The organism is Planktotalea arctica, assembly GCF_002105285.1.
Lineage (GTDB): Bacteria > Pseudomonadota > Alphaproteobacteria > Rhodobacterales > Rhodobacteraceae > Planktotalea > Planktotalea arctica.
In genome coordinates this window covers 1-55,758 of sequence record NZ_MUHR01000029.1, presented here as the reverse complement: position 1 = coordinate 55,758, position 55,758 = coordinate 1, and the positions used below count along the sequence as shown (strand labels likewise).

At 58.6% G+C, this 55,758-nt stretch carries 58 protein-coding genes and 1 riboswitch (1 of these 59 only partly in view); of the genes, 19 read left to right on the top strand and 39 right to left on the bottom strand.

Annotated features, from left to right (window positions below; genetic code table 11):
- Positions 1-137, bottom strand: partial view of a hypothetical protein gene (locus B9P63_RS17895; RefSeq protein WP_245830744.1) — the 5' end (the start) only. It extends 409 nt beyond the left edge of the window; 137 of the gene's 546 nt are visible here — the first part of the coding sequence; it begins with the start codon at positions 135-137; the stop codon falls past the left edge of the window.
- A 64-nt stretch (positions 138-201) separates the two neighbouring features.
- Here B9P63_RS17895 and B9P63_RS17890 point away from each other — a divergent pair, with 64 nt between their 5' ends.
- Positions 202-768, top strand: a complete 567-nt coding sequence (locus B9P63_RS17890) for a Crp/Fnr family transcriptional regulator (protein WP_176219200.1) — start codon at positions 202-204, stop codon at positions 766-768.
- Between the two features lie 13 nt (positions 769-781).
- Here the strand turns inward: B9P63_RS17890 and B9P63_RS17885 are convergent, their stop codons facing one another.
- From B9P63_RS17885 to B9P63_RS17840, 10 genes are all read right to left on the bottom strand, one after another.
- Positions 782-1,207: a c-type cytochrome gene (locus tag B9P63_RS17885; protein ID WP_085311399.1), complete on the bottom strand. Its 426-nt coding sequence runs from the start codon at positions 1,205-1,207 to the stop codon at positions 782-784.
- A complete protein-coding gene (locus tag B9P63_RS17880) occupies positions 1,204-2,502 on the bottom strand; it encodes a multicopper oxidase family protein (protein ID WP_085311340.1) in 1,299 nt (432 codons plus the stop codon). The genes B9P63_RS17885 and B9P63_RS17880 overlap by 4 nt, the downstream gene beginning before the upstream one ends.
- A gap of 8 nt (positions 2,503-2,510) precedes the next feature.
- Entirely contained in the window at positions 2,511-3,365 is an 855-nt protein-coding gene (locus tag B9P63_RS17875) for a copper resistance D family protein (RefSeq protein WP_085311338.1), read from the bottom strand.
- Positions 3,362-3,703, bottom strand: a complete 342-nt coding sequence (locus B9P63_RS17870) for a copper resistance CopC family protein (protein ID WP_085311397.1) — start codon at positions 3,701-3,703, stop codon at positions 3,362-3,364. Before B9P63_RS17870 ends, B9P63_RS17875 begins: the two co-directional genes overlap by 4 nt.
- Before the next feature lie 33 nt (positions 3,704-3,736).
- The gene (locus B9P63_RS17865; RefSeq protein ID WP_085311336.1) at positions 3,737-4,159 is read right to left on the bottom strand and encodes a c-type cytochrome; all 423 of its coding nucleotides are present in this window, start codon (positions 4,157-4,159) and stop codon (positions 3,737-3,739) included.
- A gap of 73 nt (positions 4,160-4,232) precedes the next feature.
- Complete coding sequence (locus tag B9P63_RS17860; RefSeq protein ID WP_342743610.1) at positions 4,233-4,808, bottom strand: MauE/DoxX family redox-associated membrane protein; 576 nt, start codon at positions 4,806-4,808, stop codon at positions 4,233-4,235.
- A gap of 118 nt (positions 4,809-4,926) precedes the next feature.
- The gene (locus B9P63_RS17855; protein WP_085311334.1) at positions 4,927-5,976 is read right to left on the bottom strand and encodes a FecCD family ABC transporter permease; all 1,050 of its coding nucleotides are present in this window, start codon (positions 5,974-5,976) and stop codon (positions 4,927-4,929) included.
- 6 nt (positions 5,977-5,982) lie between these two features.
- Positions 5,983-6,918 carry an ABC transporter substrate-binding protein gene (locus B9P63_RS17850; RefSeq protein WP_176219199.1) on the bottom strand — a complete coding sequence of 312 codons (936 nt, stop codon included), beginning with the start codon at positions 6,916-6,918 and terminating at the stop codon, positions 5,983-5,985.
- 23 nt (positions 6,919-6,941) lie between these two features.
- Positions 6,942-7,724 (bottom strand): ABC transporter ATP-binding protein, encoded by a 783-nt coding sequence (locus B9P63_RS17845; RefSeq protein ID WP_085311395.1) that lies wholly within the window; start codon positions 7,722-7,724, stop codon positions 6,942-6,944.
- A 228-nt stretch (positions 7,725-7,952) separates the two neighbouring features.
- Positions 7,953-8,172, bottom strand: a riboswitch (cobalamin riboswitch).
- 110 nt (positions 8,173-8,282) lie between these two features.
- Entirely contained in the window at positions 8,283-8,798 is a 516-nt protein-coding gene (locus tag B9P63_RS17840; protein WP_085311330.1) for a hypothetical protein, read from the bottom strand.
- 118 nt (positions 8,799-8,916) lie between these two features.
- On the opposite strand from B9P63_RS17840, the gene B9P63_RS17835 reads away from it, so the two are divergent.
- Entirely contained in the window at positions 8,917-9,921 is a 1,005-nt protein-coding gene (locus B9P63_RS17835) for a hypothetical protein (protein WP_085311328.1), read from the top strand.
- Between the two features lie 131 nt (positions 9,922-10,052).
- Positions 10,053-11,345: an O-acetylhomoserine aminocarboxypropyltransferase/cysteine synthase family protein gene (locus B9P63_RS17830; protein ID WP_085311326.1), complete on the top strand. Its 1,293-nt coding sequence runs from the start codon at positions 10,053-10,055 to the stop codon at positions 11,343-11,345.
- Between the two features lie 62 nt (positions 11,346-11,407).
- Here B9P63_RS17830 and B9P63_RS17825 read toward each other — a convergent pair whose 3' ends face one another.
- Positions 11,408-12,133 (bottom strand): SIMPL domain-containing protein, encoded by a 726-nt coding sequence (locus B9P63_RS17825; RefSeq protein WP_176219198.1) that lies wholly within the window; start codon positions 12,131-12,133, stop codon positions 11,408-11,410.
- A 232-nt stretch (positions 12,134-12,365) separates the two neighbouring features.
- On the opposite strand from B9P63_RS17825, the gene B9P63_RS17820 reads away from it, so the two are divergent.
- The gene (locus B9P63_RS17820) at positions 12,366-14,963 is read left to right on the top strand and encodes a hypothetical protein (protein WP_085311322.1); all 2,598 of its coding nucleotides are present in this window, start codon (positions 12,366-12,368) and stop codon (positions 14,961-14,963) included.
- A gap of 55 nt (positions 14,964-15,018) precedes the next feature.
- Here the strand turns inward: B9P63_RS17820 and hppD are convergent, their stop codons facing one another.
- Positions 15,019-16,113, bottom strand: coding sequence for a 4-hydroxyphenylpyruvate dioxygenase (gene hppD / locus B9P63_RS17815; RefSeq protein WP_085311320.1), 1,095 nt, complete (start codon positions 16,111-16,113; stop codon positions 15,019-15,021).
- A gap of 148 nt (positions 16,114-16,261) precedes the next feature.
- On the opposite strand from hppD, the gene B9P63_RS17810 reads away from it, so the two are divergent.
- Positions 16,262-16,717, top strand: coding sequence for an Lrp/AsnC family transcriptional regulator (locus B9P63_RS17810; protein WP_085311318.1), 456 nt, complete (start codon positions 16,262-16,264; stop codon positions 16,715-16,717).
- Between the two features lie 33 nt (positions 16,718-16,750).
- Positions 16,751-18,631: a cation:proton antiporter domain-containing protein gene (locus B9P63_RS17805; RefSeq protein ID WP_085311316.1), complete on the top strand. Its 1,881-nt coding sequence runs from the start codon at positions 16,751-16,753 to the stop codon at positions 18,629-18,631.
- Here B9P63_RS17805 and cobT read toward each other — a convergent pair.
- Positions 18,628-19,635, bottom strand: coding sequence for a nicotinate-nucleotide--dimethylbenzimidazole phosphoribosyltransferase (cobT, locus tag B9P63_RS17800; protein WP_085311314.1), 1,008 nt, complete (start codon positions 19,633-19,635; stop codon positions 18,628-18,630). The two genes, B9P63_RS17805 and cobT, sit on opposite strands and share 4 nt — an antisense overlap.
- Positions 19,636-19,706: 71 nt before the next feature.
- Between cobT and cobS the strand changes: the two genes are divergently transcribed.
- Entirely contained in the window at positions 19,707-20,471 is a 765-nt protein-coding gene (gene cobS / locus B9P63_RS17795; protein WP_085311312.1) for an adenosylcobinamide-GDP ribazoletransferase, read from the top strand.
- 68 nt (positions 20,472-20,539) lie between these two features.
- On the opposite strand, the gene B9P63_RS17790 is transcribed toward cobS, so the two are convergent.
- From B9P63_RS17790 to B9P63_RS17770, 5 genes are all read right to left on the bottom strand, one after another.
- Positions 20,540-21,058 carry a CarD family transcriptional regulator gene (locus B9P63_RS17790; protein ID WP_085311310.1) on the bottom strand — a complete coding sequence of 173 codons (519 nt, stop codon included), beginning with the start codon at positions 21,056-21,058 and terminating at the stop codon, positions 20,540-20,542.
- A gap of 293 nt (positions 21,059-21,351) precedes the next feature.
- Positions 21,352-21,690 carry a ferredoxin FdxA gene (gene fdxA / locus B9P63_RS17785; RefSeq protein ID WP_085311308.1) on the bottom strand — a complete coding sequence of 113 codons (339 nt, stop codon included), beginning with the start codon at positions 21,688-21,690 and terminating at the stop codon, positions 21,352-21,354.
- 49 nt (positions 21,691-21,739) lie between these two features.
- Positions 21,740-22,114 (bottom strand): RNA-binding S4 domain-containing protein, encoded by a 375-nt coding sequence (locus B9P63_RS17780; RefSeq protein ID WP_085311306.1) that lies wholly within the window; start codon positions 22,112-22,114, stop codon positions 21,740-21,742.
- The gene (locus B9P63_RS17775; protein ID WP_085311304.1) at positions 22,111-24,936 is read right to left on the bottom strand and encodes a helicase-related protein; all 2,826 of its coding nucleotides are present in this window, start codon (positions 24,934-24,936) and stop codon (positions 22,111-22,113) included. The genes B9P63_RS17780 and B9P63_RS17775 overlap by 4 nt, the downstream gene beginning before the upstream one ends.
- 26 nt (positions 24,937-24,962) lie before the next feature.
- The gene (locus tag B9P63_RS17770; protein ID WP_085311302.1) at positions 24,963-25,586 is read right to left on the bottom strand and encodes a tetratricopeptide repeat protein; all 624 of its coding nucleotides are present in this window, start codon (positions 25,584-25,586) and stop codon (positions 24,963-24,965) included.
- 66 nt (positions 25,587-25,652) lie between these two features.
- Between B9P63_RS17770 and B9P63_RS17765 the strand changes: the two genes are divergently transcribed.
- Together B9P63_RS17765 and B9P63_RS17760 are read left to right on the top strand one after the other, a co-directional pair.
- On the top strand, positions 25,653-25,943 hold the full coding sequence (locus B9P63_RS17765) for an SCP2 sterol-binding domain-containing protein (protein ID WP_085311300.1): 291 nt from the start codon (positions 25,653-25,655) through the stop codon (positions 25,941-25,943).
- Positions 25,944-25,964: 21 nt separating this feature from the next.
- A complete protein-coding gene (locus B9P63_RS17760; protein ID WP_085311298.1) occupies positions 25,965-26,897 on the top strand; it encodes an alpha/beta fold hydrolase in 933 nt (310 codons plus the stop codon).
- 6 nt (positions 26,898-26,903) lie between these two features.
- Here B9P63_RS17760 and B9P63_RS17755 read toward each other — a convergent pair whose 3' ends face one another.
- The gene (locus tag B9P63_RS17755; RefSeq protein ID WP_085311296.1) at positions 26,904-27,680 is read right to left on the bottom strand and encodes an HpcH/HpaI aldolase family protein; all 777 of its coding nucleotides are present in this window, start codon (positions 27,678-27,680) and stop codon (positions 26,904-26,906) included.
- Positions 27,681-27,774: 94 nt separating this feature from the next.
- On the opposite strand from B9P63_RS17755, the gene B9P63_RS17750 reads away from it, so the two are divergent.
- From B9P63_RS17750 to B9P63_RS17735, 4 genes are read left to right on the top strand one after another with little or no spacing between them, the layout of a single operon-like run.
- Positions 27,775-28,791, top strand: a complete 1,017-nt coding sequence (locus B9P63_RS17750; protein WP_085311393.1) for a ligase-associated DNA damage response exonuclease — start codon at positions 27,775-27,777, stop codon at positions 28,789-28,791.
- Positions 28,788-30,380, top strand: coding sequence for an ATP-dependent DNA ligase (locus B9P63_RS17745; protein ID WP_085311294.1), 1,593 nt, complete (start codon positions 28,788-28,790; stop codon positions 30,378-30,380). The genes B9P63_RS17750 and B9P63_RS17745 overlap by 4 nt, the downstream gene beginning before the upstream one ends.
- Positions 30,373-31,263 (top strand): amidohydrolase family protein, encoded by an 891-nt coding sequence (locus B9P63_RS17740; RefSeq protein WP_085311292.1) that lies wholly within the window; start codon positions 30,373-30,375, stop codon positions 31,261-31,263. The genes B9P63_RS17745 and B9P63_RS17740 overlap by 8 nt, the downstream gene beginning before the upstream one ends.
- A gap of 52 nt (positions 31,264-31,315) precedes the next feature.
- Positions 31,316-33,145 (top strand): M3 family oligoendopeptidase, encoded by a 1,830-nt coding sequence (locus B9P63_RS17735; RefSeq protein ID WP_085311290.1) that lies wholly within the window; start codon positions 31,316-31,318, stop codon positions 33,143-33,145.
- Positions 33,146-33,183: 38 nt separating this feature from the next.
- On the opposite strand, the gene B9P63_RS17730 is transcribed toward B9P63_RS17735, so the two are convergent.
- The 11 genes from B9P63_RS17730 to B9P63_RS17680 all read right to left on the bottom strand — a co-directional run bounded on the left by B9P63_RS17730 (position 33,184) and on the right by B9P63_RS17680 (position 43,130).
- Positions 33,184-33,453: a DksA/TraR family C4-type zinc finger protein gene (locus B9P63_RS17730; RefSeq protein WP_085311288.1), complete on the bottom strand. Its 270-nt coding sequence runs from the start codon at positions 33,451-33,453 to the stop codon at positions 33,184-33,186.
- Positions 33,453-34,163: an alpha/beta fold hydrolase gene (locus tag B9P63_RS17725; protein ID WP_085311286.1), complete on the bottom strand. Its 711-nt coding sequence runs from the start codon at positions 34,161-34,163 to the stop codon at positions 33,453-33,455. The genes B9P63_RS17730 and B9P63_RS17725 overlap by 1 nt, the downstream gene beginning before the upstream one ends.
- Before the next feature lie 11 nt (positions 34,164-34,174).
- On the bottom strand, positions 34,175-35,302 hold the full coding sequence (locus tag B9P63_RS17720; protein ID WP_217806530.1) for a cobalamin-independent methionine synthase II family protein: 1,128 nt from the start codon (positions 35,300-35,302) through the stop codon (positions 34,175-34,177).
- Between the two features lie 60 nt (positions 35,303-35,362).
- The gene (locus B9P63_RS17715; RefSeq protein ID WP_085311282.1) at positions 35,363-36,331 is read right to left on the bottom strand and encodes a nuclear transport factor 2 family protein; all 969 of its coding nucleotides are present in this window, start codon (positions 36,329-36,331) and stop codon (positions 35,363-35,365) included.
- 2 nt (positions 36,332-36,333) lie between these two features.
- A complete protein-coding gene (locus tag B9P63_RS17710) occupies positions 36,334-37,338 on the bottom strand; it encodes a LacI family DNA-binding transcriptional regulator (protein ID WP_085311280.1) in 1,005 nt (334 codons plus the stop codon).
- On the bottom strand, positions 37,335-38,096 hold the full coding sequence (locus B9P63_RS17705) for an SDR family NAD(P)-dependent oxidoreductase (protein ID WP_085311391.1): 762 nt from the start codon (positions 38,094-38,096) through the stop codon (positions 37,335-37,337). The genes B9P63_RS17710 and B9P63_RS17705 overlap by 4 nt, the downstream gene beginning before the upstream one ends.
- 56 nt (positions 38,097-38,152) lie before the next feature.
- Positions 38,153-38,761 (bottom strand): hypothetical protein, encoded by a 609-nt coding sequence (locus B9P63_RS17700; RefSeq protein WP_085311389.1) that lies wholly within the window; start codon positions 38,759-38,761, stop codon positions 38,153-38,155.
- Positions 38,762-38,892: 131 nt separating this feature from the next.
- On the bottom strand, positions 38,893-39,945 hold the full coding sequence (locus tag B9P63_RS17695; protein WP_245830740.1) for an ester cyclase: 1,053 nt from the start codon (positions 39,943-39,945) through the stop codon (positions 38,893-38,895).
- On the bottom strand, positions 39,942-41,270 hold the full coding sequence (gene hisD / locus B9P63_RS17690; protein ID WP_085311278.1) for a histidinol dehydrogenase: 1,329 nt from the start codon (positions 41,268-41,270) through the stop codon (positions 39,942-39,944). The genes B9P63_RS17695 and hisD overlap by 4 nt, the downstream gene beginning before the upstream one ends.
- A gap of 112 nt (positions 41,271-41,382) precedes the next feature.
- A complete protein-coding gene (locus B9P63_RS17685; RefSeq protein ID WP_085311276.1) occupies positions 41,383-42,372 on the bottom strand; it encodes an alpha/beta hydrolase in 990 nt (329 codons plus the stop codon).
- Positions 42,369-43,130 carry an alpha/beta fold hydrolase gene (locus B9P63_RS17680; RefSeq protein ID WP_085311274.1) on the bottom strand — a complete coding sequence of 254 codons (762 nt, stop codon included), beginning with the start codon at positions 43,128-43,130 and terminating at the stop codon, positions 42,369-42,371. The genes B9P63_RS17685 and B9P63_RS17680 overlap by 4 nt, the downstream gene beginning before the upstream one ends.
- 166 nt (positions 43,131-43,296) lie before the next feature.
- On the opposite strand from B9P63_RS17680, the gene thrS reads away from it, so the two are divergent.
- The 5 genes from thrS to B9P63_RS17655 all read left to right on the top strand — a co-directional run bounded on the left by thrS (position 43,297) and on the right by B9P63_RS17655 (position 48,009).
- Positions 43,297-45,243, top strand: a complete 1,947-nt coding sequence (gene thrS, locus B9P63_RS17675) for a threonine--tRNA ligase (RefSeq protein WP_085311272.1) — start codon at positions 43,297-43,299, stop codon at positions 45,241-45,243.
- A gap of 239 nt (positions 45,244-45,482) precedes the next feature.
- Positions 45,483-45,773, top strand: coding sequence for a BufA1 family periplasmic bufferin-type metallophore (locus B9P63_RS17670; protein WP_085311269.1), 291 nt, complete (start codon positions 45,483-45,485; stop codon positions 45,771-45,773).
- A 58-nt stretch (positions 45,774-45,831) separates the two neighbouring features.
- Positions 45,832-46,689 (top strand): MNIO family bufferin maturase, encoded by an 858-nt coding sequence (gene bufB, locus B9P63_RS17665; RefSeq protein WP_085311267.1) that lies wholly within the window; start codon positions 45,832-45,834, stop codon positions 46,687-46,689.
- Positions 46,686-47,453, top strand: coding sequence for an HvfC/BufC N-terminal domain-containing protein (locus B9P63_RS17660; protein WP_085311265.1), 768 nt, complete (start codon positions 46,686-46,688; stop codon positions 47,451-47,453). The genes bufB and B9P63_RS17660 overlap by 4 nt, the downstream gene beginning before the upstream one ends.
- A 4-nt stretch (positions 47,454-47,457) precedes the next feature.
- Positions 47,458-48,009, top strand: coding sequence for a DoxX family protein (locus B9P63_RS17655; protein ID WP_085311263.1), 552 nt, complete (start codon positions 47,458-47,460; stop codon positions 48,007-48,009).
- On the opposite strand, the gene B9P63_RS17650 is transcribed toward B9P63_RS17655, so the two are convergent.
- On the bottom strand, positions 47,998-48,312 hold the full coding sequence (locus B9P63_RS17650; RefSeq protein ID WP_085311260.1) for an ArsC/Spx/MgsR family protein: 315 nt from the start codon (positions 48,310-48,312) through the stop codon (positions 47,998-48,000). The genes B9P63_RS17655 and B9P63_RS17650 overlap by 12 nt on opposite strands.
- Before the next feature lie 137 nt (positions 48,313-48,449).
- Here B9P63_RS17650 and B9P63_RS17645 point away from each other — a divergent pair, with 137 nt between their 5' ends.
- Entirely contained in the window at positions 48,450-48,656 is a 207-nt protein-coding gene (locus B9P63_RS17645) for a cold-shock protein (RefSeq protein ID WP_085311258.1), read from the top strand.
- A 66-nt stretch (positions 48,657-48,722) separates the two neighbouring features.
- On the opposite strand, the gene B9P63_RS17640 is transcribed toward B9P63_RS17645, so the two are convergent.
- The 7 genes from B9P63_RS17640 to B9P63_RS17610 form a co-directional block, all read right to left on the bottom strand.
- The gene (locus tag B9P63_RS17640; protein WP_139816291.1) at positions 48,723-49,061 is read right to left on the bottom strand and encodes a hypothetical protein; all 339 of its coding nucleotides are present in this window, start codon (positions 49,059-49,061) and stop codon (positions 48,723-48,725) included.
- Positions 49,062-49,222: 161 nt separating this feature from the next.
- A complete protein-coding gene (locus B9P63_RS17635) occupies positions 49,223-49,708 on the bottom strand; it encodes a dihydrofolate reductase (RefSeq protein ID WP_085311254.1) in 486 nt (161 codons plus the stop codon).
- A gap of 3 nt (positions 49,709-49,711) precedes the next feature.
- Positions 49,712-50,509 carry a thymidylate synthase gene (locus tag B9P63_RS17630; RefSeq protein ID WP_085311252.1) on the bottom strand — a complete coding sequence of 266 codons (798 nt, stop codon included), beginning with the start codon at positions 50,507-50,509 and terminating at the stop codon, positions 49,712-49,714.
- Between the two features lie 40 nt (positions 50,510-50,549).
- Positions 50,550-52,034, bottom strand: a complete 1,485-nt coding sequence (glpK, locus tag B9P63_RS17625) for a glycerol kinase GlpK (RefSeq protein WP_085311249.1) — start codon at positions 52,032-52,034, stop codon at positions 50,550-50,552.
- 29 nt (positions 52,035-52,063) lie between these two features.
- A complete protein-coding gene (locus B9P63_RS17620) occupies positions 52,064-53,464 on the bottom strand; it encodes a TRAP transporter large permease (RefSeq protein ID WP_085311247.1) in 1,401 nt (466 codons plus the stop codon).
- Positions 53,464-54,093, bottom strand: coding sequence for a TRAP transporter small permease subunit (locus B9P63_RS17615; protein ID WP_085311245.1), 630 nt, complete (start codon positions 54,091-54,093; stop codon positions 53,464-53,466). Before B9P63_RS17615 ends, B9P63_RS17620 begins: the two co-directional genes overlap by 1 nt.
- 105 nt (positions 54,094-54,198) lie before the next feature.
- Positions 54,199-55,215: a C4-dicarboxylate TRAP transporter substrate-binding protein gene (locus tag B9P63_RS17610; RefSeq protein ID WP_085311244.1), complete on the bottom strand. Its 1,017-nt coding sequence runs from the start codon at positions 55,213-55,215 to the stop codon at positions 54,199-54,201.
- Positions 55,216-55,758 lie beyond the last annotated feature (543 nt).

Below are 55,758 nucleotides of genomic sequence, written 5' to 3'. Positions count from 1 at the left end.
GCCGCGAACTGGGCTTGCCCGATCTCGCTCGGGGCGTTTGACCCATGCGCATGCTGCGCGAGGACGTTTGACGGCGCAAACACGAAAGCGCTGATGACGGTGCCGATGACAACGCTTGAAAGAAGACCTGATTTCACTGAACACTCCTATGTTGCGTTCACCCTATCCAGCGCCAGCAAGATTACATATGATCAAAATCATATGCAGATCGATCCGTTTTCCCTTCTTCCCGCCAATGCGCGCCGCGCGTTTGACATGCGAAAGGGCGATGTGCTGTTTCGGCAAAACCAAGCGGCGTCAGGCATGTACCGCGTGGTCTCTGGCAGCGCCGCGCTGCAACGCGCCGGGCTCGGGGGCGATACGTTGACCTTGCACAGGGCCGTCGCAGGTGGACTGTTTGGCGAAGCCTCTATCTTTTCGGACAGCTACCACTGCGATGCGATTTGCACCAAGGCGGGCAGCGCCGTGAAATTTGCAAAGGCTGACATCCTGTCCAGCCTACGCTCTGACCCTGTCTTCGCCGAAAGCTTCGCAAGGTTGCTTGCCGTTCAAGTGCAACGTTACCGAGCACATATCGAGATGTTGGCGATCCCCTGTGCCAAAGCGCGCATATTGGCAGCGGCAAAAGCCGGCTACTTCGACGCAAGCGTGACCGAGCTGGCAAGCCGCATCAACCTGTCGCGTGAAGCCTGCTACCGTGCCCTGCGCAAACTTTGCGGCGACGGGAAAATGATCAAAGTCGGGCGCGGAAAATATGCGCCATTATAGCAGGCATCGACGCTCAGTGCGGCGGGGTCCGGCTGGCTTGAACGTCACGTTCTCGCTGGGGCCATGTTGATCTGATGTAGGCGAGAATATTCCAGATTTCATTATCGCTTAGCGTTTCGCCAAAGGCGGGCATACCGCTGTTGAACCCTGAAACGCCCCTTGCTTGCAAAGCGGCAGCGCCGCCGAGTTTGGTATATTCGAACAGCAGTGCATCATCGTGATGCCATGTGTGGCCTGTCGCATCGTGCGGTGGAGCCGGAAGCACACCATCATCGCCCACAGAGCGCCAGTTCGGCTGCCCCTCGAGGTTGGCACCATGGCACGACGCACAAGTGTCTGCATAAAGGTTTTGCCCCGCATCAATGTCACGGTGCTCCCAGTTGTGATCAGCCGCAAGGCTGGAGGCACATGAAACAAGAAGTGCGATCAACCATCTCATGTCACCTTCACCCATGTGCGCATGCCCGCGGCGGCGTGACTAAGCATGTGGCAATGGATCAACCAAGATCCCGGGTTGTCGAACACGCAAAGAATATCGCGGCTCTTGCCCGCATCCACCAAAGTCGTATCCCGCAGATCGCCCGGATTGCCCGCCTCATCAAGTTCGTAAAAATGATGGCCGTGCAGATGGATGCCATGCGGGAAGGATGTGTCGTTCTCAAGCGTGATCCGCGCCGTTTCACCATTTTGGAAAGACCCGAAAGGCTCGCTTGGCAGGTTCGAGACATCGTTGAACGCCCAAATGTCATCGCCCCCGTGTCGCCCGCCCATCGCACCGCCCATCATTGTCAGGGTCAAATGTTGCGTCGGCGCGGCAGGGCTTGGCACATCAGGGGGCGTCAGCGCTGCAATCGCAGTGCTTTGGCGCTGCGTATTGGTGCCGCTTACAGCCAGATCAGCCAAACGATACGGACCTTGCCGGGTCATCATATCAAGCCCCACAAGGCCGGTGACATCCACGATCAGATCGGCGCGCTGCGCAGGGGCAAGCACAAGACCCTCGATCGCGCGCGGCTCTGCCAAAGCCATACCGTCGAGGGCCACCACCACGCCACGGACCCCACTCAGTGCCACGGGAAAGATACGGTTCGTCGCCGCGTTGATCAGCCGAAACCGGACGCGATCCCCCGTGCTCACCCGCTCCTGCGAGAGGAATGCACGCGCAAAATTGCCCATATAGCCGCCGTGCGCGATACTGTGCATCTGGTTGAAGGCCTCCGTGAGGCTGCCATCCGTTTGCACCTGCCAGTCGGACATCAACGCTGTGATATCGTGATCTACATCAGGGGGCGTTTCATCCTCGATGATCAACGGCCCCATCATGCCCTTGGCGACCTGCTCGTGGGAAATGTGGTGCGAGTGATACCAATAGGTGCCCGCGTCGGGCGGAATGAAACTATAGGTCTTGCTCTGCCCGGGTTCGATCAGCTTTTGGGTCAGCATCGGCACGCCGTCCATCCGGTTTTCCAACCGGATTCCGTGCCAATGCACCGCCGTGCCTTCATCAAGGCCGTTCTCGACCTCGATTTGCGCGCGCACGCCGCGGCGCAGGCGCAGTTCCGGACCCGGCATCGATCCGTTAAAGCCCAGCATGGATGTTGCGCCATCGCCCTCGGGCAGGATTTGCTGCGTCACCGCTTCGGCCTTCAGGTGCAGCGGGTCTTGAGCAGCCAGTGCCGGCAGCGGCGCAAGCGCGGCGGCTGAAACGGAAGCCAGAAAATGTCGTCTGTTCATGGAAAGCCTCATAATGGTAACGCCAGATTGCTGGTCAGGATGGCGCTCACGCCGAGTATCCCAAGAATGATCAGCCCTTCGACGCGAATGGAGTTGCGCAGATGGGTCGCAGCGGCAGGATCACCGATGCGCAGCGCAGGTACAAAGCGCAGTTTATTAAGCGCGCCCAGCCCCAAAAGAGCCGCAAACAGCACGGCCTTGATGATCAACGCCTGCCCGTACCCAGATCCGACAAGCGCCGAAAACGATCCGACAAGCTGGTAGCCCATATAGCCGCCCACAAGGATAAGCGCGGGAACGGTGACAGAGGCCACGACACCAAAGCGATGCCCAACATCCGCGGCCATAGCATAGCTCTGCGCAGCGTAGGTCAAGCGTTTCAAGGGCACCAGTATACCGATCCACAGGGCGATCGCCAACAAGTGCAGCGTCAATGCCAGATCAAGAAGCGTGGTATCGCGCGCAGAGATATGCCCGACCTGAAGAAATGAAAAGATCGCGATCACACCGCCCACCACCGACACCCAAGGCCCGGCGCGCGCCATGAACAGGCCCGTAATCAGCAAGCCGAGACCGCAAAGGCGCAACAGCAAGGCGGTGCCGACAGATGTGCTCCACAGCAAGCCAAGCATCTCGGGGTCGATCATGCCGCTCATTTCACCCGCCAGATTGCCGCCGCGCAGCGAAAAATCAAAAAGCGCCGCCCCTGCCCCGACAATAGCAAATCCACCCGCCAGCGCGCGCGTGCGCTCAAGCCGGAACATCAACGCCGCCATGACCGTGCCAGCCGCGCCCAGCACGCCAAGGTAGAGCGCAAATTTCGTGGCCATAACGGCCAGCGCGAACCCATCCGGCCAGATCATTCTACGCTAAAGCTGAAGCTGCCGCTAAGCACATGCCCATCCGCCCCAAGGCCGCGCCATTCAACCGTGTAACCGCCCGCGCCCATGTCGTGCATCGGCAAGGCAAATTCCTGCATGAACGTGTTTTGCGCACCAAGGTCCATGTCCATGCTATGTTTTTCCGCATGGGTGATCGTGACGCGTGTCAGCCGGATATCCCCTTTGAAATTCATCAGGATTTCGCTCGGCATTTCGCCCACGACCGTCCCGCTCTCTGGGCGCGTTTCATCAAGAGGCGAATGCGCCATCGCGCCCGTTGCCCAAATTGCAATCATGCCGGCAAGCCATATTTTCTTCATCTTCGTTTCCATTCTTTCGTTTTGCCGCCGCGTTCAATTGATCCCGTTGGCGCGTTGAAGTTCGCGAACATAGGCGGTGATCATCGCGACATCCGCCCGCGTAAGCCCCTCCACAGCTGGCATATTCCCAAAACGCCAGTGATGCGCGCGCACGCCCATCGCAGCGGCGCGCTGGAACGCTTCATCGCCGTGATGGCTCGGCTCATAAATAATGTGCACCAAAGGGGGCGCGACGCCATCTTGGCCCGCCCCGTTCGGCCCATGGCACACCGCGCATTTGGCATCATAGCCGCGTTTTCCGATCTGCGCATTCTGCGTCAGGGTTTCGGGAAGCTGCACCTCGGCAAGCACGCCGCCCTTCATGCTGCCCGTCCCACTAGCTGTTGGCTTTGGCCACATCGCATAGCCCAAAAGGCCAAGCCCCAAGACAGCTGCAATTGCTATTTTTGCTCTCATTGAATGCACGGATCCTTTTGTGTTCCGGGCATCGCTAAGCCCTCCCCTTGGGGGAGGGTCAAACGATTTCTGATCACAGCTTCGAGAGCATCCAGATCGCCATCCCAATCATCATCAGGTTTTCCGTCAGCGACACGAGCCCCAGCGGAACCTTGCTTTTCCCGCCAACGCAGGCACATTTCAAATCGCGCTTGTCGATATAGACTGCTTTGAACACACTTACCGCGCCGATGCTGGCGATGATCAATGCGGCAGGCGCGGACAGCCACGTGAAAACGCCCGCCAGCATAAGCAGACCCGCCCCCGTTTCGACCAAGGGATAGACAAATTCGTAGCGCACCCAACGCTGTGCCAACAGATCGCAGTTCAGAAACATCGTTTCGAAGCGCTCGACGTCTTGCAGCTTTTGCAAATCCAGCAACACCATCGCGATCGCGATGAACCACTCCACGCTGCGCCCTGCAAACACAGCTCCAAGCATGAGCCAGGTGAGCGCAACCACCAACAAAGCAGCGATGGCGAATAGGGAGATGACGGGCCGGTAGCTCGTTGCATCCTCGGACGCGACTGCTTTGCCGAAATATGCGCCCGGATCATCGAAGCCGCCGATACGGCGCGCGTCGATAAAGGTTTGCGGCGTGGTCTGCACACCGTGCTCCGCCTTGAACGCATCGACTATCTTGGATAGGATTCTACAAAAACGCGGTCAAAGGCTGTCATCGGGGGCAAACTTCAAAAGGCGCATTCCTGCTTTCTCGCGGGCTGCCCTAACTCGCGAAACGGCGGCGCAAGAGCCAGATGAAGAAAACACCACCGATCAAGCCAGTGACGATGCCGATTGGCATATCATCGGGGGCCATCACGGTGCGCGCGATGATATCGGCCCAGACCAGAAAGATCGCGCCGCACAGCGCACAAAGCGGCAGTAGGCGGCGGTAATCGCCTCCCACCAGAAGACGCACAATATGCGGAATCATCAAGCCCACAAAGCCGATGATGCCAGAAAACGCCACCATGACGCCAGTGATCAGTGCGCCGATCACGAAGATGCCAAGCCGAAAGCGCGCAACGGGAATGCCCAGCGTCGTCGCGGTTTCATCCCCCAGCGTCATCGCGTTCAACGTTCCCGATTTCAGCCAAAGGTAGGCCCCGCACAGCGCAAGCACCGTCGCGGGATAGATCAACTGGTCCCACTGCGCGAGGCCAAGCCCGCCCAGCATCCAAAACACGACCGTATGCGTGGCGCGTGGGTCACCCATGAAAATCAACACGTTGGCGGCAGACATCACGATGAAGGACACGGCAACCCCTGCCAGCACCAAACGATCAGCGCTGGTCGCCGAGGCAAACTGCGACACGCCCAGCACCAGCAGCGTCGCCCCGAGCGAGCCGAGGAATGCCAAAAGCGGCACCGTCAAAAGCCCGATAAACAGCCCCGTGTGCAGCAAGGCCAGAATCGCACCGAACGCGCCGCCTGCGGAAATACCGAGCAAATGCGGATCAGCCAGCGGATTGCGCGTGACCGCTTGCAAGCTCGCGCCGACCATGGCCAATCCTGCGCCGACGAAACAGGCCAGAATTGCCCGTGGAAAGCGGATATCCCAGACGATCGCCTCGCGCCCTGCCGACCAGCTTTGCACGATCAAATCGGGGGCGATCTTGTTGATCAAGATGCCCCAGACCACTTCAAGCGGTACCGAGACCGCCCCCACGCTCACCGCGATCGAAAGCGAGCCGATCAAAGCCAGTGCGCCAACGCACCACAGCGCGCCGCCAGCGCGTCGAAACAGTCCGGATCGCAGCGGCGACGCCTTCATCGCGCGCTAGTTCCCGCGAAACGCTGTAGCAAGCGTCTTGATCGCTTCGATGTTGCGCGGCCCCGGCGTTGCCTCGACATATTCGAGCACAACAAAGCGGTCATTGCGCACTGCATCCATATCGGCAAAGGCGGGGTTGGACATCATAAACGCGCGTTTCTGATCCGCCGTAACCTCGCCGTAGTTGACGATCACGATGACTTCCGGATCGCGCTCGACCACCGCTTCCCAGCTGACCGTGGCCCAGCTTTTTTCCAGATCGTCCATCAGGTTTCGGCCCCCGGCGGCTTCGATCAAGGCGTTGGGCATGGCGTAGCGCCCGGCAGTAAAGGGCACGTCCTCGCCGCTGTCATAGACGAAGACGCGCGGCGCAGCAGCGAGCGCGGGCTGCGCCGCAAGGAAGCTGGCCAGTTCGGCCTCATAACCCGTGATCAACGCTTCTGCGCGCGCGCTCACGTCGAAAATCGCACCAAGATTGCGCAGATCACCGTACATATCCGCCATGGAGGCGGCGTCCTTTTCACCGATATGGATGCAGCTTTCCGTCAGCTCGTAGACCTTGATCCCGAAAGGTTCCAGCGTTTCGGGCGTCACTTCCCCACCCACTTTCATGCCATAGTTCCAGCCCGCAAAGAAGAAATCGGCATCTGCGCCGATCAGCACTTCCTTGGACGGGTATTTGGCCGACAGCTCGGGCAATTGCTCGATCCCGGCGGTCATGTTGGCGTCCAAAGTCTTCCAGCCGGAAATTCCCGTGTAGCCGACCATGCGCTCTGCAAGGCCCAGCACCAGCATCATTTCGGTCAGGTTGACGTCGTTAGAAATCGCAGCCTGCGGCGGTGCATCAAAGGTAACGCTCCGATCGCAGCTTTGCACCGTTGTTTGCGCCAGCGCGCTGCCAGCCAAGGACATCGCAGTAAGTGTAGCAAGAGTGAGTTTCATAAGGTCAGCCCTTTTAATTTGGGTCATTGTGGCAGGGTGAAGGAAAAATGTGCCGCGCCGCTGGGGGCGAGATGTTCACGCCGCGCCTGCACGCGAAAGGTTTTGGACACGAGCGCGTCGCTCAAAAGCGTGGCGGGCGGGCCGAAGCCTTGCGGGCGGCCACCGTCGAGGACAAGCACATCATCGCAAACCCCGACCGCCATGTTGAGATCATGCAAGGACACCACGACCGTCAGACCAAGCGTACGAATAAGCGAAACAACTTCAAGCTGGTGGCGCACATCCAGATGGTTCGTCGGCTCATCAAGGATCAACACTTGCGGTTCCTGCGCCAGTGCGCGCGCAATCATCACGCGCTGGCGCTCTCCGCCGGACAGGGTGGCGAAGGGACGATCCGCAAGGTTTTGAAGGCTCAGCCTGTCCAGCACCTGCTGCACCACAGCAGCGTCGCGCCGAGCAGACATCGCCAACCCCGCGCGATGCGGCGTGCGTCCGAGCGCGGTAATCTCGCGCACGCTTAGCCCGAAGGGCGAGGCCTGTTCTTGCAAAACCGCCGCGATACGCCGCGCGACAGCGCGCGCAGGCAAGGCCCAGATATCCTGCCCGTCGATCAGGATTTGCCCGATGCTGGGACGTTGGAAACGATAAAGCAGCCGTAAGAGCGTCGATTTACCCGCGCCGTTCGGGCCGACGATACCCAGCACGCGCCCGGCACCCACCTTGAAACTGGTGGGATGCAGCACGCGCGGCGTGGCCTTGTCCGGCGTCCACGCCGCGCCTTGCACCTCCAGTTCGGCGGCGCTCATGCACTTTGCCCCGGCGTTGCGGCGGACAAGCGCGCAGCGCGTGCGTCCAGCCTGCACGATGTTCCTACGATTTTGTTATGGTGAAGTGCCTGTGCCATCTTGCCCTGCGCTAATCTGCGGGGCGATGTGACATCCGGGCGTGCATGTTCTCGAGCACGGGAAAATCCGTGAAGCCATCATGTTCTCCTGATCCGGACACCCCGTCCGGGTTGGGTTGCAAGGACGATGCGAAATGCACCGCTGATGGCAGGTCTCCTGACTTGCGGGTCGAGGCTTTTTCGAACCTTCCCAAGCCAAACGCGGCCCAGTGGTACATTTCGAAATCGCTCACCGCTCACAGTTGCGGGGGCAGTCACGGGTTTGGCGCGCGTTGGCTCAACCTCACCGTATTCCCTTTTCATTCCGGGCGCATCTTCGCCGCCCGAAAACCATCTAGGCCTAGCTTTTACCGACTTTACAATTCGCGTCAACTGCCCCCACATCTGATCGCCGTACTTGCCGGTGATCTCGGCTTCACCCTCAAGCGCATACCGCTCACAAAAAGACACAGCGATCGTTTTACGGGATCAACATATTCTCGCGCAGCAGCGTCACCGATTGCACCGTCAGATTATCCAGCAGCAGATCGACGCGCACCGATTTCACGCTCCCAAGCGCGTAACGCTTGTAGCTCAAAAGCGGTTCTTCATCGATCAAAGCATTGGGCTGTTTGAATTTCATGTGGCACTCGGGCATCGCTAAATCCTGCAAGGGTTCCTCATTAATTGAGAACTTGGCACCCTTCAAACCGCAGCGCCAACTTAAAACATGGGTGAAATAGACCAGATCCTGCCCATCATATTCGCGCACGGCAGACCAGCTGTCCTTGGTCATCTGCAAGATCGGGCCAACCTCGGCCGCAGTGGTGAATTTGCCCGTGGGCGTTTGATCATCCGGCGCAAGGCCGGTGAGATCGAAACTGTCTGCGCCCACCGTGCCCTCACCGCTTTGTACCTCGGACGCGCCAAAGCCGCTTTGCGCCTGCGCGCTGCTTGCAGCCAAGAGCAAAGTTAGAAAAATTATACTCGTTTTCATATGCTGTCTCCCAAAACCAATTCTTCACAATTCTTTTCGCCCTGCCCGCGACGCCTTCTAGAAATTATGCAAAAGGCGGCGTACGGTCGTAAAAAACCCGCGAGCAGATGGGGCGAGCATGGCAAAGAAGAGCACCAAAAATCCATCCTTAAATGTGATGATCGTTGTTCAAAACGGCAGATTGGCCTACGAGGCGGCACTTTTCGCGGCCTCGCTGCGCCACACAAACCCCGGTTTTCAAGGCCGCCTGTTTCTCGCAGAACCGATGCCCGGCCCGCTTTGGGAGCGTGATCCGCGCTTGCCCGAGGGGGAATTGCGCGATTTGCTGATCGAGCTGGGCGGTGAATTCATCCAATTTCAAAGCCACGTTTTCGGCAAAAGCTACCCCTATGGCAACAAGATCGAAGCGCTTGGGTCGATGCCTGCAGGCGAGCCGTTCATCTTTTTTGACACGGACACGTTAATCACAGGTGATCTGGCAGAGGTGCCGTTCGATTTCGCGCGTCCCTCTGCGTCCTTGCGCCGTGAAAACACATGGCCGCAGCTTGAACTTTACGGGCCCGGATATGGCGCGATCTGGAAATCGCTTTACGACAAGTTCGGCCTTGATTTTCAAAGCGCGCTCGATCTGAGCAAACCGGACGAATACTGGCGCCGCTACCCCTATTATAATGCGGGCTATTTCTACTACGAATGCCCGCAAAAGTTCGGGTCGCGTTTTTTGGAATATGCGAGCGCCATTCGTGATGATGCGCCCGAAGAACTAGTGCTGCAAAGCCTTGATCCCTGGCTTGATCAGGTGGCATTGCCGCTTGTGATCCACAGTTTTGGCGGCTCCAAGGACGCTATTCCGCGCGGACTTCTGGATGGAGATATCAGTTGTCACTACCGCATGCTGCCGCTGCTTTATGCACGCGAGAGCGATCACGTGATTGAGGTCTTGGAAACGGTGACGGCGCCCAACAAGATCAAGAAGGTGCTGAAAGGCTCCGATGCAATCAAGCGGATGATCTATCAAGGGCGCGGTGCGAAAGTGCGTGATCTGTTCGATCAGGAGAACCTGCCGCGCAAGGAACAGGCGCTGCGCAACCAGATCAAAAAAGCCGGCTTCTGGATGCGCTAACCAGAAAAACACATGTTTTTCATGCGCCGAATTCATGGAACATGCGTTCCAATTTCGGCAAGTTCTGTTGTGAGACCTATATCATTGGCCTACACCTGCCCTCAACGCTTTCATCAACGTGAGGACTTTCTATGACCGACGGCCCCAGCTACGGCTTTGACACCCTGCAAATTCACGCAGGCGCGCGCCCTGATCCAACGACAGGCGCACGCAACACGCCGATCTATCAAACCACAGCCTATGTATTTCGCGACGCAGAGCACGCCGCCGCGCTTTTTAACCTGCAAGAAGTCGGCTACATCTATTCGCGCCTGACCAATCCCACCGTTGCCGTTTTGCAAGAACGCATTGCCACGCTTGAAGGCGGCGTCGGTGCTGTTTGCTGCTCCTCGGGTCATGCCGCGCAGATCATGGCACTTTTTCCATTAATGCAGCCGGGCATGAACGTCGTTGCCTCCACGCGGCTTTATGGCGGCACGATCACCCAGTTCAGTCAGACGATCAAACGTTTCGGCTGGGAAGCCAAATTCGTTGATTTCGACGACCAAGAGGCGCTGAAAGCCGCCATCGACGACAACACGCGCGCGGTTTTCTGCGAAGCGATCGCCAACCCCGGCGGCTATATCACTGACCTAGATGTGATTTCCGCGATCACGGACGCAGCGGGCATCCCGCTGATCGTGGATAACACGTCGGCCACGCCCTATCTGTGCCGCCCCATCGAGCATGGCGCGACCTTGGTCGTGCATTCCACCACCAAATACCTCACAGGCAACGGCACCGTCACGGGCGGTTGCGTCGTGGACAGCGGCAAGTTCGACTGGATGGCATCGGACAAATTCCCCTCGCTCAGCGCGCCGGAGCCAGCCTATCACGGCCTTACCTTCGCAGAGACGTTTGGCCCCCTCGCCTTCACCTTCCATGGCATCGCCATTGGCCTGCGCGATCTTGGCATGACGCTAAACCCGCAAGCCGCGCATTACACGTTGATGGGCATCGAAACCCTGTCTCTGCGCATGGACCGCCATGTGGAAAACGCGATGAAAGTCGCCAGTTGGCTGGAGACGAACGAGCATGTTGATTATGTCACCTATGCCGGTCTGCCCTCCTCGCCCTACAATCACCGCGTCGCGAAGATTTGCCCCAAAGGCGCGGGCGGTCTTTTCACCTTCGCGCTGAAATCGGGCTATGACGGCTGCATCAAGCTGGTGAACAGCCTCGAGATTTTCAGCCATGTGGCCAACCTTGGCGATACGCGCTCGCTGGTTATTCATTCGGCCTCCACGACGCACCGCCAACTTTCGCCCGAGCAGCAAGAGGCGGCAGGCGCGGGCCCGAATGTGGTGCGTATTTCCATCGGGATCGAAGATGCGGACGATCTGATCGCCGATCTGGATCAAGCGATCAGCGCCGCCTCTGCGTGATCCGACCCCGAGAAACAAGAGGCCCGGTGCTGCATGCGCCGGGCCTTTTTATATTTTACGTTCTATTCGGCGATGGCGAAGATCACTTTCACGCTCGCGCGCTGGCTCACCTCGCCCTGCGCAATCGGAACCGGACTTGAGCGCACGGAGGACATTTCCATCATCGGTGATGGAAAACCACCGCCACCGCCGTTTAGCTCTTCGGTGATCAACACCACCTCGCCCAAACTCACGCCCGCTGCAGCCGCGTAAAGCTCGGCCTTGCGCCGCGCTTCGGATACTGCGCCCTTGCGCGCCGCATCCTGAACCGGGCCGGGGTCGATCAACCCGAACTGAAAGCCCGAAAAGGAATTCGCCCCCTCGCGCGTCACTTGATCGAGCACATCGCCGAGCATGCCAAGATCGCGAAGGGTGACGCTGACCGTGTTGTAGGCCTCGAATCCGACAGGGGGCAATGTCGCACCATCATCATCGCGTGAGCGCTCGCGCCAGAGCGGATTGAGGTTCAGGGAGGCGGTCTGCATGTCCTTAGAATCGATGCCCAGCGCCTTCATGCGCAATAGAATCGCCTCCACCGCTTCCGAGGTTTTCGCCAACGCATCCGCTGCGCTGGCTGCGCTATGACGTGCTCCGAGCGTGATTACCGCCTTATCGGGCGGCGCGCTCACGTCAGCCTCGCCAATGACCGTGATTGTGCGCAGCACTGCGCCCTGCTCGGCCAGCAAAGGTACGGCAGAGGACGTGAAAACCACGACACATGTGGAAATAATCCAATTTTTTAAGGACATTGTAACACCTTTGTTCAAGTATTCCTGCGACACAGGCAGGAACATGGTGCCCGCCGCTTGAGGGTTGACGCAAGCACCTTGACGATCCTTGGCAGGAATTTGCTGCTTCTCGCGGCGCAAACTTCCCCGTAGCCGCAGGGCAAGACTTCTTTCTCTAGGCAAGAACCTGCTATACTTTGGCATTAGCGCAGTTCCACTTTCGCTGCGCACCTGGGGAGACTAAATTACAGGCATGAAACCTAATTTTACATTGTCGCTTTCCTTCAGTGGGATTCAGCTTTTGCATCGCCAAAACGGGGCGTGGGGCCGTGTCGGCGACGTCGATTTAAGCACGGATGACCTGACGCGCGATCTTAGTGCGCTACTCGACAAGGCGCATGCGCTTGGCGGTGGGCCCATTGAAACCAAATTGATCATTCCGGACGATCAGATCAAATATTTGACGGTCGATGTGACCGGCCTTGATAAGAGCGAGGTGCAAAGCACAGTGCTCGGCGCGCTCGACGGGGCGACACCCTATGCGGTCAACGAACTGGAGTTTGATTTCTTTAATGAAGAGGGCAGCGTTTACATCGCGGCCGTCGCCAAAGAGACCCTGCGAGAGGCGGAAGCCTTCGCGAGCGAACATGGTTTTACGCCCATGGGCTTCATTGCGGCCCCGCCTACAAGTAAATTCCCAAAAGAGCCGAATTTCGGCCTGAGCGAGCTTGCCAAATCCCAAGGCCGCGCGATGCTTGAAACTGACGATATCCCTGCGATCGCGAGCGGCGATGCGGTGGCGATCACGCCAGTGCCTGAGGCAAAGCCAGCGCCAGAAACTGAGCCAGCAGAGATCAAAACACCGCGCGAAACCGCACCGCAACAGATGCCAGAGCCTATCCCGGCTACGCCCGCCCTTGGGTTTTCATCACGCCGCGCGGCGCCAGCGGACCAAAATGCGGCCCCGGAAATCATATCCGGCAAAGACGCTTCACCCTTGAGCGGCCCCCGTCTTGAGGGCGTAAAGCGCGACCAGGGGCAAGCGCTGCCAACTGCGACAAGCGCCTTATCGAGCGCAGTGCAGCCGACTGTGCCTCTTGCCAAAGCACCCGAAATTACCGGGCGCTCGCAGGTGGCTTTGGATGAAGAAAAGGTTGATAGCAGCGTCGATGCGCTACGCCCCGCCGCGGCGATTGACGAGGCGGCTTTCGACGATATCCCGCCCATGCCAGCCGGCTTCGCCGCCGCCCCGCGCGCAAGCGTGCTGCGCGGCGCGTCTGATGGCGCGACCATCCCTGACCTGCACGCGCCCAGCACGCACGATGACGCTGCACCCGCCGCATTTTATCCAGATGCAGATGATCGAAGCGATACGTCCCCAACAGAAAATACCGCACGCGCCAGTGCAGTAATCCAAACCGGACTGGCATGGATAAAAGGGTTTTTTGCAAAAAGCGCACAGCCCGCGCCCACCGAACAGCTAGCCGGCGCAGCCCCGCCCAGCCCGCCAGATGAGGAAAAACAGCGCATGACCGTTTTCGGCGCGCGCAAACCAAAGGCCAAGAAAGAACCGGCAGCGATAGGCGGCAAGCCGCGCTTTCTTGGCCTCATTCTGACGGCAATTCTGCTTTTGTTTCTCGTTACTGTTGCAGCTTGGGCGTCAGTCTTTCTGGACAACGGCCTCGCACGTTTCTTCGGTAGCGCTGAGCGGGAGCGTGCAATCGCACAATTGCCAGACCCGGGCGGCACACGCACGCCTGCCGAAGCACTCGAACTTGCATCTCTAGACGCAGCGCTGGAGGATCTTGCAATTGAAGATCAGCCCCCAGCGCAACAACCCTTGAGGCAGGTTGAACCTGCACCGCCCCTGATCAGCCCCGAAGAAGCCGCAGCAAAATACGCAGCAACCGGAATTTGGCTCGCTGCGCCGCCGCAGCCGCTCTCGCCCGTCCGCGTGCCCTTGGATGATGTTTACCTAGCCTCAATCGATGCGCGCATTACCGGCCAAGACGCCTTTGCCCTAGAGCCATTGGCGCAGCACATCGATCTCGCACCGCGCGGATCGGGCGCGCCGCCGCCAGCGGGAACAGGTTTTGCTTTTGATGACGACGGGCTCGTTATCGCTACGCCCTCGGGCGCAATTACGCCCGAGGGCGCTTTGGTATTTCTGGGGCGCCCCACGCGCGTTCCCCCGGCTATTCCAGAGCGCCTTCGCAGTGCAGCTTTAGTCCCCGATGAAACGTCTGAACCAGTAGTCTCTGAAGCGCAAAGCGTTGCCAACCTGCCTGCACTACGGCCACGCCTGCGCCCCGATGCCCTGATCGAGAACACCGAGCGCACGCAGCTTGGCGGGAATACCCTGGTCGAACTGTCCAAACTACGTCCGAAACTGCGCCCGAGCGTTGAAAAGGAAATCGAAGAAACGGCCGCCGCAGAGGCCCCTGCAACACGGCTTGCCGTTGCCAGTTCCAGAGCACCCAATCCCAGACCCGGCAATTTTGCGAGAATCGTTTCGCGCGCACAAAATCAATCCGAAGCGCAGCCGGAGCAGGAGGCGACACAGGTTGCCGCGCTTGCCCCGCGCAGCGTGACGCCCCGCGTTCCATCCAGCACCTCCGTCGCAAAGGCGGCGACGGTCAAAAATGCAATTAACCTCAGCCGTGTGAATTTGATCGGGGTCTACGGCAAGCCCTCAAGCCGGCGCGCCTTGGTGCGTTTGGCCACAGGACGCTACAAAAAGGTGAAGGTCGGCGACCGCGTCGATGGTGGCCGTGTGTCAGCAATTGGCGAGGAACAATTGATCTACACCAAAAGCGGGCGCAACGTGACGCTTAGAATGCCCAAAGGATAAGGACGCTCCAAACCGGCGCGCCCTTGATCACTTGTTGTCATGTAGTGTCGCTGGATTATTGCGCTGCAAATTCACCGTTGTCGATTTGCTCCTGTTCGATTGATTCAAACAGGGCTTTGAAGTTTCCCTCGCCAAAACCATCGTCGCCTTTGCGCTCGATAAATTCGAAGAAAATCGGGCCGATCACGGTCTTCGAGAAAATTTGCAACAATATCCGCGTCTCACCGCCATCCACCACGCCTTCCCCGTCAATCAGAATGCCATGGGTTTTCATGCGATCCAGCGGTTCTTGATGGTCAGCCACGCGTGTGACGCTCAGATCATAATAGGCGTCTGGCGGCCCTGGCATGAACTTGATGCCTCGCGACGCGATCTTGTCCGTGGCGTCGTAGATGTTCTTGGCACCTACTGCGATATGTTGAATGCCCTCACCGTTGTATTTCTTGAGATACGCCACGATTTGACCCGTTTCACCGCGATCTTCGTTGATCGGGATGCGGATACGCCCGCAGGGCGAGGTCAGCGCGCGGCTGAACAGGCCTGTGAATTTCCCCTCGATGTCGAAAAAACGGATTTCGCGAAAATTGAACAGATCCGCGTAAAATCTGAACCATTTATCCATATTTCCCTTGAACACGTTATGCGTGAGATGATCGAGATAGTGAAAGCCGACGCCCTCGGGATTGGCCTTGCCGATCCAGTCGAATTCTTCGTTATAGGGCGATGTAGCCCAATAATTTTCAACGAAATAGATCAATGATCCACCAATGCCCACGATCGCGGGCACATCCATCGTCTTGTCTGCGCCCTCATAAGCCACGGCGCCCTTGGCAATCGCATGCGCGTAGGCGTGCTGTGCATTGACGACGCGCCACCCCATCGAGGGGGCGCAAGGCCCGTGCGCGTCGATGAAACGCGCACCAAAACTGCCCGGCTGCGCGTTAATAATATAAGTGATATCCCCTTGCTGCCAAAGTTCGATCGCTTTGGTCTTATGCGTGGCCGTGTGTGCATAGCCCATCTTGGTGAAAAGATCGCGAAGCTCTTGCGGCTCGGGATGGGCGAATTCAACAAATTCAAAACCATCGGTTCCGGCGGGGTTTTTATCGCTGATTGTGGCGCGCGGTGCGCTGTGTGGAAAGGGGCCCATGGGCAAACTCCTGTCGGGTTATAGCAAAGATGTCTTTCACCTTCACTTTAACGCATCACATCTGCGGTGTTTGCGCAAAAGCACCTATAGTGATATGAGGGCATGCGCATATTACGCGCTATTGAGCTAATACACGGATATTTTGCGCATGCTGGACGAGACTGACAAGAAACTGCTCGCAGCGCTGCAAAGCAACGCGCATCTGACCGCTCAAGACCTGAGCGAGCGGCTGAATATGTCCGCAAGTCAGGCCGGACGGCGCAGGCAACGCCTTGAAGCAAAAGGGTATATCAGCGGCTACCGCGCGCATCTGGACGCGGATAAACTCGGCCTCTCGGTGCAGGCCTTCGTGCAGGTGCAGCTTGGCACCCACGGACCCGAACAAGCGCAGAGTTTCGCCCGACTGATCGCGCTTCAAAGCGAAGTGACGAGCGCTTGGACGCTGACCGGTGATGCGGACTACTTGTTGCGGGTCTATTGTTGTGATTTATCGGCCCTCAACAGCCTGATACATGACATCATTCTCCCCCATCCGGCGGTTGCGCGTGTGCAAAGCCAGATCGTGATGGACCAGTTGAAAAAAGATGCGCCGCTGCCGACCTGAGCGACTGCGCAAACCGTTGAAAGACCCGATTTTATGGAAGGTTTTCTATTCTCCGCCTCGATTTACCTAGGCGCTGCCGTGCTTGCGGTGCCTGTGGCTGCGCGCCTCGGGCTTGGCTCTGTGCTCGGATATCTGGCGGCGGGCATCTTGATCGGGCCTGTGCTGGGATTGGTGGGCGCGGAAACCAAGGATTTGCAGCATTTCGCCGAATTCGGCGTGGTGATGATGCTATTCCTGATCGGCCTCGAACTTGAGCCGCGCGCACTTTGGGACATGCGCCATCGCCTGATCGGCCTTGGCGGCCTACAAATCACACTAAGCACGGCGGCCTTCATGGGCGGCGCGATGCTATTGGGGCTGAGTTGGTCCGTGGCCTTGGCGGTCGGTCTGATCTTCGCCCTTTCTTCGACCGCGATCGTGTTGCAAACGCTAAGCGAAAAAGGCCTGATGCAAACAGCGGGCGGGCGCTCGACCTTTTCGGTGCTGTTAACACAAGATATCGCAGTTATCCCGATTCTGGCGCTTTTACCGCTCTTGGCGCTGCCCAAAGCGGTGACGCTGGACGGAGATGGCTCGATCAATCGCCACTTGGAGGACGGGCATGGTAGCGCGCATGGCTCGCTCAGCCTTGTTGCGGACTTGCCCGGATGGGGCGTGACGCTGGTCACCATCGGTGCGATCGGCGCAATCATTCTGGCAGGTGTTTACCTCGCGCGCCCGGTATTTCGCTATATCCACGCGGCCCACCTGCGCGAAATGTTCACCGCACTGGCGCTATTGATCGTCGTCGGCATTTCCTTTTTGATGATGCTGGTCGGCCTGTCACCCGCCTTGGGCGCGTTTTTGGCGGGTGTGGTTCTGGCAAACTCGGAATTTCGCCACGAACTTGAAACCGACATCGAGCCGTTCAAAGGCCTGCTGCTCGGGTTGTTTTTCATCACCGTCGGCGCGGGCATCAATTTTGCCGTGCTGCAAAGCGATCCATTCGCGATTCTCGGCCTCGCAGCGGCAGTGATCCTGATCAAAGGTCTCGTGCTTTATGTGCTGGCGCGCGCATCAAAATTGCAAGGGCGGGACCGCTGGCTCTTTACCCTCGGCCTCGCGCAGGCGGGGGAATTCGGCTTTGTTCTAACCGCCTTTTCGCTTGGACAGAACGTGATTCCCGTCGCCCTATCAGAGCGGATTTTGCTGATCATCGCGCTATCAATGCTAATCACGCCGCTTTTGTTCATCCTGATGGAATTGATCGACAAATACAGCAGCGATCCCGCAGTACAGGCTGTGGCACATGATGAAATTGATACGGATGGAACGGTAATCATCGCAGGAGTCGGGCGTTTCGGGCAGATCGTCAACCGGCTTGTTGGCTCAGCAGGGTTCAACACAGTGGTCATTGATCACGATATCAAGACGATCGATCTGATGCGGCGCTTTGGTTTTAAAGGGTTTTTCGGAGATCCGACCCGCCCCGATATGCTGCGCGCCGCCGGACTTGCGGATGCGCGCGTACTTGTCGTGGCGCTTGATGATCCGGCTGCGGCAATAAAACTGGTGCTTTATGCGCGCAAGGAACGCCCCGATTTGCACATTATCGCGCGTGCGCGTGATCGCAGTGACGTGTTCCGTCTCTATCGCGCAGGCGCGAATGATATCGTACGCGAGATGTTCGATAGCTCCCTGCGTGCAGGGCGATATGTACTTGAAAACATTGGCCTCACCGAGTTTGAAGCCGCCGAGGCCGAGCGCATGTTCTACGCCCACGACCGCCACGCGATCCGCGAATTGGCAGAAGTGTGGGACCCCGAAACCACATCAGGCGAAAACAAGGCCTATGTGGCGCGCGCCAAGGAGTTGGAGCGAGACCTCGAAGCCTCGCTCCTCACGATTTTGGAAGCGCGCCGATCGGGGGATTAACCCGCTGCGACGCCCGCTTCGGCAAAGGTCGCCATGCCGGAATGACACTCGACAGCTGCTACGAGAATGTTGATCGCAAGCGCACCGCCAGAGCCTTCGCCAAGGCGCATATCAAGGCTGAGCAGTGGTGATTTTTCGATTGCCGCCAATAGCTTGCCATGGGCACCCTCTTGGCTGAGATGTCCTGCAACCGTGTGATCGAGCGCGCCTTCTTGCGCGCGCGCGAGGCAGGCCGCAGCCGCAGTGCAGATGAAACCGTCCAAGATTACCGGGATGCGTTTGGCACGCGCGGATGCGATCGCGCCCGCCATCGCCGCCAATTCGCGCCCGCCAAGGCAACGCAGAATTTCCAGCGCATCATCACTCGCATGGAGCACCGCACCCTCGGCGACGACGCGAACCTTATTGTCCAGCCCCGCATCGTCAACGCCCGTGCCGCGCCCTGTCCACGCGCTTGCTTCTCCGCCAAATAACGCCGTCGCAATAGCCGCCGCAGAAGTGGTATTGCCGATGCCCATTTCGCCGACCACGAGCAATTCGCTATCGCTCTCGACGGCGTTCCAGCCCGTGCGCAGGGCATCGACCACCTCTTGCTCGCTCATCGCCGGGCCTTGGGTGAAATCCGCCGTGGGCCTGTCCAGATCAAGCGCATGCACCGACATTTCGGCCCCTGCCACACGGCTCAACTGGTTCACTGCCGCGCCGCCGTGCTCGAAATTGGCGACCATTTGCACGGTGACTTCGGCGGGAAAAGCCGACACGCCCTGCGCGGTGACGCCATGGTTTCCAGCGAAAACAATCACTTGCCGCTTGCCGACGTGCGGGCGATCGCTGCCGCGCCAACCGCCGTACCAAATGGCTAAATCCTCCAAACGGCCCAAAGCACCGGGGGGTTTGGTCAACTGGCCATTTCGTGCGGCAGCGCCAGCGCGCGCAGTATCATCAGGGCCGGGCATCTGGGCCAAAAGGGCGCGAAATTCAGAAAGTGAAGAAAATACGGTCATGGCGGGGGACTTTCATTGTAAGCGAAGTTGCCCTCGTGTTTAACGGAGCACGCAGATGCGACAAGGCGGGAATGGCCCTTTTGAAACAGCAAAACGACCTCTTGGGGGATGCGGCGCTGGCGCTGTCACTTCTGACGCGCTTGCCGATAAAGATCGACGATGCGGGCTATGCGCGTTCGGCGCAAGCGGCCTGGGCCTACCCGCTTGTCGGCGTGGTGAGCGGGATTTTTAGCTGCATTGCCGTTTGGGGCGCGGTGACGCTTGGCCTGCCACTTTGGTGCGCCGCGATTGGCGCGATCGCAGCAGGCGTGATCGTCACGGGCGCTATGCACGAAGACGGGCTGGCAGATTGCAGCGACGGGTTCTGGGGCGGCTGGGACCGGGCAATGCGCTTGCTGATCATGAAAGACAGCCAGATTGGCACCTATGGCGTTCTTGCGCTTTTCATCACGCAAGCGCTGCGCTTTGGCGCGATTTGGGAGATTTTACACCACGAAAATTGGGCGCTTACGCTGATCGCCGTGCACATCGCCTCGCGCGCGGTGATGCCTGCCGTGATGAGCGCGCTGCCCCACGCACGCGAAAGCGGGCTGTCGCAAACGGTCGGGCACGTCCCGCGTGCAGCGGCGGTAAAAGCGGCGGCGATCGGCGCGGCGACACTGTTGCTTGGCTTCGGGCTTTCGGGCATCGCTCTTTGCATTGTGGCGGCATTGGCCGCGTTTGGCGTCGCATCGCTCGCACGCGCAAAAATTGGCGGACAGACTGGGGATGTTTGCGGGGCAAGCCAACAAGTTACTGAAATTGCGCTTCTTTTGGCCATACTCGCAGGAGAGTAGACATAGAAAAACCGCACCCCCTCCCAAAGGCGCGGTTCTTCGTTTTCCCAGACGCGGGGCTGCGTGACTTAAGCAGCAGCAGGCGCGCGGGACATCAGGACATCAGTGATCTGGCGCGCAGCGCCGTCTTCGTCGCCGCCTTGAACTGCGCCGATTTCGCGCGTCAAACGCTCAAGCGCGGCTTCATAAAGCTGACGCTCCGAATAGCTTTGCTCGCGCTGGTCATCAGTGCGATGCAAATCGCGCACGACCTCCGCAATCGCGATCAGATCGCCGGAGTTGATCTTTTGCTCATATTCCTGCGCGCGGCGTGACCACATGGCGCGCTTGACCTTGGCCTTGCCCTTGAGCGTCTTCATCGCATACCCGACTTCGTCAGGCGAGCTAAGCGAGCGCATGCCAATATCAATTGCTTTATGGGTCGGAACGCGCAGAGTCATCTTGTCTTTTTCGAACGCAACAACATAAAACTCGAGCATCATTTCCGCAATTTCCTGCTCTTCAACGGAAACAACACGGCCGACGCCATGCGCGGGATAAACGACAAACTGGTTGGTGCGAAAATCTAGGTTCTTAGACTTGCTCATGCAGGTATTCCTTAGCACATTCGGGATCGTCAGACACGACAAGACCAAGCACGCAGGCTTGCACCAGCGTTCTCAGTGGCTTGTGGTTTTGGCTATTTCGCGGCTTTGCAGAAACAGAGTTGTGTCAGGCAATCAATCATCATCCAGCAATGACATATCACAAAAATCGCCCCCTCACCATAGGCCGCGCCAAACGCGGCAAAAACAAGCACAGAGCCAAGTATCTATAGCGAAACGCGAAAAGGTGCCGGTGCGGCACCTTTAGGTAATTCGGTAGCAATGATTCGCGCAGATTAACCGCCCTCGCCCGGGTTTTCGGAGAAGTACTTCTCCAGCTTGCCCTGCTCTCCATCACGCTCTTCCGCCTCGGGCAGCGGATCTTTCTTGGTGATGATCACTGGCCACAGCTCGGAATATTTGCGGTTGAATTCGACCCATTTCTCCATGTCCGGCTCTGTGTCCGGGCGGATCGCATCGGCGGGGCATTCCGGCTCGCACACGCCGCAATCGATGCACTCGTCGGGGTGAATTACCAGCATGTTTTCGCCCTCATAGAAGCAATCTACGGGGCAGACTTCGACGCAGTCGGTGAATTTGCAAGCGATGCAAGCATCATTGACGATATAGGTCATGGAACGTGCCTCAATTCGGGATTCCCGTTAGCTAATCCAAGCAGCGCAATCATTCAAGCGTTCCGCGTTTGATTTGCGCGCCCGTGCGGCGTTCTGCCTTGCTCGGGCGTCCGCCGCGCTCGGCGAAGGGTTTGGAGATATCGTGCGGTCCAGGTGGGCTAAGGTCGGTATAAAGCGTTTGCGCTTCGCTGGCAGGGCCACGGCGCGTGCCGATACCATCCACTTGGATGACGCGAATGTGATTGCCTTGTGGGAAGGTCAAAACATCACCGACTTTCACGGTCGCGGATGTTTTCATGACCTTTTCGCTGTTCACGCGCAGGTGGCTACCGGTGATAAGTTTGGCTGACAGGCTACGGGTCTTAAAGAACCGCGCCTGCCAGAGCCATTTGTCCGCGCGCAGCTTTTCAGCTGCTTCGCTCACTTCTTGGTAAAGCCCATCAACGCCGCCGCGAACGGATTGTCCGGGTCGATCTTTTTCTCGGGCTTCGAAGGACGCGCCGAGAAGTTTTGCGCCTTGTTCCCAGCGCCTTGAGGCTTGCCACGCGGCTTACCCTTGCCTTTGCCTTTGGGCGCGCCACCGTCTTTGCGAGGGCGGCTGTCGGCGGAGCGTTGCTGGCGCACGCGGCCCCATGTGAAAGTATAGAACACCTCCATCTCGGGGGCGGCGGCGGGCACTTCCTGTGGCGCCTCGGCGGGCACTTCACTGGGCGTTTCAACAGGAACTTCTGTGGGAACTTCTACGGGAACTTCTACGGGAGCCTCTGTAGGAACTTCGGCTGGAACTTCGGCTGGAACCTCTGCTGGCACGTCCTTCGGCGTTTCTGCCTCAGCCTCATTTGCGACTTGCGGCACAGCGATAACAACCTTCACCTTCTCGCGCTCGCCCTTTTCAGCTTTGTAGCCAAGGCCTTGCATGAGATCGCTGAATTGCTCCAGCGTCATGCCCGTGATCGAGAGCATGTCGGCTTTCGCCTCAAAGCCGCCACGGCTATCCTCGCTGCGCAGCATATCGGCAAGTCGTTCCAGCATATCGATGCGGATCGCGCGGGTGCCGGAAGCGCGGTAGCCGGACATCAGATGGTAGCCCGCTGGAGCATGATCAACCGATGGTACGGTGACCAACCCGGGGGGCGGAGCTTCGGGGAATTCCTGATGATCCGCCGCAAGCGACCAAAGAACGAGGCGCAAGCGCGTCGGGGCCGGCTTTAGAAGAAGCGGCATGAAAATGGTAAACTGACCAAAGCGGATGCCGTGCTTGCGCAAAGCGCCGCGCGCCTCTTGATCGAGGGACTTCACTTCGTCGGCGACATCCGCGCGAGGGATCAAGCCAAGGCCTTCGATCAGGCGGAACGCGAAACCGCGCGCCATGCCCGAGAGAGTCTCGTCGCGTTGCAGGTTCAGCAAAGGTTCCATATGCAGCGCAACTTTGCGATCAATGAAGTGCTGCAACCGGCGCGTGACCTTTTCGGCGACCTCCGTGCCTGCGACGTCATCGACGAAAGCCTGCACTTGCGGCTTGAGCGCCTCGGGGCCGGACACAAGTTTACCAACAGCATATTCGCCCCACATGAGGCCACCCTGCTCGGTAAAATCTATCTCCGTATCGGGCGCGTTATAGAAGCGGTCCGCACGCAGATGAAAATGCGGAGCAAGCGCCGCAATGGATGCTGTGCGCAGTGTTTTCGCTTCATTGCCGCTCGCGGATTTATCCTGCGAGAAACGGAAACCTTCCAAGCGACCAACGAATTCACCTTCGACGGTCACTTCACCTTTGTCATTTACTTCGGCCAAAAGGGCCTCCTTTTGTTTGAGCCGGCGCAAAAGCACGGATGTGCGCCGGTCCACAAATCTTTGGGTCAAACGCTCGTGCAGCGCATCTGACAAGCGGTCTTCTACAGCGCGCGTCTGTGAACGCCAATCACTTTCGTCGCTGCTCCAGCCGGAACGCTGCGCGACATAGGTCCAGGTGCGGATAAACGCCAATCGTTTGGACAATGTGTCGATATCGCCCTCGGTGCGGTCAATGCGCTGGATTTGGCGGCCAAGCCATTCATCGGGGATTTGACCCGATTGGTGCAAAAAGCAATAAATGCTATTCAGCAAACTGGCGTGTTCGGCGTGACTGATACCGCGAAAATCAGGAATACGGCACACATCCCAGAGCAGTTTGACCGAGGCCGCATCGCTGGCACGCGCGGCGATCTCCGCCTCTGCCGCAAGCGTTTTGAGCACGCGCAGATCATCCGCTTCGCGCGACTTCACCAAGCGCTCGTCATGGCTGGGCTGCTCAAGCGAGGCGATCAGCGCATCGAGGCGGCCCATTTGCAGTTTGGGATTGCGCCATTGCAGCTTGCCAACCGAGGGGAAGCGGTGATCGGTGATCGCGCGCGCAACCTCATCCAGCAAGGGCGGCGCTTCACCGGTAACGCCGAAGGTGCCGCTTTTCATACCGCGCCCTGCACGCCCTGCGATCTGGGCGAGTTCGTTGGGCTGGAGCATGCGCATGCGAGTGCCGTCGAATTTCACCAGCGAGGAAAATGCGACATGCTCGATATCAAGGTTAAGCCCCATGCCGATCGCATCAGTTGCCACCAGATAATCGACATCGCCGTTTTGATACATTTCCACCTGCGCGTTGCGCGTGCGCGGGGATAGCGCGCCCATGACCACCGCAGCACCACCCTTTTGACGGCGGATCAATTCGGCGATGGCATATACATTTTCAACCGAGAACCCGACAATAGCGCTACGTGGGCGCATGCGACTTATCTTTTTCGCACCAGAGTAGGTCAGCTCGCTCATGCGCGCACGCGCCACGAACTGCGCATCTGGAATCAAGGATGCAATCGGGCCGCGCATTGTATCCGCACCCATGAACAGGGTTTCTTGCAGGCCGCGCGCGCGCAATAATCGATCGGTAAACACATGGCCACGCTCGGGATCATCGCAAAGCTGGATCTCATCCACAGCCAGAAAATCGCAGCCCATACCCTCTGGCATCGCCTCGACGGTGCAGACCCAATACTGAGTGCGCGGCGGCACGATGCGTTCCTCGCCCGTGACCAGCGCCACAACGGAGGGGCCACGAATCGCAACGATCCGATCATAGACCTCACGCGCTAGAAGGCGCAAAGGCAGGCCGATGACACCCGTACGATAGCCCAGCATGCGCTCGATTGCGTAGGTGGTCTTGCCGGTATTCGTCGGTCCGAGGACCGCGATGATGCGTGACTGCGCGGTCATAAAATGCCTCTACCCATGCCTACCTTTTACAGGGCGGGACCTTTGACCGTTGTCTCAAGCCGCTCCATCGCTTCGAGTACGGAAGCATGATGCGGATGTATAGCAAGAACTTGTTCATAGACCTCATAGGCGCGGGTTGGATCGCCCAATTGTTCGAAGATCGCGCCAAGGCCTTGGATCGCCTCGAAATGCTTCGGATTAAGCGCGAGCACACGTGCCAGATCCTCAAGCGCGGGGCCGTATAATTCTTCTTGATAGAGCGCACTGGCGCGCATGTGCCAGCCCTCGGCGAAATCCGGCGCATGATCCGTAAGAGCGGTCAGATGTTCGATCGCGGCTTGCGGCTTTTTCGCACGCAACGCATTGCGCCCGCGTTTGAGCAACAAATCCGCCGAAGCAGATCCGGAGCGAGTCCAGCTGCGCTTGATCTGACTGGCGATTTTGGCTGCTTCATCGGGGCCGGCGTCGCGTAATTGTGACAGCAAAATTTCAGCATCTACTTCAGCGGCGCTCTGCTGAGTCGCCTCTTGCGCAAAGGCGGGCCCCTGCAAAGGTATGGAATTCACCACTAGCGCGAGAATTATCGCGTAGATAGCTTTACGTGGCTCTGCCGCAAGGTAAGGTTTGCGAGTTGTTATATGCGCTCTCATATAGGAGAGTGTAGCGCAAGCTGTGCAAGATGCCAGATGCGATGAGATAACGAAGCGGAGAGCGACATGAGTGATATTATCAACGCGGCGGTTGTAGCCTTGAACGGAAAGCTGAGCAGCGCCGATTTCGACGGTAGCGCGAAGTTCCAGATCGCGGGCGAAGGCGCGGTGCGCATCGACAGCGAAGGTGCGGCAGCCTCGGATGCGGACGCGGATGTGACGCTGAGCGCGGATGCGGAGACGTTTCAATCCATCCTTGAGGGGGAATTGAACGCGACGACGGCCTTTATGACGGGCAAATTATCCGTTGACGGCGACATGGGCACGGCGATGAAGCTGGCCGCAGTCTTGGCGTAACCCACTGTTGCGGATCAAAATATGACGCAAGCACCTTACCATGCAGAGATCTGCAATGGCCCCTCGGGCGGCTACGCGCTTTGGCGCAAGGCCAGTGACGGGGTGCGTTTGCGTATCGGATTTTGGCCCCTCAAAGGGGCCAAAGCCACCGTGCTGATCTTTACGGGCCGCACGGAATATATCGAAAAATACGCCCATGTCGCGCTTGATCTACAGGCCGCGGGCTACACTGTCGCCTCTCTGGATTGGCGCGGTCAGGGCCTGTCGGACCGTTTGATGGACGACCCCTATCGCGGCCATGTCGGCAGTTTCGACGATTATCAAAAAGACATCGACGTGTTGCTGGCCACTTTGGCCGAAGAGGGCCTGCCAGCGCCTTGCGCGCTCATCGGGCATTCCATGGGTGGCTGCATCGGGCTTCGCGCGCTCGTGAACGGGCTGGACGTGAAGGGCGCCGTGTTTTCAGCGCCTATGTGGGGCATCGTCATGGCCCCTGCACTGCGCCCTGCCGCCTGGGCCCTCTCGCGCATTGCCGCGCAGGCGGGGCTTGGCGGCACGCTGGCCCCCGGCACCAACAAACGCAGCTTTATTCTAAGCGATCCTTTCGAGAACAACACACTGACGCGCGACCGCGAAATGTGGGCGATGATGGGCGCGCAGATCAAGGCGGTACCAGGCCTTGAGCTTGGCGGTCCCAGCCTTGATTGGGTGCGCTTGGCGATGGACGAATGCGCAGCGCTCATGCGCACGTCTACGCCAAATGTGCCAGCGCTGACCTTTCTGGGCGACGGCGAGCGGATCGTCGAGGCAAGCGCGATCCATGACAAGATGAGCACCTGGCCAAATGGCACCCTCAGCATCATCAAGAACGGCGAGCATGAGGCCTATATGGAAGTCCCCGAAACGCGTGCCCGCCTTGCGGCAGAGACTGCCGCGTTTCTCGACAGCCTCTAGTGCCAGCTACGCACCGTTTTTGAGCGCGTGAACGCCATCCGCCGCCTCTTTGGCACCTGCCCGCATCCAGTTATGTTCGGAGGCGATGAAGAACATGCTTAGCCCGTATTTCTGCCACTCTGCCGCTTTGGCCGCGTCAGGCACGAAGGTCATATAAGCCTTGCCATGGGCCTTCGACGCCGCCCCGCAGCGCTCGATCGCGGCGTATAGCTCGGGCGAGCTTTGATCGCTTTTGCCGTAGCCGACCGAGAGGTCCGCAGGGCCAATGAATATCCCGTCCACGCCCTCCACGGCGGCGATCGCCTCGACCGCGTCCACGCCTTCCGGCTCTTCGATCTGCGCGATCACGATGGTTTCGCGTTGCGAGCGCGCCAAAAGGTCGGGCATCGTCTGAGTGGCATAGCCCGCCCAGCGCGATGATCCCGCGTAGCCGCGTCCGTGCAAGCCATAGCGCGCCGATTTGGCCGCCGCCGCCGCCTTTTCGGCGCTATCCACGTGCGGCACGACGATGCCAGCTGCGCCATAATCAAGCGCTTGCAAAATTTCGCGCGCGCTTGCGTCGGCGACGCGCACCAGCACCGGAAAATCCAGCGCACGCGCGACGGCCATGCACGCGTCCATCGCGGCGCGATCAAAGGGCGCGTGTTCGGCATCGAGGCACAGAAAATCGAGGCCGGATTGTGCCAGCACCTCCACCAACACATATGAGGGCGTTTTCAGAAACGTCCCTGCCAGCGGCGCGCCCGAGAGCATTTTTTCGCGAAAATCGGCTGTGTTGGTCATGAGGTTCAATCCTTTTGCATTCGCTTGCACTTTAGGTGAACTGCAAGGCGGCGCAAGCGGTGGCGCGCGTCAAATGCCGCGCTATAATCGACACATGGCGCATGAACCTCTCATCACTTTTACCGATCGCGGCATGTATTGCGCGCGTGCGCAGGTTTACATGGATCCTTGGAAACCTGTCGCGCGTGCGTTGATCACCCATGGCCACGCCGATCACGCGCGCGAAGGTCACGCACACTACATGTGCACCAAAAGCGCCGCGCCGATCATGCGCCACCGCCTTGGCTCAATTGATCTGCAAGAGGTGGAATATGGCGAAAAGATCGTGATCAACGGGGTGGAAATTTCCTTTCACCCCGCAGGTCACGTCATCGGCTCTGCGCAAATTCGCCTTGCATACAAAGGTGAGGTTTGGGTGATTTCAGGCGATTACAAAGTTGAGCACGACGGTATCGGCGAGCCGTTCGAACCTGTGCGTTGCACGCATTTCGTAACCGAATGTACCTTTGGTTTACCGATCTTCAAATGGGCCCCCCAAGCGCGGGTGGCAGCACAGATCAATGACTGGTGGCGCATCAATGCAAATGCAGGCGTGCATAGTATCATCGGGGCCTATTCCCTCGGCAAGGCGCAGCGCATTCTATCCTTGCTCGAGCCGGGCATTGGCCCAATCCTGACCCACGGCGCAATCGAGGCAAGCAACGCTGTGCTGCGCGGCCAAGGCATCACTTTGCCACAGACGACACTGATCACACCGGACTTCGATCACACATCCCAAAACGGCGCGATGGTGCTCGCGCCGCCCGCAGCGCTCGGCTCCAAATGGGCCGCGAAATTCGGCGCCCACTCGAGCGGTTTCGCAAGCGGCTGGATGCGCCTTCGCGGCGTGCGCCGACGGCGCGCGCTGGAGCGTGGATTCGTTATGTCAGATCATGCAGACTGGGAGGGATTACTGCACGCAATCGCCTTAACGAATGCGGAAAATATATATGTGACTCATGGTTACACCGACATCTTCGCGCGCCACCTCAAGAGCGCTGGCTACAATGCTGCAATCGTTGAAACAGCATTTGACGGCGAGGATACTGCGCTAGAAAGCAAAGCGATATGAAAGCCTTTGCCGATCTGTTTCAAACGCTGGATGAAACCAGCAAAACGACGCTCAAAATCAATGCTTTAGCGCACTACTTTAAACACGCCGATGATAAGGATCGCATTTGGACCATCGCGTTGTTTTCCGGGCGACGTCCCAAACGCGCCGTCACCACTGCGCAGCTTCGCGCCTGGGCCGCAGAGCGCTCGGGCATTGAGCCCTGGCTGTTTGAGGAATGCTACCCAATCGTCGGCGATCTGGCAGAAACGATCAGTCTGGTTTTACCAGACGCGTCAGAGACTTCTCAGGCGTCTTTGACGGATTGGCTCAAGGCACTTGCTGCGCTTGCGAGCGAGCCCGAAGAGGCGCGCAAAACCTTTGTGCTTGATGCCTGGGATTGCTTGGACGGCACTGAAAGGTTCTTGTTCAACAAGCTGATAACGGGCGGCTTTCGCGTTGGCGTGTCGCAAAAACTGATGACCCGCGCCTTGGCCGCAGCAAGCGGCAAGGACGAGGCGGAACTGGCGCACCGGCTGATGGGCGATTGGACGCCGCTCACGACCAGCTACCACGCGTTGATCGAAGCGGATGATCCCGCCAGCGCACGCTCGCGGCCCTATCCGTTCTACCTTGCCAGTGGTTTGGAGGGCGCGGCGCACGATCTGGGGCCTGTCGTAGACTGGCATGCGGAATGGAAATGGGACGGCATTCGTGGCCAAGTGATCCTGCGCGCAGGCGAGGTTTTCGTTTGGTCGCGCGGCGAGGAATTGGTGAGCGAGCGCTTTCCCGAATTTAACCGTTTGCTCGACGTCCTTCCCGAAGGCACCGTGCTGGACGGAGAAATTCTAGGCTGGCAGGACGCCCGGCCCATGCCCTTTGCCGCGCTACAAAAGCGCATTGGCCGAAAGAGTGTTCCTACCAAATTGCTGCGCGAAATTCCCGTGGTGATCTACGCTTACGATCTGCTTGAATGGCGCGGAGAGGACATCCGGGCCCAGCCCTTCGAGCAGCGCCGCGCGGCGCTGGTACGCGCACTGGCGGATTTACCAGAAACAGCCCCTGTGCATCTGTCACCCGAGATTAAGGCGAGCGATTGGAACGCGCTTGCCAAGTCAAGGTCAACCGCACGCGAGAACAGCGCAGAGGGCCTGATGTTGAAGCGGCGCACCAGCCCTTATCTGGCAGGGCGCAAGCGGGGCGATTGGTGGAAATGGAAGCTCGATCCACTCACAATCGATGCAGTTATGATCTATGCACAATCGGGGCATGGGCGGCGCGCAAACCTGTTTACCGATTACACATTCGCGGTTTGGAGCGGCAATGATCTGGTGCCCTTTACCAAGGCCTATTCCGGCCTTAGCGACGCCGAATTCGGCCAGATCACCGCCTGGGTGCGCAAGAATACGCTACAACGTTTCGGCCCTGTGCGCGCGGTAGCGCCCGAGCATGTTTTCGAGATCGCGTTTGAAGGCATTCAAGCGAGCACCCGGCACAAATCCGGCGTTGCCTTGCGCTTTCCACGCATGCTGCGTTGGCGGCGCGATAAACCTGTGCAAGAAGCGAACACACTCGATGATCTTAAGGAAATGTTGAACCTTTATGGATAAGCCTGACGCCATTATGCCCCCGCCCGCGCAAAAGCCTCTTGTCCAAGCGCCGGTCGGGGCATGCGATGCGCATGTCCATCTTGTGGCCGCGATGGGCGAATTTGATCTATGGGAGGCGCGCGCGGAAAACCCCGCGCGTTTCGACGACACGGAGGGACCTGATTTAGACGGCTGGCTCGCGCTGTGGCGCAAGCAGCTCGACGCGCTCGGCTTTTCGCGCGGGGTGATCGTGCATTCGATCCTCTACGGCGCGGACAATTCCGTGACGGTCGAGGCCGTGCGCCGTATGGGCGAGGGCTTCAAGGGCGTGGGCCTTTTAAGTGATGGCGCTTGCGAGGGCGATGTCGCACAAATGGCCGAGTGGAACATGGCGGCTGTGCGCCTGAATTACGTGCATGGGGGCGTTCTTAGCTGGGGGGGCGTGCAAGCAATGGCCCCCATGCTGAAAGATCACGGAATGCACGTACAAATGCTCATGCACGCGCATCAGCATATGGATGCGTTGGCGGATGATGTGCGCGCGCTGCCGGTGGATATTTGTTTTGATCACATCGGCTGGCCTGATCTTGGCCTAGGGGCAAAGCATGACGGGGTGCAAAAGCTCTGCCAGTTGCTGAACGAGGGCAAAACATGGGTCAAACTTTCTGCGCTTTATCGTATGTGCGCAGCCCCCTATGATGCTGCCGACGAAATCGTCGCCGCATTGGTCGCGGCCAATCCCGAACGCTGCCTTTGGGGTTCGGACTGGCCCCACCTGATGCTCGCCGATGCGCAGATGCCTATCGCAGCCGAGCTACTGGATGCGTTCCACCGCGTCGTCACGGACGATGCCACGCGCCATCGCATTCTTGTGAGCAATCCAGCGGCGCTTTACGGGTTTTAACTCTGTATTAGGGTGCATAGGTTAAGCCTCAAAAGAGATATGAGGTTTTTAGATGCTGCACCTGCCCTTCCCCGCTCGCAAACCAGTGCGCGACGCCCTTGCCGGCTCTGGCCCAGACGCCCTTGGCAACCTGCCAGAGTGGGATTTGAGCGATCTATATTCTGGCGAAGATGCGCCCGAGCTTAAACGAGACCTCGATTGGTTGGAGGAGGCCTGCGCCAGTTTCGCGCGCGATTTTGAGGGTAAGCTGGGCGATCAAGATGCCGCCGGCTTGCTTGACTGCGTGCTGCGCAACGAGCGGATCAATTCCGTTGCGGGGCGTATCATGTCCTATGCGGGCCTGCGCTATTACCAGCTGACGACGGATGCGGATCGCGCAAAATTCATGTCCGACATGCAGGAACGGATCACCAATTTCACCACGCCATTGGTATTCTTCACGCTCGAATTGAACCGCCTCGATGATGCCCATCTGGACCAACATTTCACCGCCAATTCCGATCTGGCACGGTATAAACCTGTGTTCGATCGCATCCGCGCAATGAAGCCCTATCAGCTTAGCGACGAGCTTGAGAAATTTCTCCATGATCTTGGCGTCGTCGGCGATGCCTGGGAGCGGATGTTCGATGAAACCATCGCGGGCCTCACGTTTGACGTAGATGGCGAGACGCTCAATATCGAGGGCGCATTGAATCTTTTGACGGAGCAAGATCGCACCAAACGCGAAGCGGCAAGCCGCGAGATCGCGCGGGTTTTGGGCGAAAACGTCAAAACCTTTGCCCGCGTTCACAACACGCAGGCCAAGGAAAAGGAAATCATAGATCGCTGGCGCGGCATGGAAACGGCGCAAACGGGCCGCCACCTCAGCAATCATGTGGAACCCGAAGTGGTCGAGGCGTTGCGCACCGCAGTTGTTAACGCCTATCCAAAGCTGTCCCACCGCTATTACGAGATGAAGCGCGGCTGGCTTGGCCTTGAGCGCATGCAGGTCTGGGATCGTAACGCGCCGCTGCCGATGGAAGACACCAAGGTGGTCGGCTGGGACGAAGCCGAAGCGACCGTGATGGAGGCCTACAACGCTTTCGATCCGCGAATGGGCGACATTGCAGTGCCGTTTTTCAAGGACGGCTGGATCGATGCAGGCGTGAAACCGGGTAAAGCACCCGGTGCCTTCGCACACCCGACTGTAACAGACGTGCATCCTTATGTGATGCTCAACTACCTTGGCAAACCGCGCGATGTGATGACGCTCGCGCATGAACTTGGCCACGGCGTGCATCAGGTGCTCGCGGCTGGACAGGGTGAAATGCTGTCGTCCACGCCGCTGACATTGGCGGAAACCGCCAGCGTGTTCGGTGAAATGCTGACTTTCCAGAAGATGCTCGAAAAGGCGGAAACGCAGGCAGAGCGTAAGATCCTTCTGGCCGGCAAGGTCGAGGATATGATCAACACAGTCGTGCGCCAGATCGCGTTCTATGACTTCGAGTGCAAACTGCACGCGGCGCGGCGTGGCGGCGAGCTTACACCAGAGGATATCAACGCCCTGTGGATGAGCGTGCAGGCAGAAAGCCTTGGACCCTGCTTTGATTTCATGGAGGGATACGAGACCTTCTGGGCCTACATCCCGCATTTCGTGCACTCACCGTTCTATGTTTATGCCTATGCGTTCGGCGATGGCTTGGTTAACGCGCTTTATGCGGTTTACCGCGAAGGCGGTGCAGGATTTGAAGAGAAATATTTCGACATGCTCAAAGCGGGCGGGTCCAAGCACCACAAAGAACTGCTTGCGCCGTTTGGGCTGGATGCCTCCGATCCCAAGTTCTGGGATAAGGGCCTGTCGATGATCTCATCCATGATTGATGAATTGGAAGCGATGGAATAGGCGCGATGCAAAATCTCTTTTGCTAAAGAGTTTCGGCTCTATTTCAGCTGACTATCCTTAGAGCCGCGCCGGTTGATCCCGGCGCGGTTTTTCGTTTGGCCATCACGTTCCTGCTGGCATTCGATACAAAGTTTTACGCCCGGACGCGCTATGCGGCGCGCTTCGGGGATGTCCTCGTCGCACTCCGCGCAACGTGCAAAGCTCTCGCCCACAGGCTGTTGGCGCGCCTTCATACGGGCCAATTCATCGGAAATCGACGCTTCTATCTGTTCGGACACAGCGCCGTCTTTGGCCCAGCCGCCCGCCATTACTGCAAGACGAACGGCTGCGCGAGCCAGTCATAAATGGCTTCCGTCGTCGCGCCCGGGTTTTCCAAAGTCGGTAAATGGCCCGCGTTAGAAATCACTTTCAGCTCGGCGTAGGGGATGAGTTCAGCCATGAAAACATGGCGCTTCACCGGGCAAAGCAGGTCATGCTCGCCGCAGAGGACCAATGCGGGCACCTTGCATTTGCGCAGCGTCGATTGCTGGTCGCACCGACGCTGAAGCGCACGCGATTGGCGCACGAAAACCTCCGGCCCCATTCGTCCGGCCATATCCATCACCAGATTAAGCACATCCACCCGCTGCGGTCCGGACGCGAGGTAGTTCGGCTTCATCTCGTCGCGCATCACCTCCATAAGGCGACCAGAGCGCGCACCAATAATTTGCGGCTCGCGCGTGGCAGCGACTTGCGGGGTTTCCGGCAAGGGGTTGGTATCCATCAACGCAATGCGGCTGACCCGTTCGGGCGCGCGGCGCAGAATTTCCATCGCCACTATCCCGCCCATGGACAGACCTGCCAAAGCGAATTTTCCAGGCAGCACCGCAAGCAATTCCGAGGCAATCTCCTCGATCCGCTCGCCTTGGGAAATCGGCGCACACATGACCGCACGATCCGACGACAACTCTGCGATTTGCGGGCCGAACAGGCGCGCATCGCACATTAGACCGGGCAGGAACACAACCGGTTCTTTCATCTACTTCTTCCTCAGAGACGCGACGAGGCGATGCGCGCGCCGTCGGCGAGCGCGCCCAATTTGGCGTAGGCAATTTCAGGATCGACCGCGCCGAACCCGGCAAATGTGCCAAAGCCGCAATCAGAGCCGGCAACGACGCGATCCGCTCCGACGATGCCGGCAAAGCGTTCGATCCGCTGGGCGACCAGTTCGGGATGCTCGACGAAATTCGTGGTGCTGTCGACAACGCCCGGCACAAGGATTTTACTGCTGGGAATCTCGGATGCGCGGTCGCGAAAAACTGTCCACTCATGGGCATGGCGCGGATTTGACGTCTCGAACAGCAGATAATCCGCGCCTGTGTTCATCAGCGTGCCAAAGACTTTATCCATGTCGATATCGCAGACATGCGGCCCCTCGTAGTTGCCCCAGCAAATGTGCACACGCACACGGGACGGGTCGATACCCTCTAACGCGGAATTCAACGCTTCAACGTGTTGCGCAGCGATCTTGAGGAATTCATCATCCGTCAGATCATTGAAAAGCATATGCCTCGAGAGCGCCAGATCGGGGCAATCGAGTTGCAAAAATAGACCCGCATCCACGATCGTCTTATATTCCTCGCGCATCGCATCGGCCAAGGCACCTAGGTATTCTTCACGCGAGGCGTAGAAATCATTCTGCAAAAACAAGGAGATAACGCCGGGAGAGGCCGCATTCATAAAGCCCTCGGAGGCACCATGCGCTGCCATCCCAGCCTTGAGGTTGGCGATGTCCTTGTGTAGCTCGTCCTGGCCTTTGCTTTTGACAGCGCCCACGCACATCGGGCGCGCATATTGCGGCGTGCCGCCGTCATCGGCAAGGCGCTCAAGGAAGGTCGGAAACAGTTTGAGATCTGCGGGTGCATTTCGCGGGCTGTCACCGTCAAAGCCCGTGTAGCGGTCTTTGACATAGGTCGCATAACTGATTTTCGACGTCTCGCCATCGGACACCATGTCGATCCCCACATCCGTCTGGCGGCGCACCGTTTCATTGCTGCCCTCGGACATCGCCGCATCGAAGGCGGCCTGATCGAAGGTTTTGCCATTCTCGCGCGCAAAGATAAAATCCACGACTTTTTGCGTACGTGGCAAGCTGCCGACATGGGTGGTTTTGATCATGGTAATTTCCCTAAAACTCTTTTCTTAAACTGAGCGCTTCGCAGGCAAGGTGCAAGCCGATTAGCCCGAATGCGCGCCGGTATGGGCGATGATCTGCATCCAGATCGCCGTTTCATCCAAGAGCGCCCATTCGCGGCGCAAACCACGCGGTCCGAACTCCGCATGGCAGATGCCCATAACATGCACTTCTGCCCCGCTTGGCGCGCCAAAGCTGCCCCATCCCGAATGGGTTCCGGTCAGCGACCAACGGATCGCGGCGCGCGGCGGCAAAAGTGCCTCTTCGAGGCCGATCTGATGGTGGATTTCGAATTTTGCCGACGGAAATGCCGCGCGCAGCCCAAGCCAGAACGCATCTGCAGCCGCCCAGCCATGCGCGCTTCGCCCGCTGGGGTATTCCAGATGGCAGGCACGGTCATATTGCTGCGGAATGATCGAGAACTCGGCGCTCATCATCCGGTTAAGAATATCGGCGTAAGCCTGCCCCCATGCGTTGTCATTGCCGCGCCCCGTGTAGGGACCGTCGATATCCATCGCAGGGGTGAACGGCGCGCCCGCCCCGCCCTCGACCTTGGCGCGCGCCCAGTCTTTCGGATCATAGCCCATCTGGCGCACCACCGCACCATTGTCGCGGATCAACCATTCATCGCTGATCTGGTTGTCCTTTGCATAGCAGTCGGCGATCGCACGGTAGGTGATCTTGCGTCCCGTCGCAGGGCCAAAGGCACCGTCCCCCGCATGGGTCACTGTCGAAATGATCCTGTGCGAGGACAGCATCCCCGCCTCGGCATCTCCCGACCAGATCACATCCTCGCCCAGCAGTTCGCGGTCCGGAAATTCGACCAGTGACGACATGGTGGCTGCGGTCGATGCAGGCTCGCCCGTGGAAATCCCGCCGGGCATGCGCACGATCACCTCGGGCGCATAATAATCTCGCATACGCGCGCCAAGGCCGCGATCTTCCCAGATTTCCTTTGTGATCCCAAGGATATAGTCCGGAAAGTCCTTCCAGCGATTGTCAAAGCCTCTCATGTTCACCCCTTTGGAATTTTGGCAGAGCCGCGCACAACGAGCGGCCCTTGAATTTGTATTTTGCGCGCAGTGCTCTCGCCGTTGATCATATCCATCAACAGCCCAACCGTCGCGCTGACCATCTGGTTCACAGGTTGGCGCAGCGTCGTCAGATCATAGGCCGCCCAAGCCGCCATGGGCACATCGTCATAGCCAACAATCGAAATATCATCGGGCACGCTAAGTCCCAATTCGCCGCGCAGCGTGTCCATAACTGCAAAGGCCATGTGATCATTGCCCACGAAAAGCGCGTCGGTTTTGTGCACCTCGACCATCTCGCGCGCCGCTTTCACCGCGCCCTCGCGCGAGTACATCCCGTCAAGCTGCGCGATCAAAGCACTGCCCGCGCCCCTCAACCCTGCGGCAAATCCCGCCGCGCGGTCCTGCCCTGTCGATGAGCCGGACCAACCGCTGATGTGACCAATCCGCTCATGTCCACCCGCACAAAGAAATTCTGCAATACGCTTGCCACCCGAGAGATTGTCTGAGGTCACTTCCGGCATGCGCCGGTCCTGCTGGCCACGGTTGAACATTACCACGGGGATCCCAGCCTTTTCACATCGCTCCGTCAATGCGTCGGTCAATCCGACACTGGCTGTGATGATCCCGTCCACCTGATGATCGAGCAACTCGTTTATCACCCGGTCCACGTCCGGTCCGCGCGCGGAAGCCATGAAAATCATGATGTGATAGCCCTGCTCTTGCAACGCATGGCTGAGCCGCTCCAAGGCCACGGGGTAGAACTGGTTATCCAGATAAGCAACGATCAGCCCGATAATCCGCGAGCGCCCCGTAATCAACGAGCGCGCCAATACGTTGGGCCGATAGCCCAGCTCCTGTGCCGCCGCGCGCACTTTTTTGGCGGTTTTTTCCGACGCAGAGGCACCGGAAAAGACACGGCTGACTGCCGATTGGCTGACCCCCGCTTTCGCGGCCACTTCGAGCGATGTCACCTTGCGATGGCTCATCCCGCAGTCCAGCCACCATCGACCAAAATCGAGGTGCCGGTGATCATCCCAGACGCATCCGAGGCAAGAAAGACCGCAGCGCCCATAATATCCTCGACCTCGCCGATGCGGGGCAGCTTGATCTTGCTGTCGATCCAGGCGCGCTTTTCAGGGTCGTCGAAGGTGGGTTTGGTGAGCGGCGTCAAAATGAAGGTCGGGCAGATCGAATTGACGCGAATACCGGCGGGGCCGAACTCGATCGCCATCGCCTTGTTGATGCCCTCGACCGCGTGTTTCGTGCCACAATAGACCGCGCGATCGAGCCCGCCGACATGGGCCATCTGGCTGGAAATCTGAATGATCGACCCGCCACTGCCGTTTGCGATCATCGCTTTGCCCGCCTGCTGCGCGAGAAAATATGCCGCGCGCACGTTGATATTCATCACCGCATCAAAATCATCCTCTGTCGTATCCACGGCTTTGCCGTGACGCGCCAAACCCGCGGAATTCAAAACAATATCAAAATGTTGATCTGCAAAAAGATCGCGCACCGCCTGCGTGTCCGTCACATCCAGCGCATAGGCCTGCGCCGCGAAACCCGCCGCGCGCACATCGCTCACGACGCTCTCGAGCATCTCGGACCGCCTTGCCGCGAAGGTCACATGCGCACCGGCCTCTGCCAATGCCACCGCGCAGGCCATGCCGATCCCGCTCGAGGCTCCAGCGACCAAGGCACGCTTGCCATCAAGGCGAAAAGAAGGAGTTTTCGGAAGGGTCATCACGCCGCCTTTTGCATAGGTTTGCAAGCCAAGCTACGCGCCATGATCCACGCTGTCTAGGGGGTCTTGAGCGCGCGAAACACCGGAAAATCCGCATAGCGCTTTTGGCGCAGCGCGCGCGGCTCGAGCGGTTCGGCATTCGCTTTCACCAATGTCCCCTTGGGTGCGATATAACTATCGATCCGGCGCGGCGTTTCCGGGCGCCAACTCAGATTGAACGCGCAGAGTTTAGGGAAGAACCAGGCCTCCGCAAAAGGCAGATGATCATAAAGCCAATACGCCATATCGCGCCAATCGCGCCCCTGCTCATAACGATCCGCGAACCAGGGAATCACGATAGAAGCCCCGGCCACCTCGACCTTCGGCAAATCCCAGATATGACACTCGAGCGGATAATCGTTGCGCGCACAGTTCAACCCGTTTTCATTGCCGAACCGGTTCACCTCGGGCGCGCGATACCCAGAGCGCACCGCAACGCGCCCGAATGTTTCCTCCAGCGGATCAAGCAATCCCTCGCACAACGCCCGCCCCCGCTGGATCGCCAGATCAGGGTCCACAGGCATATTGCGCAACTGATGGAAATTCGCGATCTCGGAATACAGAAACTCGCGCATGTAAAAATACCGTGACAAGCGCACCCGCCCCAGCGTCTCCAAAGACCACATGCTTGCCGGCCTGCGCATGCCTTCTCCCTTCATCTTCCCCTTTAACTTTGGGGTTTGGGGCAAAGCCCCATGCTGCCCACCCTCTTCGGGTGGGCTAAACCTGCGTGCCGCCTTGGCGGCGCTCCAATAATTTAGGGCGCACCAATCGGAAAAGGAACCGATCCCGGAGCACGCGCCTTGTTGAAACTGCGCAACCGCGCAAAAACATCAACGCCAAGCTGGCGATACATGTCCAGCAAATCCACCAAAACCCAGTTTTCACGGATCAATCCACTCTCCAGCCGCCAGAAATCCAGACTGCGAAGCTCGATGCGCACACCGCTCGGAGCAATGCCAAGCCAGCCATCGGCACTCACGCTCTGCACCATATTCGGCCAGCCGGTCACCGCCGCATAGGGCCCGTCACCGAAGAAATGAAACACAAGACCATCGTCCGATTGCCCGCGATCAGGCATCGCGTTCAGAAAGGGAATTTGATGCCAGTTGCGAAATCCCGCAATGCCGCGCGCGGTGCCGATACCCGCAGGACCATACCACATCATGCGCGGATGCCAGAACCGCTCCAGCTCCATCACCTCCGGCCCGCCCTGAGCGGGATGGCGGATCAGCGCCGCGAGCATGTCCATAATAAGCGCGCAGCTTGCATCGCTTTGTGCGGCGCTGCGCGGCGCGCGCGAAAGTCCGTCCTGCGCTGCAGGCCCGGGCACGCACCACTCGCGCCCCAGTGACGGGGTCATAGGCCAGCAGCCCGCCTGCATCATCACTTCGGGAATATCCCAAATCATCTGTGCCTCGACGATCTTGCCGCCCACAAAACGGTAGAATTCGTGAAAGCGCATATGCACCACATGGCCCGTGGGTGGAATATCAAGCCATGGCGCGACGAACGTGCCGCTGTAATATCCACCGCATCCGATCCAGACATCGCCGCGCTCCGTGGGGCCGGACATCACCAGCCAATCGCGCCGCTCCAGATCAGGCAGTGCGCGCAAAAGCGGCGCGTAGCTGGCTTCATAAAATGCCTCCGGCCCGTGCAAATCACCAAACGGATGGCAATGGTGAAACACCGCTTCCCCGTCGCAAAGCGCGAAGAGCGCGGCCTTCACCGCGCTTTCGTCAAAATCAAATTGTGCGGCCCTCAGCGGGGCAATGAGCGCTTTGAGGCCCTCGAAGTCGACGCTCACTTTGCAGGATCGCGGTAGGGCGCACCCGTGCCATAAGGAACGTTCACCCCGCCATAACGGCGCACGCGCACATTGCATTGCTCCGCATGGCCAACAAAGCCCTCGAGCATGCAAAGTCGCGAGCCGTACTCGCCCACCAGCGTCGCGGCCTCATCGGTCAAAATACGCTGATAGCTATGCGTTTTCAGGAACTTACCGACCCAAAGCCCGCCCGTATAACGCCCCGCCTTCTTGGTAGGAAGCGTGTGGTTGGTGCCAATCACCTTATCGCCGTTCGACACGTTCGTGCGCGCGCCAAGGAACAAAGCACCATAGCAGGTCATGTGCTCGAGGAACCAATCATCGCGGTCCGTCATGACCTGCACATGCTCGGAGGCGATATCATCCGCAATCGCAAGCATCTCGTCATAATTTTCGCAAACGATGACTTCGCCATACTCCTCCCAGGACACCCGCGCGGTGCCGGCGGTGGGCAGAATCTGCAAAATACGCTCGATCTCCAGCATGGTGGCCTCGGCCAGTTTTTTGGAGTTGGTGAGCAAAACGCAAGGGCTGTTGTATCCATGCTCTGCCTGCCCCAAAAGGTCCGTCGCACAAAGCTCGGCGTCTGCGCCATGCTCGTCTGCGATCACCATTGTCTCCGTAGGACCCGCGAACAGATCGATTCCGACGCGGCCAAAGAGCTGGCGTTTAGCTTCGGCGACAAAGGCATTGCCGGGCCCGACAAGCATATGCACCGGATCGATCGTTTCCGTGCCAATCGCCATCGCGCCGATGCCCTGAATGCCGCCAAGTACGTAAATTTCATGGGCACCGCCAAGGTGCATCGCAGCAATCACGCCGGGATTGGGCTTGCCGTTGAACGGCGGCGTCGCAGCAATAATGCGCGGAACCTTCGCAACGGAGGCCGTGGCGACAGACATATGCGCGCTTGCGACCATCGGAAACTTACCGCCCGGAACGTAGCAGCCGACGGATTGCACGGGAATATTCTTGTGACCCAGAATGACGCCCGGAAGCGTTTCCACTTCGATATCGAGCATGGAATCGCGCTGCGCCTGCGCGAAATTGCGCACTTGTTCCTGCGCGAACTTGATATCGGCCAATTCACGCGGGCTTAGCTGGGCAATCAGATCGTCGATTTCCTGCTGGCTGAGGCGATAGTTCTCGGGCGCGTAATTGTCGAACTTCTCGGACAATTCGCGCACGGCAGCGTCGCCGCGCGCTTCGATATCGGCCAGCGTCGCTTCGACCACCGCGCGGGTTTTTGCATCATCCTCGGCGCGTTCTGCAGCCGGTTTACCGCGTTTGAGATACTCTGCCATGTTTTGTCTCCCCGAACGGGGCGCACCCCAAGATTCCATTCCCAGATAGAATAGAGGGCGCACCGCCCGGCTCAAGGCTTTTTTGCATACGCTTGCAAATTAGTCTGCTAAATCAGTCCGCCAAAACCTGCTGTGCCCAAGTAATCATAGCCTGCGCTGCCCCCTCGGTTTGGGAGGGCGAGAGGATATCCCCCGCAATCACATGGCTATAGGCATCATCGCCCACGCCCATGCTAAGCGGCAACACCGCGCTCGGGCTGCCCCAAGCGTCGGCCACCGCGCGGGTCTTGGCCGCGCTGACAACCTTGTCCTGATCCGAGAACACGAAGAGCGCAGGCACTTGCGCCTGCCCCATATCCAGCGCGTCCACCGCTTTGACCAGTGCGGCCATAGGGATCAAGGCCACGGTCGGGTAGCTGTTGGTCCAGTATGTTTCATGCGCCGCATTATGTGCCTCGAAGCTGCGCTCTGCACCGGCAACGATTGGCCCCCACCAGCGCACACCAGGCCAGGTGAGCATCGCAGAAGCGGGCGTGTTGATCGCGAAATTTGGGGACACGAAGATGCTGCCAGCGACGTTGCGCATCGCATCGCCCCGTAGCGCGGCCGCAGCCATCAGCGTACCGCCCGTGGAAGTTGACACGACAATCACCCGCTCGCCAACCGCGCGCGCCGCGGCCAATGCCTCCAGCGTATCGCGCATCCAATCCGCAGCGCTGGCCTCGGCCATTGCCGCGCCAGAGCGCCCATGCCCGCGCAGCCGCGTAAAAACAAGGTTCGCGCCCAGCGCCGCAGCAAGCCTGTCAGGCACGGGGCGGATTTCTTCGGAGGTTGCGGAAAACCCGTGGATATAGACTACGGAGACTGGTGTCTTTTGCTCTGGCGCGCCCGCCCAAATCACCCGCTTTTGCGCATTGGGCGTGATGTCGTCATACGCCGCCTCGACGCCCTCGAAATAGGCCGAGACGCCGCCGCTCAGCAAGGCCTCATCAAAGCTCACATCGAGGTTCACCGCCTCGCGCGGCGCGAAAAGCGCGATTGCGGCAATCACCGCAATCGCCGAAACCACCAAGCCGCCAAGCCAGCGAAACAGTGTTTTCATTCTGCGCCCTCCCCGGCTTTCAAAACCTCTTCCACCGCAGCCTCGATCAGCGACAGGCAGGCATTGTCGGAAAAGCGGTGATCCGCACCGTCCACCAAAGTCAGGCGCATATCGGGGCCGGTGGCATGTTCCAGCAGCCGCAGCGCCACCGACATATCCACATCCGCGTCGCTCGTGCCTTGCAAGAAGCGCGCGGGGAAGGGCAATTCAAGCGGACCCCCTAGAACCAGTTGATCGCGCCCGTCCTCGATCAGCTTTTTGGTGATAATATAAGGCTCGCCATAATCAGAGGGCAGCGCAATTTGGCCGTTGCTTTGCAGATCGGCTTTCTGCGCATCGGAAAATCCCGCCCACATGCTGTCTTCGGTAAAATCCGGCGCGGCGGCGATGGTTACAAGTCCCATGATCCGCTCTGGCATATTTTTCGCCGCGAGAAGAGATTGCCACCCCCCCATAGAAGAGCCCACCAAAAGCAATGGACCGTCCGTTACCGCGTTCAAAAGCGCGCGTACATCTTCGGCCCAATCACCAATGCAGCCATCTGTGAACTGACCCGAACTTTGCCCGTGCCCCGAATAATCAAACCGCAGAAAGGCGCGTCTTTTCGCCAACGCCCAATCTTCAAGGTGAATGGCCTTCGTGCCCTCCATATCGGACTTGAGCCCGCCCAGAAACACAACGCACGGCCCTGCCCCATCGGTCTTGTGATATGCGATCTGGCGCCCTTGCGGCGATGTATGGAACTTGGGTTCGCTCATGGCGTCCTCCGCTAAATGCTTGGCTCGTATTGATGCACGAGCGCCGCGCGGGTGCAAAGCCTCAATCGGCCTTCTTGACAGGCTAAAGCAGTGAGGTCATTGAGCGCCAACACATAACCCGCAACCGGGCGCTTTCGTAGGCGCCAAACTGACGAGGAGTGCCGACATGGCAAACGTCTCCCTTACTTTTCCCGATGGCAATAAACGCGAGTACGCGGCGGGTATCACCGCTGGCGAAGTCGCCTCGGACATCTCCACGTCACTTGGCAAGAAGGCGATCAGCGCGACGGTAAATGGGGCGCATTGGGATTTGCAGTGGCCCATCGAGAGCGATAGCACCCTCGCAATCAACACCATGAAAGACGAAGTGCCCGCGCTGGAACTGGTGCGCCACGATCTCGCGCACATCATGGCGCGCGCGGTGCAGGAAATCTGGCCGGACGTCAAAGTCACCATTGGTCCTGTCATCAAAGACGGCTGGTATTACGACTTCGATCGCAAAGAGCCGTTCACGCCCGAGGATCTTGGCGTTATCGAAAAGAAGATGAAAGAGATCATCAATGCGCGCGATACGGTGCGCACCGAAGTCTGGGAGCGCGCTCGCGCGGTGAAACACTACGAGGATTTGGGTGAGCCTTATAAAGTCGAGCTGATCGACGGCATCCCTGGCGACGAGCCTTTGCGCATGTATTGGCATGGCGAGTGGCAGGACCTGTGCCGTGGCCCGCATTTGCAGCACACAGGCCAGGTTCCGGGCGATAGCTTCAAACTGATGAGCATCGCAGGTGCCTATTGGCGCGGTGACAGTGATCGCGCGATGTTGCAGCGCATCTACGGCTGCGCCTTTCTCAACAAGGAACAGCTCAAAGCGCATATGCACATGCTCGAGGAGGCCGCGAAACGCGATCATCGCAAGCTGGGCCGCGAGATGGACCTGTTCCACATGCAAGAAGAAGCGCCGGGCCAGATTTTCTGGCATCCAAACGGCTGGCGTATCTACACCGAATTGCAGGACTACATGCGTCGCAAGCAATATGCGGGCGGCTATGTGGAAGTGAACACGCCGCAGGTCGTGGATCGCAAGCTCTGGGAAGCGTCAGGGCATTGGGAAAAGTATCAAGAGAACATGTTCATCGTCGAAGTCGACGAAGATCACGCCCGCGAGAAGGCTGTGAATGCCCTCAAGCCGATGAACTGCCCCTGCCACGTTCAAATCTTTAACCAAGGTTTGAAATCCTACCGCGATTTGCCTTTGCGCATGGCCGAATTTGGCTCGTGTAACCGCTATGAGCCATCGGGCGCGCTTCACGGTATCATGCGGGTGCGCGGCTTTACGCAGGACGACGGGCATATTTTCTGCCGCGAGGACCAGATCGAGGAAGAGACCGCGATCTACATCGACTTCCTGTCGTCGGTTTACAAAGACCTCGGCTTTGAAGACTTCCGCGTGAAATTCTCGGATCGCCCTGAAATGCGCTCTGGCTCGGATGAGGTCTGGGACAAGGCCGAATACGCGCTGCTCACCGCGACGCGCGCCGCAGGGATCGAGCCGGAGATGAATCCCGGCGAAGGGGCGTTCTATGGGCCCAAGCTGGAATTCGTTCTGACCGATGCGATTGGCCGTGACTGGCAGTGCGGCACGCATCAGGTGGATTTCGTTCTGCCAGAGCGCCTTGATGCCAGCTATATCGGCGCGGACGGTGACAAACATCGCCCCGTGATGCTGCACCGTGCGACATTGGGATCATTCGAGCGTTTCATCGGTATTCTGATCGAAAGCCACGCAGGCAAACTGCCGTTCTGGCTGGCTCCGCGCCAAGTGGTCGTCGCATCGATCATTTCCGATGCGGATGACTATGTGCACGAAGTGGTTGCAGCCCTGAAAGCCGTTGGCGTGCGCGCAGAGGCGGATATTCGCAACGAGAAGATCAATTACAAAGTGCGCGAACATTCCGTGGGCAAGGTGCCTGTGATCCTCGCCGTGGGTGCGCGCGAAGTCGAAGAACGTACGGTAACCCTGCGCCGCCTTGGCGAAAAGCAAACCAAGGTCGATACGCTGGATTCGGTGCTGGCGGCGCTCAAAATCGAGGCAACACCGCCCGATAAACTGTAACATTCCCCCTGGGGGAGTGATCGAAAACTGCAACACGGCCCGCCCCTTCAGGCGGGCCGCTCTTGTTTTCAAAGGATATTTTGTCGCAGGCAGGCTCACGCCTGTGTCGCGCACTCTGACGCATGCGTGACACACGCCGCCGTGAATAGCCAAAAACCGGCCCTGCGCAGTAAGTTGATTTCAGTCACCAAAACGGTGCACTGCTTAACGATACGAACAACAAACCAAAGGAACACCTCATGTCCAACGCACTCAAAACCCTCGCCGTCGCCGGCGCTGTCGCCGCCTCTTTCACAGCTCACACGGTCACCCAAGCCTCTGCCGCAGGCCAGGAAAAATGCTACGGCGTTTCCCTTGCAGGCAAGAACGATTGCGCCGCCGGCGCGGGCACCACATGCGCAGGATCCTCCACGGTGGACTATCAGGGCAACGCATGGACGCTGGTCGATGCAGGCACATGCGCCGAGATGGAATTGCCCGACGGGCGCATGGGTTCGCTTGAAGCGCTGACGCGTGACCTGCCCGCATAAGCAAGCTATGGTTGGGGTGCGCAGCAATGCGCGCCCTATGTTTTAAAGGACTTTTCTGATGTTTGATGCCACGCGCGCACGCCGTCCTGATCTGCCAAATGCGCCCGGCGTCGGCTACAAACCTCAGCATTTCGCCAATATCCTGGAGGCCCCCGCGCCTGTGGAATGGCTGGAAATTCACGCTGAAAACTACATGGGCCAGGGCGGTCGCCCACTTGCCCAGCTACGCCATCTGTCTGAACGCTTTCCCGTTTCGGTGCACGGCGTCGGCCTAAGCATCGGCGGTGAAGGGGCCCTTGATAGCGAGCACCTTGCGCGGCTGAAAACGCTTTGCGACTGGCTCAGCCCCGCAAGTTTCTCCGAACATCTCGCATGGTCGAGCCACGAGAACGCGTTCTTGAACGATCTGCTACCCCTGCCCTACACCAACGCCACGTTGGAGCGCGTCGCGGATCATATCGATCAGGTCCAGGATGTTCTGGGCCGTCAAATGTTGCTGGAAAATCCGTCCAGCTATCTTGCCTTCCGCGAAAGCACCATGCGCGAGACAGAATTCCTTGGCGCGTTGGCGCAGCGCACTGGCTGCGGCTTGCTGCTTGATGTGAACAACGTCTTCGTGTCTGCCACCAATCTGCAGTTGGATGCGCGCGCTTACATAGATGATTTCCCGCTCGAGTGCGTCGGTGAAATTCACCTTGGCGGGCATGATGAGGATATGGATGATCATGGCGCGCCTTTGCTGATCGACAGCCATGGCCGCGAAGTGGCTGATCCGGTTTGGGCGCTTTTGGAGTACACGCTTGCGCGCTCCGGTCCGCGCCCGTTGCTGATCGAATGGGACACAGACGTTCCTGACTGGCCAACCCTTGCAGCAGAGGCGCAGCGCGGCGCGCGGGCGCTGGCGCATACACCATGAGAAGCGCGCAATCACAATTTCGAACGGCGCTCTTCGATCCTGATATCGCCGTGCCCCGGGGACTTCTGGATGGGCTTGATCGCCCTGCGGGCAAGCGTTTTGATGTCTATCGCAACAACGTGGTGATGAGCCTGAAAGAGGCACTTTCACATAGCTTTCCGGTCATCGAAAAGTTACTTGGCATACATAATTTTTCGTCCCTTGCCGGACTTTACGTGCGCGAACACCCACCCGCTGATCCGCGCATGATGCTTTATGGCGCTGAATTTCCTGCGTATTTAGAGGGCTTTAAGCCACTGGCGCATCTTTCCTACCTCGGCGATGTGGCACGGCTGGAGCTGGCGCAGCGCCGCAGCTACCACGCGCGCGACGCCACCCCGATCGATCCTGCGGTATTCAGCACATTGCCCCCCAAGGTGCTCGCCCGCGCGCAGGTGCACTTCGTACCAGCCGTTCACACCCTGCGCTCGCTCTGGCCAATCCTCGATATCTGGCATTTCAACATGACGGACGGCGCGCCGAAACCTGCGGCGCGCGCTCAGGACGTGCTTATCGCGCGCCAAGAGTTCGACCCGAGCATGCACGCTCTCCCAGTGGGCGGCGCTGATCTGATAGAAGCCTTGCGCGCGGGAACCCTGCTCGGCGACGCGCTTGAAAATATTGAACAAATCCACCCCGATTTCGATTTCCCCAGCCTTTTGGGGCTTTTGCTCCAAACCGGCGCGATTGGCACAGTGACGCCCATAAATGACCAGAAGGACTAGACATATGCGCAGTTTGATTGCTCTCCAGGAGCGCCTGTTCGCCCCCATCGGCGCGGGCGACGCCGCGCTCGCCTTTGCGGCGCGCTTTGCCTTCGCAGCCGCCCTTGCGCTTTATTTCTTCAACTCGGGACTGACCAAACTGGGCGGCGGCGTCATGGGGATTTTCCAGCCCTCGCTCGGGGCCTACGCGCAGATTTTTCCCCGCGCGATGGAGGCGGCAGGCTATGATGTCAGCCAGCTTGGCCTGTTTCACTGGGCGGTCGTGATCGCAGGCACATGGGCCGAATTCATCCTGCCCGCCCTTATCATCGTCGGGCTGCTCACGCGGCTGGCGGCGCTTGGCATGATCGGATTTATCGTGGTGCAAAGCCTGACCGATCTGATCGGGCACAATGCGTGGAGCGACCCAAAAGTGCTGGGCGCATGGTTCGATCGCATCCCTGACGGAATCATCCTCGATCAGCGCATGTTCTGGGTTCTGGCGCTTGCAATCCTGGTGTTCAAAGGCGCGGGCTGGCTGTCGCTGGACCGCGTCTTTACCAAGTCAGACGCCTAGGGTCGCCTGCACCTCTTTGCTCCAGCCCAAATAAAGCGCATCGCCGATCTCAATCAGCGGACGCTTCATCAAGGCGGGATGATCCACCAGCAAGTCCAGCGAAGGGCGTGCACGCTCGGCCTCGCCAAGATTGCGCCATGTGCTCGAGCGCGTGTTTAGCAAGGCCGCGCCGAACTCTGCCTCGGCCCTTTGCAAAAGCGCGATCGGCACGCCGTCGCCACGTACATCGACAAGCTGCGCATCGGGCAAGGATTTCAAAGCCTTGCGGCAGGTGTCGCAGTTTTTCAGGCCATATAGCTTCATTTCGATCTCCCTATTCTTTGCGTCAGAGCGCGTGTTTCTAACGAAAATGTCAACTCGGGTTATCCGAAAATTCCTTGAAATTCGCACGGGAATGCTAAGCTCACGGCTACGGAAGTATTGGAAAGGGAGTTCGCGGAATGCCCAATGGCACCGTAAAATGGTTCAACACCACCAAGGGGTTCGGATTTATCGAACCTGAAGGCGGCGGCAAGGATGTGTTCGTACATATTTCAGCCGTCGAGCGCTCGGGAATGACGGGTTTGGCCGACAATCAAAAGGTCTCGTTCGACATGGAAGAGGGCCGCGATGGACGCGATATGGCGGCCAATTTGAAGGCGCTTTAAACTACACAGCACGAAAAAGCCCAGCGGAATCGCTGGGCTTGGTCGTTTATTGACGGCGCTACTCGATCACTCGGATTGGATATAGATCGTGCGCTGGCCGTATACCTGCTCTCGTGTGTAGAGCACCTGGTCGCTCACGATGGCGGTCGTTTTCGGCGCGTGCTTTTTGACGTGCTGCTGCTTCATCGGCGTGTAGCCGCGCGCCGCAGTGCCACAGCAAATGACGCCGCCAAGAACCACCGGCTGTAGGCCCGGAGGGCAATAGTTCGGGCCATGATAGGCCTGCGGCGCAACGCTATTGGGATTATGCGTGCCGTCCCCCATATACATATCACCCCAGGCCAGAGCCTGCGAAGAAGCGGCGATTGTCGCCGCAACGGCCACTGCGAAAACTTTTGAAAACATGGAACTGCCCTTTTTATGAAACTGCTCGAGATGGTGTTTTTTATTATCAGTTAGACCTAACATGGGGCGCAATTAAGTCAATTTAGGCGCACGCAAGTTGGGCCGCATTGACCAAACTCGACCTCGCAGTGTGATTCTTTTGCAAGCAAAAGCGCAAAGCTTTATAGTTTTGCATGCCTCAAATACTCGAAAACCGTGCATGTCGGGAGGTCTTCGCGCAGAGGTGTTTCGCCCAAGATGTTCCAATGCGCGCGCTCAAACGCAGGGAAATGCGTGTCCGCCGCCTCGATCGAAAGATCGACTTCAGTGATCAACATGCGGTCCGCAAGCGTGATCATCTCTCGGTATATCCCTGCACCGCCGATGCCATAAACGCGCCTGTAGCCCTTTGCGTAGGCAAACGCGACAGCCTGTGCGACACTGGTGAAGGTATGCTCGGCGCTGCACCCTTGCGAGGTCACAACGATGTTCAATCGATCCTTCAATGGTTTGAACGGCAGGCTGTCCCAAGTATTGCGCCCCATGATGATCGCACCGCCAAGGGTCTCGCGTTTGAAGAATTGTAGGTCCTCAGGGGCATACCAAGGAATGTCATTATCCTTGCCAATGGCCCCGTTCCGGTCGCGTGCAACAATCAGCGAAATCATACGCTACACCGCCACAGGCGCGCGGATGGCCGCGTCGGGATCATAGCCGATAATCTCGAAATCATCATAGGTGAAGTCGAAAAGCGTCGGGACCTGCCGCTTGATGCAAAGCTGCGGCAGTGATTTTGGCGCGCGCGCAAGCTGGGTTTGCACCTGCTCCATATGGTTGGAATAGATATGCGCGTCGCCGATGGAGTGGATAAAATCCCCCGGCTCGTAGCCCGTCACATGTGCCAGCATATGCAGCAAAAGCGCGTAGGAGGCGATGTTGAAGGGTACGCCGAGGAACATATCCGCGGAGCGTTGATAAAGCTGCAAATGCAGTTTTCCACCCGAAATACGGACCTGCCAGAGCGTGTGACACGGAGGCAGCGCCATATTGGGCACTTCCGCCGGATTCCACGCAGAAACGATGAGTCGGCGGCTATCGGGGGTCTTCTTGATCGCCTCGATAAGGTCAGTGATTTGATCGATAGAGCCTGCACCACCCGGCGCAGGGAAGCGGCGCCACTGCGCGCCGTAGACAGGTCCGAGATCGCCGTTCTCGTCCGCCCATTCGTCCCAGATCGAAACACCGTTATCCTTGAGATACTTGATGTTGGTATCGCCTGCGATAAACCACAAAAGCTCGTGGATGATCGATTTCAGATGCAGCTTTTTGGTGGTGACCAAAGGAAACCCGTCCGCCATCCGGTAGCGGCACTGCATCCCGAAATGCGAAATGGTGCCAGTGCCAGTTCGGTCCGTGGACTGAACCCCAAACTCCAGAACATCGCGCAAGGCTTGATGGTATTGCTTCACTGCATTTCCCCCAGTTTGGCTTTGCTTTAACAAGTGCGCGTCACACCGACAAGGTCGCCTGCACTGCCCTACCCCAGCGCGCATAGCGTGTACCGCGAGTTTGCGTGTCCATCTCGGGGGTGAATTTACGCTCGAGCGCCCAAGTCGCTGCGAACTCTTCAAGGCCCGGATAAAGCCCCGCGCGCTGACCGGCAAGCCATGCAGCACCAAGCGCAGTGGTTTCCAGCACATGAGGGCGATCCACAGGCGCGCCCAGAATATCGGACAGGAACTGCATGGCCCAGTCCGAGCCGCTCATCCCGCCATCGACCCGCAGGGCGGTTTCTTCTGCGCCGCACCAATCCGCGTGCATCGCTTCCAGTAGATCGCGGGTTTGAAACCCGACGCTTTCCAGCGCCGCCTTGGCCAGTTCCGCAGGGCCAGAGCCGCGCGTGAGGCCGTACACCGCGCCGCGACACTCTGCATTCCAATAGGGCGCACCAAGACCGGTGAAGGCCGGCACGATGATCACATCCTGCCCCGCATCCGCACTATCCGCGAGGGGCTGGGTTTCCTTCGCCTCGCGAATGATCTTCAGCCCGTCGCGCAGCCATTGCACCACCGCCCCCGCAATGAAAATGGAGCCTTCCAGCGCATAGGTCGGTTTGCCGTCAAGCTGATAGGCAATCGTGGTCAGCAGGCGATTGTTGGACGTCACAGGTTCGTCGCCCGTGTTCAGCAGCGCGAAGCATCCGGTGCCATAGGTCGATTTGAGCATGCCCGGCTTGAAGCACGCCTGCCCCACCGTCGCGGCCTGTTGATCGCCCGCAACGCCCAAAATCGGAATTTCGCGCCCGAACAAATCGGCCCGCACCATGCCGAAATCAGCGGCGCAATCCTTGACCTCGGGCAGTACGGACATGGGGATATCAAGCATATCGCACATGGTCTGCGACCAGCGGCCTTTGCGAATATCATATAGCATGGTGCGCGCCGCATTGGTGGCATCGGTGACATGGGCCTTGCCGCCCGTAAGGTTCCAGATAAGCCAGCTATCGACGGTGCCAAAGGCCAGCTCGCCCGCTTCTGCCCTAGCGCGCGCGCCCTCGACATTATCAAGCAGCCATTTCAGTTTCGTACCGCTAAAATATGGATCGAGCAGCAAGCCGGTGCGCTCGGTCACCACCGCTTCATGCCCCGCTTCTTTCAACGCGTGACACAGCGCGGACGTGCGCCGATCCTGCCAGACGATCGCGCGGTGCAGAGGTTTGCCGTTGGTGCGATCCCATAAAACCGTGGTTTCCCGCTGATTGGTGATCCCGAGTGCGGCGATATCTTCCGCTTTGATCCCTGCCTTTTCAATCGCGCCGCGGCAGGTGGCGGCGGTACTGGTCCAAAGGTCCATCGCATCATGCTCGACCCAGCCACTTTGCGGAAAATGCTGCTCGAACTCTTCCTGCGCACTGGCGACGGGCACCATATCGGCCCCGAACAGGATCGCGCGGGTCGATGTGGTGCCTTGATCGATGGCAAGGATATGGGTCATGGGGTCGTCCGTTATAACGAGTGGTTAATCTATGAGGCGAGCGAGGGCAGCCAGAGCACGATGCCCGGAAAGGACACCAGCAACGCGATGGTGATACCGTCGGCGATGAAGAAGGGCGTCACACCCTTGAAGACGTCCTGCACCGTGAGATCGTCGCGCACGCCCGCCACAACGAAGCAGTTAAGCCCGATGGGCGGGGTGATAAGGCAGAACTCGGCCATCTTCACCACCAATATCCCGAACCAGATCGCACACATCGGACCGGACATGCCAAAGGCGCTGTCCGCTGCGCTGACCATTTCACCGCCATTGAGCGCCATAACCGCAGGGTAGACCACAGGCAGCGTCAAAAGCAGCATACCGATCGCGTCCATGAACATGCCCAGCACCGCATAGGCGAGCAAGATACAAATCAGGATCGTCAGCGGTGCCATGTCCAGCCCCGTGATCCAGTCCGAGAACGCATCGGGCAATTTGGCGAAGCCAAGGAAGCGCACATAGATCAGCACGCCCCAGATGATCGTAAAGATCATCACCGTCAGTTTGGCAGTTTCCAGCAGCGCGCTTTTGAGTTGCTTCCAGCGCATCCCGCGATAGAGCGCCATGCAAAAGATGATGAACGCGCCGATTGCCCCGCCCTCGGTCGCGGTGCCCCAAGCATCGCCAAATGGATTGTAGACGAAGAAAATGATGATCACGACCACGGCCACGATGGGCAAGGCGGGGGGCAGCGATTCAAAGCGCTCGCGCCATGTAAAGCCGCCTACGGGCGGGCCGATATTCTTGAACCCCACCGCAAGGCCGATGATCAGGATCGCATAGACCAACGCCGAGAACATGCCCGGAATAAACCCTGCAAGCAGCAATTTGCCCACGTCCTGTTCAACGATAATCGCGTAGATCACAAGGATTGCAGAGGGCGGAATGAGCGAGGCCAGCGTGCCGCCTGCCGCGACCACGCCCGCGGCGAAGGCTTTGTTATAGCCCACTTTCAGCATTTCAGGGATAGCGATCCGCGCAAAAACCGCGGCGGTCGCAACGGAGGCGCCGGAGACAGCGGCAAAGCCTGCGGTCGCGAACACCGTGGCCACGGCCAGTCCGCCCGGCACCCAAGCGATCCAGCGTTTCGCGGCCTCGAACAGCGCAACGGTCAGCTTTGCATGATAGGCAAGATAGCCGATCAGGATGAACACGGGGATCAGGCTAAGCACCTGCGCGCTGACCTTGGAATGGGGGGTCAAACCTGCGATCTTGACGCTGATTTCTACAGCTTTCCAAAAGCGCTCGGGGTCATAATCAAAGCCGTTCCAGCGCAGCCAGACAAGGCCGACAAATCCCGCAAGTCCCGCAGCAAAGGCGACGCGCATGCCAAGCAGAACAAACACCAGCATGCCGCCGCTGACCCATAGGCCGATCTCGATAGGTTCCATCAGTCGGCTCCCTCAATGGATTTCGCTTCGATCGCGGCCTGCTCGGCCACAGTCAGGGTAAGGGGCACGGCCACCGGATTTTCCGAGTTCAAAATGAAGGCACGCCCATAGCCGACGGCCTGCAAAAGCAAGCGCGCAGTAAGCACGCCAAAGGCGATCGGCACAACCAGCTTGGACGGCCAGATCGGAATGCCCACGTCGATGGAACTGTCGCGGCTACACAGGGGCCGCGCGCAATCAAAAGAGCGGTCGAAATGTTCCCATGCGCCCCAGGTGAGCGCGACGATCAACAGCAAGATAAGCAGCACCGAGATAAATTCGAAAAGCCAAAGCACGCGGCCACGTAGCTTGGAAACCAGCATATCCATGCGGATATGCGTGCCGTCGCGCTGCACATAGGACACGCCCATGATCGCGATAATCGGCATGGCGGCTTCTATGTAATCCACATAGCCCATCATCGGTGACGCAAAAAACTTGCGCCCCGTGACGGAGTAGACGGCGAGGAACATCAACAACAGGATCGCCAGACCGCTCAAGAGCGCGCAAAAACGCTCGAACGGCAAGAGCGCACGATCAAGCTTGCTGAGAAGGCTGGAGTCTTCAAGAACTGCGGCTGAGCCTGCCATGTGTCATATTCCCCGAAAATAAAAAGGCAGGGCGCGCACGGCGTGCGCCCTGCAAAATGAAGCTGGGTTCCGGCGCGCGCTTGATGCGCGCCGGATTCATCGGGTTCAGCTGCCCGACTTGGCCTCTGCCAAAGTCTTGGCAACAAGATCATAAAGCTCTTGACCGGGCAGGCCCTGCGCTTCCATGTCCTTGATCCACTCGGCACGGATCGGGTCAGCCGCCTTGGCGCGGAATTCGGCGATCACGTCATCCGCAATCTCGACTTTCTCCACGCCCTTTTCTTCGAGAACACTGTCCCAGCGCGCCAGCAATTCAGCATAGTTGGCGAGGTAGTGATCAATCGCTTCGTCGACCGAGCTGTCAAGCGCTTCGCGGTGCGCGTCGCTCAGGCTCTCATAGGCATCGATGTTAACCACGACAGGGCAATTCACCGTGCCGGGGTTCAGGTTCGCAGTCCACCACGTCGCCTGATTGATCGTGCCGAAGCTAAGATGTGCGTGCTGCGCGAAAGCAACCGTATCGACCACGCCGCCCTCCATCGCCTGATAGGCTTCAGTCGCCGTAACGGAAGTGGGCACTGCACCGACCGCTTCGAACGCATTGCCTATGCCGCCCGTCGCACGCACGCGCATGCCCTCAAAATCAGCGAGCGATCTACGCGCATCGCCGGTGCCAACGATATTGTATTGCGGCATCGGCGAGGTCATCAACAATTTCGCGTTCCACTGCGCCATTTCTTCGGTCGCGGCGGGGTGGGCGTAAACGGCTTTGGAAACTGCGACTTCCTGCGCAAGATTCTCGACACCGAGGAAGGGCAATTCGAGTACCGTGATCACGCGGTTCTTGTCGCGGTGATAGCCTGCGCAGAATTGGGCCATCTCGAAGGCACCAATAGAGATGCCGTCAAGGTTTTCGCGGTTCTTGGACAGACCGCCATAAGAGACGTTCATGGTAAATTCGCCGTTGGTCTTGGCAGAGACCAGTTCAGCCAGCTTTTCAACGTGCTCCGTGAAGGCGCGGCGCTTGCCCCAGACCGAAACGTTCCATTCCGTCGCCGCTGCTTCGCCCGCAAGGCTCGCAATGAAAGCTGTACCGATGAGTTTTGCAGTCAGGTTTTTCATGATCTTCTCCCTTTTATGATTGTGCGAACCTTAGCGCCCCAAGTGAGGGGCGCAACGGCTTTCTGAAAACAAATTTTGCGCGAATTTCAGGCAGCACGCACAAATGTGCGGCACAGAGCGAGTCGGTTCGACTGGAGTGATTTTCGGCATACAATTGCATACCGACACACTATGCCGCAGGCCTGCGCTAGCGCAAACAGTGCTTTTTCAAGCAAGGATTTAGCGGCAACTTTATTTACCACTGGAAAATAGGGCAGTCACAAAACCGTTACAATCCAACTGCGCCGCCATCCTTAGTCACAACCATTTACAAAACATCGCTATAAAGATAAAAATTATTGACAACATTACGCTTTGTTTACTTGTGCTTATTTATTGCTTTTCAAAGCTAACTTATAAGTGACCCAAGGACAGGTTGCTGATTTCCATGCGCTCTCCGCCAAGACGCCTTGAAAACCAGCAGCGTGATTGATTGATCAAGGGAGCTCTGAACATGAACGATTCAACGACACAGCCGCACGCCAAAACCTACCCCCCCTCAGG

Coding starts and splice junctions, on each gene's coding strand:
- B9P63_RS17890 (WP_176219200.1), top strand. CDS start 202: ATGCAGATCGATCCGTTTTCCCTTCTTCCCGCCAATGCGCGCCGCGCG.
- B9P63_RS17885 (WP_085311399.1), bottom strand. CDS start 1,207: ATGAGATGGTTGATCGCACTTCTTGTTTCATGTGCCTCCAGCCTTGCG.
- B9P63_RS17880 (WP_085311340.1), bottom strand. CDS start 2,502: ATGAACAGACGACATTTTCTGGCTTCCGTTTCAGCCGCCGCGCTTGCG.
- B9P63_RS17875 (WP_085311338.1), bottom strand. CDS start 3,365: ATGATCTGGCCGGATGGGTTCGCGCTGGCCGTTATGGCCACGAAATTT.
- B9P63_RS17870 (WP_085311397.1), bottom strand. CDS start 3,703: ATGAAGAAAATATGGCTTGCCGGCATGATTGCAATTTGGGCAACGGGC.
- B9P63_RS17865 (WP_085311336.1), bottom strand. CDS start 4,159: ATGAGAGCAAAAATAGCAATTGCAGCTGTCTTGGGGCTTGGCCTTTTG.
- B9P63_RS17855 (WP_085311334.1), bottom strand. CDS start 5,976: ATGAAGGCGTCGCCGCTGCGATCCGGACTGTTTCGACGCGCTGGCGGC.
- B9P63_RS17850 (WP_176219199.1), bottom strand. CDS start 6,918: ATGAAACTCACTCTTGCTACACTTACTGCGATGTCCTTGGCTGGCAGC.
- B9P63_RS17845 (WP_085311395.1), bottom strand. CDS start 7,724: ATGAGCGCCGCCGAACTGGAGGTGCAAGGCGCGGCGTGGACGCCGGAC.
- B9P63_RS17840 (WP_085311330.1), bottom strand. CDS start 8,798: ATGAAAACGAGTATAATTTTTCTAACTTTGCTCTTGGCTGCAAGCAGC.
- B9P63_RS17835 (WP_085311328.1), top strand. CDS start 8,917: ATGGCAAAGAAGAGCACCAAAAATCCATCCTTAAATGTGATGATCGTT.
- B9P63_RS17830 (WP_085311326.1), top strand. CDS start 10,053: ATGACCGACGGCCCCAGCTACGGCTTTGACACCCTGCAAATTCACGCA.
- B9P63_RS17825 (WP_176219198.1), bottom strand. CDS start 12,133: ATGTCCTTAAAAAATTGGATTATTTCCACATGTGTCGTGGTTTTCACG.
- B9P63_RS17820 (WP_085311322.1), top strand. CDS start 12,366: ATGAAACCTAATTTTACATTGTCGCTTTCCTTCAGTGGGATTCAGCTT.
- hppD (WP_085311320.1), bottom strand. CDS start 16,113: ATGGGCCCCTTTCCACACAGCGCACCGCGCGCCACAATCAGCGATAAA.
- B9P63_RS17810 (WP_085311318.1), top strand. CDS start 16,262: ATGCTGGACGAGACTGACAAGAAACTGCTCGCAGCGCTGCAAAGCAAC.
- B9P63_RS17805 (WP_085311316.1), top strand. CDS start 16,751: ATGGAAGGTTTTCTATTCTCCGCCTCGATTTACCTAGGCGCTGCCGTG.
- cobT (WP_085311314.1), bottom strand. CDS start 19,635: ATGACCGTATTTTCTTCACTTTCTGAATTTCGCGCCCTTTTGGCCCAG.
- cobS (WP_085311312.1), top strand. CDS start 19,707: ATGGCCCTTTTGAAACAGCAAAACGACCTCTTGGGGGATGCGGCGCTG.
- B9P63_RS17790 (WP_085311310.1), bottom strand. CDS start 21,058: ATGAGCAAGTCTAAGAACCTAGATTTTCGCACCAACCAGTTTGTCGTT.
- fdxA (WP_085311308.1), bottom strand. CDS start 21,690: ATGACCTATATCGTCAATGATGCTTGCATCGCTTGCAAATTCACCGAC.
- B9P63_RS17775 (WP_085311304.1), bottom strand. CDS start 24,936: ATGACCGCGCAGTCACGCATCATCGCGGTCCTCGGACCGACGAATACC.
- B9P63_RS17770 (WP_085311302.1), bottom strand. CDS start 25,586: ATGAGAGCGCATATAACAACTCGCAAACCTTACCTTGCGGCAGAGCCA.
- B9P63_RS17765 (WP_085311300.1), top strand. CDS start 25,653: ATGAGTGATATTATCAACGCGGCGGTTGTAGCCTTGAACGGAAAGCTG.
- B9P63_RS17760 (WP_085311298.1), top strand. CDS start 25,965: ATGACGCAAGCACCTTACCATGCAGAGATCTGCAATGGCCCCTCGGGC.
- B9P63_RS17755 (WP_085311296.1), bottom strand. CDS start 27,680: ATGACCAACACAGCCGATTTTCGCGAAAAAATGCTCTCGGGCGCGCCG.
- B9P63_RS17750 (WP_085311393.1), top strand. CDS start 27,775: ATGGCGCATGAACCTCTCATCACTTTTACCGATCGCGGCATGTATTGC.
- B9P63_RS17745 (WP_085311294.1), top strand. CDS start 28,788: ATGAAAGCCTTTGCCGATCTGTTTCAAACGCTGGATGAAACCAGCAAA.
- B9P63_RS17740 (WP_085311292.1), top strand. CDS start 30,373: ATGGATAAGCCTGACGCCATTATGCCCCCGCCCGCGCAAAAGCCTCTT.
- B9P63_RS17735 (WP_085311290.1), top strand. CDS start 31,316: ATGCTGCACCTGCCCTTCCCCGCTCGCAAACCAGTGCGCGACGCCCTT.
- B9P63_RS17730 (WP_085311288.1), bottom strand. CDS start 33,453: ATGGCGGGCGGCTGGGCCAAAGACGGCGCTGTGTCCGAACAGATAGAA.
- B9P63_RS17725 (WP_085311286.1), bottom strand. CDS start 34,163: ATGAAAGAACCGGTTGTGTTCCTGCCCGGTCTAATGTGCGATGCGCGC.
- B9P63_RS17720 (WP_217806530.1), bottom strand. CDS start 35,302: ATGATCAAAACCACCCATGTCGGCAGCTTGCCACGTACGCAAAAAGTC.
- B9P63_RS17715 (WP_085311282.1), bottom strand. CDS start 36,331: ATGAGAGGCTTTGACAATCGCTGGAAGGACTTTCCGGACTATATCCTT.
- B9P63_RS17710 (WP_085311280.1), bottom strand. CDS start 37,338: ATGAGCCATCGCAAGGTGACATCGCTCGAAGTGGCCGCGAAAGCGGGG.
- B9P63_RS17705 (WP_085311391.1), bottom strand. CDS start 38,096: ATGACCCTTCCGAAAACTCCTTCTTTTCGCCTTGATGGCAAGCGTGCC.
- B9P63_RS17700 (WP_085311389.1), bottom strand. CDS start 38,761: ATGTGGTCTTTGGAGACGCTGGGGCGGGTGCGCTTGTCACGGTATTTT.
- hisD (WP_085311278.1), bottom strand. CDS start 41,270: ATGGCAGAGTATCTCAAACGCGGTAAACCGGCTGCAGAACGCGCCGAG.
- B9P63_RS17685 (WP_085311276.1), bottom strand. CDS start 42,372: ATGAAAACACTGTTTCGCTGGCTTGGCGGCTTGGTGGTTTCGGCGATT.
- B9P63_RS17680 (WP_085311274.1), bottom strand. CDS start 43,130: ATGAGCGAACCCAAGTTCCATACATCGCCGCAAGGGCGCCAGATCGCA.
- thrS (WP_085311272.1), top strand. CDS start 43,297: ATGGCAAACGTCTCCCTTACTTTTCCCGATGGCAATAAACGCGAGTAC.
- B9P63_RS17670 (WP_085311269.1), top strand. CDS start 45,483: ATGTCCAACGCACTCAAAACCCTCGCCGTCGCCGGCGCTGTCGCCGCC.
- bufB (WP_085311267.1), top strand. CDS start 45,832: ATGTTTGATGCCACGCGCGCACGCCGTCCTGATCTGCCAAATGCGCCC.
- B9P63_RS17660 (WP_085311265.1), top strand. CDS start 46,686: ATGAGAAGCGCGCAATCACAATTTCGAACGGCGCTCTTCGATCCTGAT.
- B9P63_RS17655 (WP_085311263.1), top strand. CDS start 47,458: ATGCGCAGTTTGATTGCTCTCCAGGAGCGCCTGTTCGCCCCCATCGGC.
- B9P63_RS17650 (WP_085311260.1), bottom strand. CDS start 48,312: ATGAAGCTATATGGCCTGAAAAACTGCGACACCTGCCGCAAGGCTTTG.
- B9P63_RS17645 (WP_085311258.1), top strand. CDS start 48,450: ATGCCCAATGGCACCGTAAAATGGTTCAACACCACCAAGGGGTTCGGA.
- B9P63_RS17640 (WP_139816291.1), bottom strand. CDS start 49,061: ATGTTTTCAAAAGTTTTCGCAGTGGCCGTTGCGGCGACAATCGCCGCT.
- B9P63_RS17635 (WP_085311254.1), bottom strand. CDS start 49,708: ATGATTTCGCTGATTGTTGCACGCGACCGGAACGGGGCCATTGGCAAG.
- glpK (WP_085311249.1), bottom strand. CDS start 52,034: ATGACCCATATCCTTGCCATCGATCAAGGCACCACATCGACCCGCGCG.
- B9P63_RS17620 (WP_085311247.1), bottom strand. CDS start 53,464: ATGGAACCTATCGAGATCGGCCTATGGGTCAGCGGCGGCATGCTGGTG.
- B9P63_RS17615 (WP_085311245.1), bottom strand. CDS start 54,093: ATGGCAGGCTCAGCCGCAGTTCTTGAAGACTCCAGCCTTCTCAGCAAG.
- B9P63_RS17610 (WP_085311244.1), bottom strand. CDS start 55,215: ATGAAAAACCTGACTGCAAAACTCATCGGTACAGCTTTCATTGCGAGC.